Source organism: Janthinobacterium woesei (assembly GCF_051380875.1).
Taxonomy (GTDB): domain Bacteria; phylum Pseudomonadota; class Gammaproteobacteria; order Burkholderiales; family Burkholderiaceae_D; genus Janthinobacterium.
Map to the genome: position 1 here is coordinate 1 of NZ_JBNYXW010000006.1, position 56156 is coordinate 56156.

Consider the following 56156-nt stretch of genomic DNA (forward strand, 5'->3'; position numbering starts at 1 on the left):
TGGTTAGCCTTCTGAATGACGAACGGCCCGATCGAAAATTCGACCGGGCCGTTAAGGCAAAACCACAGCGCTATGCTACTCGCGTTCTACGAAAACCTGCTTAAGTGAACGGCATTAGGACCGGGGCGGGGCAATTGCCTGCCGGGCTTCGGCGAACAGTTGCTGCAGAAGCAATAGCGCATCCGCATGCCGGCCTTCCTCGCGCAGCGCGATGAGGCGGGTCAGGCTGGTGTCGAGGTCGCTCATGGAAATCCTTGTCTGGAATGTTCCATGATAGCAAATCCACACCAGCCTGGCTGCTACTTTCCAAAGCGTCCTCTTCTGGCGCTATAGCCGATCAATGCCAGTCCGGCCAGTAGCATGCACCAGGTTTGCGGTTCCGGCACGGCCGGCAGGACGTTCAGGTCGGTAGGCGGCAGCGAGGGCAGGATGATGCTAGGTTGATACGGCTCGATGAAGCTGCTGCCGGTCGTGCCGGGTGGCACGCCGCCCACACCGCCCACACCGCCCACACCGCCGCCAGTAGTGTGTCCATCGCCGATGCTCGATGGCAAGGGCGGGGTGTTGCCGGCGTGTACATAATCGAATGGCAGCGAGGACAGGCTGCTCACCACGGCTGGCGGGGCCGCGCCCGTGAATGCGCCGCCGTGCGCGGTGTCGGGATAGTCGATGACGGGCACGCCAGCGTCGGCCGGCGCTGGCGCGGACGGTGCCTCGGCAGGTGCGGCGCCGCCAGCGGCCGCAGGTGGCGCGCCCGAGGTGGCCTGGGTGATGCGGCTGACATTGCGGCACACGGTGGGCACCAGGATGCATTGACCCTGCACGCAATACACGAGTCCCCGTTCCTGCATCTGCTCCGTCCAGCCCGTCCGCGTCACATTGCGGCAGACCCGTCCCGGCCCAAAATGCATGTCGCTGATGCGCGCAGCGTAATTGCCCTTGCCGCGGATGGCGTCGCGGCTGATTACCACGATCTCATCGTACTGGCGCGCGCGCATGCGCTCCTTCAATTGTTCGCGCACCTGCGGCGCGATATCCGTGTATTTGTCGACAGCGGCCACCACATCGCCCATGAAGGGGGCGACGCCGGGGCGGTTCCAGTTGCAATGTTCCAGTACTGCGGCGTGCGCGCCTACCTTCGCGTAGGCGGGCAGGGGAGTCAGGGCCAACACACTGAACAGGCAAAGCACAACCAGCATGCAGGCGCCCGCGATCCAAGGACTGTGTTTCATAGCCTGTTTCCCCACTGAAATAATATCAAAAATGAACTTATTTAAGGTTTGATGTTATCACCGAAGAAACTCAATGGCTATAAAAATAAATAAAATAATTACAATTATTGTTGTATTTATTAATATGTTCTGCAAAGAAATAATTAATATTTTTATCATTTTCAGCGTGCGCTTGCAACGCAGGCAACATGGGTTGCGGCAGGGAATGCAAACGGCCCGCGCTGGGCGGGCCGCTGTGGCAAACGAGGGAGGTACTGCCCGGAAGGGGCGGGCAGGGGCAAGGCGCTGGAAGTGGCCTGGGTAGCCACTCTTTGACGAAGGCTGCAGGTCAGCGCAGCCTGGCTGCAAGGGCGTGTTTTACTGCGCCATCAGCGCCTGGGGCAGATGCTGGCTCAGGTCAAGCCATGGAACAGCACGACATCGACCAGGTCGCCGGCCGCCACGTGGCCTTGCGCTTCGTGCAGCACGATCATGCAATTGGCTTGCGTCATCGAGCGCAGGATGCCCGAGCCTTGCGCGCCCGTCACGCGCACATGCTGGCGTCCGTCCGCACTGCGCTCGACGATGCCGCGCTGGTATTCCGTGCGCCCGCGCTTCTTGCGGATGGGCGCTTGCGCCGCCACCTGCAGCAGCGGCAGGCTGGCCGTCTCCGCGTCGGCGCCCATCAGGCGCAGCAGGGTGGGGCGGGCGAGGAAATAAAACGTCGCCATCACGGCCACCGGGTTGCCGGGCAGTCCCAGTAGCAAGGCCGCGTGGCCATTGCTGGCGATGTTGCCAAACGCCATCGGGCGGCCCGGGCGCATGTTGATTTGCCAGAAGGCCACGTCGCCCAGGCGCGCCAGGATCTCGCGCGTAAAATCGGCCGCGCCGCTGGAGGCGCCGCCCGAGGTGATGATGACGTCGGCCGAGGCGCAGGCACCGCGCAGCGCCGCTTCCAGCGCTTGCGGCTGGTCCTTGACGATGCCCATGTCGAGCACATCGCAGCCCAGGCGGCTCAGCATGCCCAGCAAGGTGTAGCGGTTGCTGTCGTAGATGCAGCCCGCGTCGAGCGGTTCGCCGATCGAGCGCAATTCGTCGCCGGTGGAAAAGAAGGCTACGCGCAGGCGCCGCCGCACGCTCACCGTGGCGATGCCCAGCGAAGCGAGCAGGCCCAGCTCGGCCGGTCCCAGGCGCTTGCCCTGCAACAGGGCTGGTTTGCCCTGCATCAAGTCTTCGCCCTTGAAGCGGCGGTTGTCGCCGGGGCCGATGCAGTCCGGCGCCAGCGTGATGCTGTGCTCGCTCGCCTGCTGCACCAGTTCTTGCGGCACCACGCTGTCGCAGCCGGCAGGCATCACGGCGCCCGTCATGATGCGCGCGCATTCGCCGCGCCGCACGGTGACCGTGCCGGGGCGTCCGGCCAGGATGGTGTCGACCACGGCCAGGGTGAGGGGAGCGCTGCCGTCCAGGCCGGCGCCGAGGTCAGCCCCATAGAGCGCATAGCCATCCATGGCCGAATTGTCGTGCGCGGGCACGCTGATCGGCGAAATGATGTCGGCCGCCAGGATGCGCTCGAGCGCTTGCGGCAGCGCCAATTGTTCGATCCCGGCGACGGGCGCGGCGGCACCGGCCAGCATGGCTTGCGCCATCGGCACGGACAGGCCCTGCGTCTGCAGGGCGGCCAGGTCGTCCGGCGTATTCACGTTGCCAAACGCGCGGCCATCGTCGAAGAGTACTTCGGCCAGCTTCAACAGGCCATGCCAGGTGCGCATGCGGCGCTCGCCGCTAGCCAGATACGCATCGAGCTGGGACAGGGCCGATGTTTTCACCAGGCAAAACACGGGATGGGGGCGGCGCACGGTGGCGCCACTTGCCGCATCGAGCTCGTCGGTCACGGCGATGGCCAGGTCGGCATTGTGCTCGATCAAGCCGGCCGCCAGGCGCGCTGCCAAGTCAGGGGGCAGCAGCGGCGAGTCGCAGGGCACGGTGAGCAGGTATGGCGTGCTCGCGTGCTGCATGCCGCTGTGCAAGCCGGCCAGCGGCCCGAGGTGGCCGGGCAGCATGTCGGGCCAGACGGGCAGGCCGAAGCGCGTGTAAGCGTCGGCGTGATCATTGACGTTGATGGCCAGCTGGCCCACTTGCGGCGCCAGGCGCTGCAGTACATGGCGCACCAAAGGCTGTCCGTGCAGGGGCAGCATGCCCTTGTCGCACTGGCCCATGCGCGTGCCGAGGCCGCCGGCCAGGATCAGGCCGGTAATGTCTTGTTGATCGATCATGTCAGGTAGGGAAGTGGGTGCATCCGCCATGGTAGCAGCGGCGGGCAGCCGTGGCGCCCGATTCAGCCGCCGATGTACGACATTTCCACTTTCTTTTTACTTCGCTCAAGTGGGCCGCCTGTCAGGTCCGTCTGGCTGGTGCGTAATTGTGAATAGCGGTCGCTGCGGCCGCGCCACAATTGCGCCACCACCGTGGAAATTTCCGCGTCGCTGTTGCCACCGCGCAGCAGGCTGCGCAAGTCGTGGCCGCTGCTGGCGAACAGGCAGGTGTACAGCTTGCCCTCGGTCGACAGGCGGGCGCGGCTGCAGTCGGTGCAGAACGCCTGGGTGACGCTGGAAATGAAGCCGATTTCGCCGCTACCGTCCGCGTAGCGCCAGCGCGCCGCTGTTTCGCCCGTGTAATTGGGATTGATGGGCAGCAAGGGCATGTGCGCGCCGATGCGCCGCACCACTTCGGCTGAAGGAATGACTTCCTGCAAGTTCCAGCCGTTCGAGGCGCCCACGTCCATGTATTCGATGAAGCGCAGGATATACGGCGTGCCCTTGAAGTGGCGCGCCATCGGTACGATTTCCTGCTCGTTCATACCGGCCTTGACGACCATGTTGATCTTGATCGGCCCCAGCCCCGCCTCGTGCGCGGCAGCTATGCCGTGCAGCACGTCGGCCACGGCGAAATCGACATCGTTCATACGCTTGAAGGTGGCGTCGTCGAGCGAATCGAGCGAGACGGTGACGCGGTTCAGGCCCGCATCCTTCAAGGCTTGCGCCTTCCTGGCCAGCAGGGAGCCATTCGTCGTCAGGGTCAGGTCCAGCGGCTGGCCCGACGGCGTGCGCAAGGCGGCCAGCATGGCGATGAGCTTTTCGATATTCTTGCGCAGCAGCGGTTCGCCCCCCGTCAGGCGGATCTTTTCCACGCCGTGTTCGACGAACAGGCGCGCGATGCGCGTGATTTCCTCGAATGACAGCAAATCCGTGTGCGGCAGGTATACATGGTTCTTGTCGAACACATCTTTCGGCATGCAATACACGCAACGGAAATTGCAGCGGTCGGTAATCGAGATGCGCAGGTCGTGCAGGGGCCGTCCCAGGCGGTCGGCGACGTTGCCGCTGGGGCTTTCCAGCCGGTCGGGTATCGCCAAGGCCCCATTGCGGGCCTCGGCGAGGTAGATAATCTTGTCAGCCATTGAATGTCATGCCATTACATAAAGTCGTTCAAGGCAGATACGATAGCACGAGGCCGAAGATGGCACAGGCTAGCAGCAATTTGATGGTTCCCATCTGAAACTTTATCAGCGCCAGTCCCGCCACTGCCGCGATGGCGATGGCCAGCCAGTCCCAGTGTGCTTGCGGTCTTTCTTGCCAGAAGACATGGTGGCCAAAGAACAGGGCCAGGCTGGCGATGACGCCCACCACGGCTGCCGAGATGGCGGTCAGGGGCGCGCTAAGGCGCAGATTGCCACGCGTGGCTTCGACCAGCGGCGCGCCAGCGAGGATGAAGATGAACGATGGCAAGAAGGTGAACCAGCTGGTGACCAGCGCGCCGGCCAGGCCTGCCAGCCACAGCTGGTCGCCGGCCACGGCTTGACTCCAGGCGCCGACGAAGCCGATGAAGGCGACGATCATGATCAAGGGCCCGGGCGTGGTTTCGCCCAGCGCCAGGCCATCCATCATTTGCGCGCTTGTTATCCAGTGGTAATGCTCGACGGCGCCCTGGTACAGATACGGCAGCACGGCATACGCGCCGCCAAACGTCAGCAGGGCCGCCTTGCTGAAAAACATGCCCATCTGCGCCAGCGGCTGCTCCTTCCCGCCCAGTAGCGCCAGGGCCAGCCAGGCAAGGAAGGCCAGCGCCACGCCCACGGCGGCCGTGCCCAGCAGGCGCGGCCAGCTGAGGCGCGCGTGGGGCGGCGTGGGCGTGTCGTCGTCGATCAGGGCAGGGCCAAAGCTGGGGGCGCCGCCGTGTGGCGTGCCACCGGCATGGAAATGGCCGGGTAACCAGTGGCCGCCGGCAAGCCCCAGCACGGCGGCGCCAAGCACGATCAGCGGAAATGGCAGCTGTAACGCGGCGATGGCGACAAATGCGGTGGCTGCGATGGCGATCAGGCTGGGGCTGCGCAGGGTGCGCCTGGCCAGCCGCCAGCCAGCCGCCAGCACGATGGCGACGACGGCCGGCTTGATGCCGTACAGGATGCCGGCGACGGCGCTCACGTGCCCGTAAGCCATGTAGAGCCAGGACAGGGTGATCAGCAGCAGCAGCGAGGGCAGCAGGAACAGCAGTCCGGCCAGGATGGCGCCGCGCGTGCGGTGCATCAGCCAGCCGATGTAGATGGCCAGCTGGGTCGCTTCCGGCCCGGGCAGCAGCATGCAGTAATTCAATGCATGCAAGAAACGCTGTTCGGAAATCCAGCGCCGCTTTTCCACCAGTTCCGTATGCATCATGGCAATTTGCCCGGCCGGACCGCCAAAGCTGACACAGCCCAACTTGAGCCAGTACCAGAAGGCGCTGCGCAGGCTGACGGGGGAAGGTGGGGTGGCAATGGCGTTCTTGTGCATGGCTGGCGTCCGGGCTGGCATCAATTTGGACATCCATCCGGATATCCATTCGGGCATAAAAAAGGGGAAGCCTGAGCTTCCCCTTTCATCATTGGCGGCTGGGTGACCCCGGCGCGCTTATGGACGCTGCGTGTTGACCTGGATCAACGGCTCATCCGATTGCGGCGGCAATGGCTTGCGTTCGCGTGGCTTGCGTGCCGGGGCGACAGCCTTGGCGGCCGCTTCCTGTGCCAGGCGCAGTTTTTCCGGATCGGTGGCAGCCAGGGTCAGGCCGGCCGAACCGAGCACCTGGTTCAAGTCCAGCGGTGCAGCTGCCGGAGCAGTGACAGGCGCTGGCGCTGGTGCTGCTTCGGCAGCCACCGGCGCCGCTTCCACCACGGCAGGTGTTGCTTCGGCTACTGGCGCTGTTGCTGGCACAGTCGCTGGTGCTGCCTCGATCACGGCGATGGCTTCGATCAGCGGTGCCGCTTCCACGACTGGGGCGGCTGCCACGACTGGCACGGCCGCGACGATGATCTCTGCAGCAGCAGGTGCAGGGGCAACTGCGGGCGCGGCTTTCTCGGCAAAGCTGTACTCGGCAGCAGGAGCAGGCTCGGCAGCGGCTGGTACAGCTTGCGCTGCAGCAACGACGGCTTCGGCTGGGGCTTCCGGCGCGATTGCTTCGGCAGTTGCTGCAACTTCGGGAGCAGGAGTAACTTCAGCGGCAGCTACCTCAGTGACAACATTGTCCACCTTGGCAATTTCCACGACCTTGGCCACTTCCACCACGTCGATGACGACGGCTGGTGCGGCATCAAAGGTAGCTTCCACTGCGGCGACGGCGACGACAGCGGCGGTGGTTGCCACGGCTTCCGGCGCAGGAGCGACCGTAAAGCTGATCACGGGTGCGTCCTGGCCTTCGTTTTCGCCATTTGCCGATTCAATCAGCTCGCCCGTTTCGCGGTCGCGGCGGTTGCGGTTGCGGCCACCACGACGGCGGCGGCGGCGCGGTTCTTCGCCGTCGACGTCGCTTTCCGACTCTTCGCCTTCAGGACCGGCATTCGCCGGTGCTTTCAGCAAGCTCGTTGGCGCGGCGTCAACGTCTGGGTCAGCCGATGGCACGACCACGTTGATGGCGCTGGCGCTAGCGCCGACCAATGCCAATTCATCAGCTTTCACTTCAGCAACAACAGCCTTGTCGGCGCGTGGTTCGCGCGCTTCGCGTGGCTGGCGTGGCGGACGTTCTGCGCGGTCCGGACGTTCCGTGCGCTCTTGCCGTTCCGCGCGCTCAGGACGCTCGCCGCGTTCGCGTGGCGCTGCTGCCGTGATGTCGCCTGGCTCGCGCGCTTCACGCGGTTCGCGTGGTGGACGCGGCGGGCGTGGCGGACGGACAGCTTTTTCCAGTGCTTCGGCTTCCTTGGCAGCATCGTCCTGGGCTGGGCGGCCCTGGCCCGGTTCGCGTTCCTTGCGGCCACGGCCACGCGGGCCACGGCTGTTGCGGTCTGCGCCGCCGGCTGGCTTCGCAGGTGCGGCAGGGGCCGGCGCTGGCGCCACCGGTGCCGGGGCGCCGGTGAAGAAGCTGATGATCTTGGCCAGGATGCCTTGTGGCGCGGCAGGTGCAGTGGCAGGGGCAGCCTTGGCTTCGACGGGCTTGCGCTCGACCAGCGGTGCCTGGTCAGGCGTGATCGACTTGACGACGGCTTCCTGGCGCGGCTTGGTTTCTTCCTTCTGGCGCTTGCTGTAAGCCATGTCGGTTTCAGCATGCTCGGCCAGGTTGTAGCTGGCCTGGCTGTCTTCCAGACGCGGATCGTCGTGCTTGATGCGTTCCAGTTTGTAGTGCGGCGTTTCCAGATGCTTGTTCGGGATCAGGATCACGGCGATGCGGTGGCGGTTTTCGATCTTCAGCACTTCGCCGCGCTTTTCGTTGAGCAAGAAGGCGCCCACGTCGACGGGCACTTGCACGTGGATGGTGGCCGAATTTTCCTTCATCGCCTCTTCCTGGATGATGCGCAGCACCTGCAGGGCGGACGATTCGGTATCGCGGATGTGGCCCGTGCCGGAGCAGCGCGGGCAGGTCACGTGCGAGCCTTCGGACAGCGAAGGGCGCAGGCGCTGGCGCGACAGTTCCATCAGGCCGAAGCGCGAAATCTTGCCCATTTGTACACGTGCACGGTCATGGTGCAGCGCATCTTTCAGGCGCTGTTCCACTTCGCGCTGATTTTTTGCCACTTCCATGTCGATGAAGTCGATGACGATCAGGCCACCCAAGTCGCGCAGACGCAGCTGGCGGGCCACTTCTTCGGCCGCTTCGCAGTTGGTGTTGAAGGCGGTCGTCTCGATGTCCGAGCCGCGCGTGGCGCGGGCCGAGTTGACGTCGACGGAAACCAGCGCTTCGGTGTGGTCGATGACAATCGCGCCGCCCGATGGCAGCGGTACGGTGCGGCTGTACGCCGTTTCGATCTGGTGTTCGATCTGGAAACGCGAGAACAGCGGCACGTCGTCGCTGTAGCGCTTGACGCGGTGCACCATGTCGGGCATCACATGGCTCATGAACTGGTGCGCCTGGTCGTAGATCTCGTCGGTGTCGATCAGGATCTCGCCGATGTCAGGCTGGAAGTAGTCGCGGATGGCGCGGATGACCAGCGACGATTCCTGGTAGATCAGAAATGCGCCATTGGCCGACTTGCCGGCGCCTTCGATGGCGCGCCACAGTTGCATCAGGTAATTCAAGTCCCACTGCAGTTCATCGACGTTGCGGCCGATGCCGGCGGTGCGGGCAATGACGGACATGCCAGCTGGCAAGTCTAGTTTATCCATGGTTTCGCGCAATTCCTGGCGCTCTTCACCTTCCACGCGGCGCGATACGCCACCGCCACGCGGGTTGTTTGGCATCAGGACCAGGTAACGGCCGGCCAGCGAAACAAACGAGGTCAGGGCTGCGCCCTTGTTGCCGCGTTCTTCCTTTTCCACTTGCACCATGATTTCCTGGCCTTCGCGCAGCGCTTCCTTGACGGAGGCATTGCGCACGTCCACGCCTTCGCGGAAATACGTACGGGCAACTTCCTTGAAAGGCAGGAAGCCGTGGCGGTCTTCGCCGTAGCTGACGAAGCACGCTTCGAGCGAAGGCTCGATGCGGGTGATCACGCCCTTGTAGATGTTCGATTTGCGCTGTTCGCGCCCGGCTGTCTCGATATCGATGTCGATCAGTTTTTGTCCGTCGACAATCGCTACGCGCAGTTCTTCTTGCTGCGTGGCATTAAACAACATGCGTTTCATTTTTATAACTCCGCGACCCGTAGGCCATCTCAAAGCCGCTCCCGGGGAAGCGGCGAAAGTACAGGGATATATGCGAGATCGGGAGTGCTGGCGGGGGGAATGCCTTAGCGTGCGGAGCAACAACGCGTACGTTGCGGCCGCAACAGGGCGCAAATGAGGTCGATCGTCATGCCGAGTGCACGGGACACCTGCAACTCATCTGTAGCAGCCCGAATATCGGGGGCAGAGAATGCAGGTGGTCAGCAAATTCAGAGCCAAATCGTAAGCCGGCTCATTACAGGGATCGCGATGGCGAGGCTTGGCCTCAGCCTATTCATCGACAACCCTCAATATTGTGGCCTCATACGGGGTTTGGCGAAAACGGCAAGCGTTATCAACTTCATCAACCCGCGAGCCCGACTCGATAAGTCGCGCTAACGGGTACTTATCCTTATAATCCAAAACACTCTCTTCAGCATCTCCACGCGTTATCCGATTACAACTACGGTGCAACCTTGATTCGCGCAGGGATGGTGCATATACATTTTTTTCCACCGAATTTGCAATTTGGCGAGGCCGGTGGAGACGCCCCTGTGTAAAATGTGCTTTTATTCTTACACTCGCAGCAGCCAGGGCCGCAGCAAAAACAATTATATATTCAAAATGAAGGACTTAGAGAGATTTCTGGGAAGACATAGTAAATGAAGAGTCAAAATGATGTTGTTCCCCCTTCAACACCCCCGGTTCAGCCGCAGGCCCAATTCGTAACGATCGCTGAAGAAGAAGCAGGCCAGCGTATCGACAATTACTTATTAAGAGTGTGCAAGGGAGTGCCTAAAAGTCACATCTACCGGATCTTGCGATCGGGAGAAGTGCGGGTTAATAAAGGCCGTATCGATCAGCTGTACCGTCTCGTCGCCGGCGACGTGGTGCGTATTCCACCCGTGCGCGTGGCCGAAAAGGCCGCCACGGGCGCGCCGGCCGCCGAATTCAAGATTATCTTTGAAGATGCGCAGCTGCTGGTCATCGACAAGCCGGCCGGCGTGGCCGTGCATGGCGGCTCGGGCGTGTCCTTCGGCGTGATCGAGCAATTGCGTGCGTCGCGCCCCGATGCCAAGTTCCTGGAACTGGTGCACCGCCTGGACCGCGACACGTCCGGGCTGTTGTTGCTGGCAAAGAAACGCACCGCGCTGACCAACCTGCACGAGCAGATGCGCGACGGCCTCACCGACAAGCGCTACCTGGTGCTGGTGGCGGGCGACTGGAAAAATGCGCGCCAGCATATCAAGTTGCCCTTGCATAAATATACGACGGCCGAAGGCGAGCGCAGGGTGGCCGTGCAGGCCGATGGGCTGGCTTCGCACACGGTGTTTTCACTGTTGCATAAATATCACAACTTCGCCTTGCTGGAAGCGGAATTGAAGACCGGACGCACGCACCAGATTCGCGTGCACCTGTCTTCGTCCGGTTTCGCCATCGCCGGCGACGATAAATATGGCGACTTTGCCCTCAACCGTGCCCTGTTGAAAGCCGACAGCACGCGCGGCGCCCTGAAACGCATGTTCCTGCACGCGCACCAGATCACGTTTACGCATCCGGAAACGGGCAAGACGATGACCTTGAATGCGCCGCTGGCTGCCGAATGCGAGCGTTTCTTGGTAAGCTTGGGCAAACCATTGGCCGTTGCCGCACGTTAAATATCCACCGCGTGCGCGCGACACTACTCATAAGGTAGTCAGTCGCCATCATTCATTCTCAAGGAGTCGGCGGCGTGTGTCGCCGGAAAGCATGGCAAGAAAGCAATTTGATCTGATCGTCTTCGATTGGGACGGCACCCTGATAGACAGTACCTCGACCATCGTCAAGTGCATCCAGGCTTCGGCCAAAGACCTGGGCTTGCCTGTTCCCACAGAGTTGCTGGCCTCGCACGTGATCGGCCTGGGCTTGCAGGAAGCCATGCAGCTGGTGATGCCCGATGTCGAGCCGAAATACCATGCACGCATGGCCGAGCGCTACCGTTATCACTATCTGTCGCGCGACCATGAGCTGACCCTGTTTCCCGGCGTGCAGGAAATGCTGCAGGAATTGTCGCGGCAAGCCTATTTCCTGGCCGTCGCCACTGGCAAGAGCCGTGTCGGCCTGAACCGCTCGCTGAATGCCGTCAAGCTGCTGTCGCTGTTCGACGCTACACGTTGCGCCGACGAAACCTTTTCCAAGCCCCATCCCGCCATGTTGCAGGAACTGACGCGCGAATTGGGGCAGGATATGCGCCGTACGGTGATGATAGGCGACACCAGCCATGATTTATTGATGGCAAGCAATGCGGGTGCTGCCGGTATTGCCGTGGAGTATGGAGCGCATCCGGTGGAGCAGTTGCAAGCTTGCAAGCCGCTCTATTCGGCCGCCACGGTGGCCGATCTGCATCAATGGCTGAGTGAGCACGCATGATGAGTGCAGTCGGGGAAGTATTGATCTGCGCCGCCGATGCCGTGGCCGAGGGGGGCAAGGGCGTGCGCTTTCCCGTCGCGGCCGGTGGCGATGTCACCACCGGCTTTGTTGTGCGCCATGGTGGCAAGCCTTACGCTTACCTGAACCGCTGCGCCCACGTGCCGATCGAACTGGACTGGGCCGAAGGCGAGTTTTTCGAATCCAGCGGCTTGTATCTGATGTGCTCGACGCATGGCGCCATCTATGTGCCCGATAGTGGTTATTGCGCCGGCGGCCCCTGCAAGGGTGGCCGCTTGCGGCCGATTCCCGTGGCCGAGCGCGATGGCCAGCTGTACTGGCAGCCCGATGATTATGTCAGGCCCGTGCCGGCCTGATCCCCGGCACGGCCTTGTTGCAATTTAAAACAAAGTGAATTATGAGCGATAACACGAATGACAAGCCAGACAGCAGCGCGCCAGCCGGTGGCAGCGGCGCCCCTGCCGGCCATTGGGAACGCGACGTGCTGGAAAAGCTGGTGTTTGCCACTTTGCAAGAACAGCGGGCGCACCGCCGCTGGAGTATCTTCTTCAAGGTTTTCAGCCTGCTGATCGTGCTGTTCGCCCTGTGGGTGTTTTATGACTACAACAGCGCCGACGACAGCGAAACCCTGGGCCGCCACACGGCCCTGATCGACATCAGCGGCGCCATCGAATCCGAAGGCAGCGGCTCGGCCGCCGTCGTCATCCCGGCGCTGGACAAGGCCTTTTCCGATAGCGGCTCGGTGGCCGTGGTGCTGCATATTAATAGTCCGGGCGGCAGTCCCGTGCAGGCAGGCATGATCGTCGACGAGATGCAGCGCCTGCGCAAGGGCTATCCGGACAAGCCTTTATATGTGGTGGTCGACGAAATGTGCGCCTCGGGCGGTTATTACATCGCCGCCGCCGCCGACCGCATCTACGTCAACAAGGCCAGCGTGGTCGGTTCCATCGGCGTGCTGATGGATGGCTTCGGCTTTACGGGCGTGATGGAAAAGGTGGGCGTCGAGCGGCGCTTGCTGACCGCAGGCGAGAACAAGGGTTTCATGGACCCGTTCAGCCCTTTGAGCGAAAAACACAAGGCGTATGCGCAAGGCATGCTCGATGAAATCCACCAGCAATTCATCGAAGTGGTGCGCGCGGGACGCGGCAAGCGCCTGAAGGAAACGCCGGATACCTTCTCCGGCCTGTACTGGACGGGGGCGAAAGCCGTCGAAATGGGCCTGGCCGATGATTTCGGCACCGTTGACAGCGTCGCGCGCGATGTCGTCAAGGCGGAAGACATTGTCGACTATACCCAGCATGAAGGCTTGCCGGAGCGGGTGCTGAAGAAATTTGGCGCGGCGATGGGCGCTGGCGCCATGAAGACGGCCGTGCAGCAGGCGCAGCCGACGTTGCGCTGAAGCCATCTCTCTTAATTTCCCGGCAAGATGATCGAGAATGATTTTCAATAAGGTGGTAATTTGCCTTGAAAACCGACCTCCTTGGGCTATAGTGAAGCGGTAGTTCTTTTCAAGGAGGGGCGATATATCAACTATGTTGTCAGTGTTAGCTTGATTGGTAAGTCTTGGAACTACTCGCCGCATCGCAGATGTGGTTTTGAGTGAATTTACATTCCTCACTAAAGTCCCGTTGGGGCTTGGGAACGGCGGCGCAATGCCGCCGTTTCCTTTTGTGCGCCGGTATCGATGGGCGTGCTATCGCCGGCCATACTGCTACGGTGACTGCGCTGGCTGCGATAGCGCTGGCGGACGAGTTGTCGGAAAAGGCCGGCATGCGAGGGCGGGGCGTGGGTGGCCGGGCGCGGGCGCCCTCAGGTGGTACAGTCGTTGCTATGCACAGGCGAGATCGGGGTGGCGGATTGCTCAGCCTGCGCCAGGACTTCCTTTGGGGTTTCCTGCTGGCCCTGTGCGGTGGCTGCGCTCGCTACCAGGTTATCGGCTTGCGCTTCCTCCTGGGCAAAGCCGCCCTGTTCCAGCCAGCACATGAAATGGCATTGCGCCTCGGCGTGCCAGCGCACTTGGCTGGCCGGGCTGGAAGCGTCATCGGCTGTGCTTTCCTCCTGCTCCAATGCAGCCAGGGGGCTGCGCCAGCGCGCCACGCCCAGTTTAACTTTATGCATCGCGCCCTGTTCGCTGGCGATACGGGTACGCATGTCGGCGATGCTGCCTTGTAAGGCAATGGTATCGTGCTTCATACAATGTCCTTGTGAGTCGTTGCTAGGTTAATATTCCTAAAGCTCGTTAGGTGGATTCCTAACGAAGTTTCAGTCTATCAATGCGATATTCCGAGCGCTTGATATATATCAAATGAATTCGCCATTTCTCGCCAAATCTCACCAAATCTCACCTTGTCCATTGCCGGCTTCCTACCTGCGTGATGTTTTCGCAGTGCCAGCACCGTAGCGCTGGCACTGCGCGCCGCCGCTTCACGCTGCCAGCTGCTTCTGGTAAAGTCACGCCCATGAGTAAATTATCCCTAGACCGCATCCTGCAATCGCAGGGTTTTGGCACCCGCAAATATTGCCGTTCCCTTATCGATGATGGCGATGTCGTCATCGATGGCGTTACCCAGACCAATTACCGTACCATCGTCGAGACCGAAGCCCTGGTGTTGCATGTCTTCGAGGAGGAGTGGGTCTACCGCGCGCACCTGTACCTGGCGCTGAACAAGCCCGCCAACTTCGAATGCTCGCGCAAACCCAGCCATCACCCTGGCGTGCTGACCCTGCTGCCGGAACAATTTACCTGGCGCGAAGTCCAGCCCGTCGGCCGGCTCGACCACGATACGACCGGTATGCTGCTGATGTCCGACGATGGCCCGTTTATCCATGCACAATCGTCGCCGAAGCGGCATGTGCCGAAGATTTACCAGGCCACCACGCAAGAGCCCGTGACCGATGATCTGGTGGCCCTGTTGCTCGCTGGCGTGCAATTGCATGACGAACCAGCCCCGCTGGCGGCACTCGTCTGCGTCAAGCGTGGCGAATTTCAGCTGGAAATCGTGCTCGAACAAGGCAAGTATCACCAGGTCAAGCGCATGCTGGCCGCCGCCGGCAACCATTGCAGCGCGCTGCACCGTTCCGCCATCGGCAGCCTGACCCTGGAGTCCTTGGGCATCGCCGAAGGCGAGTGGTGCTATCTCACTCCAGAACAACTGGCACTGCTGGCCTGAACCTCTCCCTGATCGCCAAAGCCGGGATTTCCCGGCTTTTTGGCGTCTTTAGGCTCTCTATCGCCTGCACTTGACGAAGTTTCCCGCACATGAAATTAGCTACATTGAACGATGGCACGCGCGATGGCCAGCTGGCTGTCGTCTCGCGCGACCTGAAAACGGCCCATCTGGCCGACGGCATCGCCCCGACCCTGCAAAAAGCCCTCGATGACTGGAGTTTCATCGCGCCCCAGCTGGACTTGCTGTACCAGACCATCAACAGCGGACGCGGCCATCGCGCTTTCGATTTCGATCCTGCCAACTGCATGGCGCCGCTGCCGCGCTCAAGCCTGCGCGTGGCTGGCGCATCGTATTTGCAGCAGATCGAGCGCGCCTGCAAGGCCGCCGGGGTCGAGGTGCCAGCCAATTTGCGCGAGGCGCCGCGCCTGTACCAGGGCGCCAGCGATGATTTCCTCGGTGCCCAGGATGACATGACGCTGGCGCATGAACAGTGGGGCATCGATTACGAGGCAGGCATTGCCGCCATCACGGACGATGTGGCCATGGGCGCCACGCCGGATCAGGCACACCTGAACATCAAGCTCCTGATGCTGGTCAACGACGTCACCTTGCGTAACCTGGCGCCCGACGAGCTGGCCAGCGGCTATGGCTTTCTGCAAGCCAAGCCGGCCATGGCCTGCTCTCCCGTGGCGATGACGCCCGACGAACTGGGCGACGCCTGGCGCGGCGGCAAGGTGCATTACGCCTTGCGCTGCAGCCTGAACGGCAAATTGACGGGCCAGCCCCACGCGGGTGCCGACATGGCCTTCAATTATCCGCAACTGCTGGCCCATTTGTGCCAGACGCGCAACGCGCGCGCCGGCAGCGTGGTGAGCGCGGGCGGCGTCGCCAACAAGGAAGTCAAGAAGGGGTTTTCCAGCATCGTTGAGCGGCGTAACCAGGAAATGATCGCCGATGGCGTCGCCAGCACGCCGTTTTTGCTGTTCGGCGACATCGTGCGCATCGAGATGCTGGGCGATGATGGCAAGTCGCTGTTTGGCGCGATTGAACAAACAGTGAAACAGGCAGAGGTGAGGAAGTCCCGCTAAGGTTTCCATGCAGCAAAGGAAGTACAGGGCAATTGCCCCCCTGTTCCGCCGATGGCAGCCCGGTGATTGAATCGATAATGTCCCATGCCCAGTCCGTAATGCGCCTAGTCAGGCCGCGGGACTTCACCGGAGTTGATTGATGTCGGAAGACAGCGACGCAGAAAAGACTGAAGCGGCGTCACCGAAGCGCCTCGAGCAGGCGCGTGAGGAAGGCGACGTTCCGCGATCGCGTGAAGTGGCAACGTTTACGGTGCTGATGGCGTCCGGCTGCTGCCTGTGGTTTGCCGGCGACGCTATCGTGCGCCGGCTGACGGCCGTCATGGTTTCCGGGCTGACGCTGGACCGTGAACAGATACTCAATCCCGATGTGATGCTGCAGCGCATCGGCTATGACGTGGGCTCGGTCTTGCTGACCTGCCTGCCGTATGCCCTGGCCGTCATGCTCGTCGCCCTGGCATCGCCCGTGCTGGTAGGCGGCTGGCTGTTCAGCTCGAAGGCGTTCACCCCCAATTTTGGCAAGCTCAATCCGATTCGCGGCCTGGGCAATATGATTTCGAAGAACGCGCTGGTGGAATTGCTCAAGGCCATCGCCAAGACCATGGTCGTCGGCGTGGTGGCGTGGATGGTGATGCAGCATCAAAAGGATGCCGTGCTGGGCCTGTCGGTCGAATCGCTGCGCGCGGGCTCGGCCCATTTGATCAGCCTGCTGGTCACGGCCTTCCTCTTGATCGTCGGCGCGCTGGGCCTGATCGCCGCCATCGACGGTCCCTACCAGATGTGGCACTACGCCAACAAGATGAAAATGACCTTGCAGGAAGTCAAGCAGGAGGCGAAGGAATCGGACGGCAATCCGCAGATCAAGGCGAAGATCCGCCAGATGCAGCATGAAATGTCGCGCCGGCGCATGATGGCCGACGTGCCGACGGCCGACGTGGTGGTGACCAACCCGACCCACTATGCGGTGGCGCTGAAATATGGCGAGAATTCGCGCGGCGCGCCGCAGGTGGTGGCCAAGGGCATCGACGAGGTGGCCGCGAAGATCCGCGAACTGGCTGGCGAGCACAAGGTCGCCATCCTGGAAGCGCCGGCCCTGGCGCGTGCGCTGTACAAGCACACGGAGATCGGCGACGAGATTCCCGAGGCGCTGTATGGCGCCGTGGCCGAAGTGCTGGCCTATGTCTTCCAGCTGCGCAGCTACGGCAATGGCAATGGCCAGCGCCCCGACAAGCCGAAGAAGCTGGACGTGCCGCCCGAACTCGATCCACACAATCCCGCGTCACAGACGCCACCGGCAGCAGACGCCGCAGACAAGAATAAAGGAAGTACACCATGAACGGCCTGAGAATGCCAGCCTGGCTCAGCGGAATGGGCAGCAGCGCCAGCAAGGGTATCGCCGCGCCGGTCATCATCATCATGCTGCTGGCGATGATGGTGCTGCCGCTGCCGGCCTTCATCCTCGACATCTTCTTCAGCTTCAATATTGCGCTGTCCATCATCGTGCTGCTGACGGCGCTGTACACGGTCAAGCCGCTCGACTTCATGGCCTTCCCGACAATCTTGCTGGTGTCGACCATGCTGCGTTTGTCGCTGAACGTGGCCTCTACGCGCGTGGTGCTGACGGAAGGCCATACGGGCACCGATGCGGCCGGTAAAGTGATTGAAGCGTTTGGCCACTTCTTGATTGGTGGTAACTTCACGGTCGGTATCGTCGTGTTTATCATCTTGACGATCATCAACTTCACGGTGGTGACCAAGGGTGCCGGCCGTATCGCCGAAGTGGGCGCCCGCTTCGCGCTGGACGCCATGCCCGGCAAGCAGATGGCCATCGATGCCGACTTGAACGCTGGCCTGGTTGGCGAAGACGAAGCGCGCCGCCGCCGCACGGAAGTGGCGCAGGAAGCGGAATTCTATGGCGCCATGGACGGCGCCAGCAAATACGTGCGCGGCGACGCCATCGCCGGCATCATGGTCACCATCATCAATATCGTCGGCGGCTTGCTGGTAGGCTTGCTGCAGCACGACATGGGTTTTGCCGAAGCGCTGAAGAACTACACCTTGCTGGCCATCGGTGACGGCCTGGTGGCGCAGATTCCTTCGCTGATCATTTCCACGGCGGCCGGTATCGTCGTCTCGCGCGTGGCCAGCGACCAGGACATCGGCACCCAGCTGGTGGGGCAATTGTTTGCGAAACCGCAAGTGCTGTATATCACGGCCGGTATTATCGGCGGCATGGGCATGATTCCCGGCATGCCGAACATGGTCTTCATCTTGCTGGCGTCCATGCTGGCCGGCTGTGCCTATCTGATCAGCAAGAAGCGGGCGCAGGCGCAGGAGGCGGCCGAAAAGCCAGCCGACGCGCCGCAAGCGACTGTCGCGCCCGAGCAGGAAGAAGCCAGTTGGCAAGACATCATGCCGGTCGACACCCTGGGCCTGGAAGTGGGCTACCGCTTGATCCCGCTGGTCGACAAGACGCAGGGCGGCGAATTGCTCAAGCGCATCAAAGGCATCCGCAAGAAATTCGCCCAGGAAGTGGGCTTTCTGGCGCCGCCCGTGCATATCCGCGACAACCTGGAATTGAAGCCGTCGGCCTACCGCATCACCCTGAAGGGCGTGGAAGTGGGGGTTGGCGAAGCGTTCAATGGCCAGTTCCTGGCGATCAACCCCGGCATGGCCAGCGGCCACTTGCCCGGCGTGGCCACCACCGACCCGGCGTTCGGCTTGCCGGCCACCTGGATCGAGGCGACCTTGCGCGACCAGGCGCAATCGATGGGCTACACGGTAGTTGACGCGGGCACCGTTGTGGCCACGCACTTGAACCACCTGATTACCTCGCATGCCTCCGAACTGCTGGGCCGCGCCGAAGTGCAGTCGCTACTCGACCACCTGGGCAAGGAGTCGCCGCGCCTGGTGGAAGACTTGGTGCCGAAGATGCTGTCGCTGTCGACGCTGCAAAAAGTGCTGCAGAACCTGCTGATGGAGGGCGTGCACATCCGCGACATGCGCAGCATCATCGAAACCTTGGCTGAGCATACGGTGCAGACGCAAGACGCGAACGACCTGACGGCGTTGGTGCGCGTGGCCCTGGGCCGCGCCATCGTGCAGCAACTGTTCCCCGGCGCGGCCGAGCTGTCCGTGATGACGCTCGACAGCCGCCTGGAGCGCCTGCTGATGCAAGCCATGGGCAATGGCGGCGATGGCGCAGGCATCGAGCCTGGCCTGGCCGACACCATCGCGCACCAGGCGGGGCTGGCTGCCCAGCAACAGGAAGCGCTGGGCTTGACGCCGGTGCTGCTGGTGCCGGCGCCGCTGCGGGCCCTGCTGTCGCGTTTCCTGCGCCGCGCCTTGCCGCAATTGAAAGTGCTGTCGCATGCGGAAGTGCCGGAAACCAAGACGATTCGCGTCACCAGCCTGGTGGGCGCGCAATAGTTGCCTTGATTAGCATCGGGATCTGACCCCAGCCTTTGTTTTAGGGCTAAAAACATCAATTTCCTCACGGCAAAACTGAATAACGGGTACTTTCCCGTCCTGTTCCTTCGATCGTTTCCTTAGTGCATCGCTAATAATGGAAACTGTCCGAGTGATCTGTGTCTCATGTGGAAGACAGCACTCAAGCAACAGGAGTCGATGATGGTCACACAGTTCAGCCAATACAGCGCCCAACCCGCCTCGGGAGGCCGGCCATGAATGTGAAAAAATTTACCGGTGCCTCGTCGCGCGATGCGCTGCGCAAGGTGCGCGAAGCGCTGGGCCCCGATGCCGTGATCCTGTCGAACCGCCAGGCCGATGGCGTGGTGGAAATCCTCGCGCTGGCCAATGACGATGCCGCCTCGCTGGCTTCACCGCCGGCCGCCTCCGAAATGGCGCAGCCGCGCCCGCAGTTGCAGACCCAGTTCGCCACGCCGCAGCGTCCGGCCGCCCCGGCCCAGCGCCCGGCTGCGCCCCGTCCTGCCGCGCCGCGCCAGGCAGCTGGCGAGCCAGTGGACATGGCCCGCATGCAGCAGATGATGGCCAGCGCGCTGGCGCATGTGAAGGACAACGCCGCCGCCGAGATGAGCGGCATGATGAATGAAATCCGCGCCATGCGCGGCATGATGGAAACCCAGCTGGCGGAAATCTCGTGGGGTTCGACGCAGCAGCGCGAGCCGCAAAAAACCGTGGTGCTGCGCGAAATGCTGGCCGCCGGTTTTTCGGCCAGCCTGGCACGCTACCTGATCGACAAGCTGCCGGCCGGCCTGGACGGCGCACAAAGCATGCGCTGGATCAAGACCGTCCTCAGCCGTAACCTGAATGCTGTGGCCAATGAAGACGCCATGCTGGAGCAGGGCGGCGTGTTTGCGCTGGTGGGACCTACCGGCGTGGGCAAGACCACCAGCACGGCCAAGCTGGCGGCGCGCTGCGTGATGCGCCACGGCCCGGAAAAACTGGCCCTGATCACCACCGACGCCTACCGTATCGGCGCGCACGAACAACTGCGCATCTACGGCAAGATCCTCGGCGTGATGGTGCATTCGGTGAAGGATGAAGCGGACTTGCGCATCGCCCTCAGGGAACTCAAGAACAAGCACACGGTGCTGATCGATACGGTGGGCGTGAGCCAGCGCGACCAGATGGTGACGCAGCAGGTGGCCATGCTGTCGGGCGCCGGCGCCGAGGTGAAACGCCTGCTGTGCCTGAACTCGACGGCAACGCAGGAAACCTTGAACGAAGTGGTGCGCGCCTACCAGGGCAGCGGCCTGGCCGGCTGCATCATGACCAAGCTCGATGAAGCGGCCTCGATCGGCAATGTGCTCGACGTGGTGATCCGCCAGAAGCTGAACCTGTTTTATGTGTCGAACGGCCAGCGCGTGCCGGAAGACCTGCACCTGGCCGACCGCGGCTACCTGATCGACCGCGCCTTCAAGCTCAAGCGCGATACGGCGGCGACGCAGTTTTCGGACGCCGAACTGCCGCTGCTGATGGCGCAGGCGGCTGCCCGCAACAATGAAGCGCGCGGGGTGCACCTTGGCTAATTTCGATTTCGACCAGGCCGAAGGCCTGCGCCGCATGCTGGCCGGCCCGCAGCCGCGCGTGATGACGTTCTTGTCGGCCACGCCGCAGGACGACAAGGGCGCCATGCTGGTGAACCTGGGCGCCTCGCTGGCGTATGGCGGCAATGAAGTGCTGCTGGTGGACGCCAGCGGCGGCAGCGATGGCGTGGCCTCGCGCCTGGGATTGGCGCACGGCGCCAGCCTGCTCGACGTGGCGCGCCAGCAGTGCGGCCTGAACCAGGTGATCCACCAGGTGCCGCAGGGCTTTGGCGTGGCCTACCTGGGCGTGGGCGCGCGCAACCATCTGATGGATAGCGCGGACTATGCGGGCGATGACGACACGCGCCGCCTGGGCAAGACCTTCGAGGTGATGGCGCGCCAGAGCGGCATCGTGCTGGTCGACGGCGTGGTGGCGCAGCAGGGCGACTGCTTCCCCGTACCGCTGATGGCCTCGTCCGACATCGTGGTGCAGGTGTCGACCAGCGCCACCTCGATCAAGGCGGCCTACTGCCTGGTCAAGCGCCTGAGCCAGGAATTGGGACGGCGTCCGTTTGGCATTCTTGTCACCGGCGCTTCCGAATCCGAGGCAAAAGTGGTATACGATAATATGGCGCAGGCGGCGAGCCGTTACCTGGCCGTGAAACTGACTTCGATGGGGTCGGTGCCTGCCGACGAGTATTTGCACCGCGCGGCGCGGCTGGGCCGCAGCGTGGTCGATGCCTTTCCGCTGGCGGGGGCATCGGTGGCCTTTCGCGCACTGGCCGAGCGGCTGGTGCGTTCGGCGGCGCCGGTGCTCGGTTCGACCTTGTGCCAGACGGGGAGTGCACACCATTTCAGCGCCTGAATCCATTCGTAGCACCCGATAAGCATCTACAATAATAAGCAGCCTATGTACACGGTCAAAGGGAAATCGAACAAGGACTATTTGCTGACGGAGCATATTCCGCTGGTGAAGCGTCTGGCGCACCACATGAAGGCGAAATTGCCGCCTTCGGTCGAGGTCGATGACCTGATCCAGGCCGGCATGATCGGCCTGCTGGACGCCATCAGCCGCTATGAAGAAACGCATGGCGCGCAGTTCGAGACGTATGCCGTGCTGCGCATCCGCGGCGCCATGCTCGATGAATTGCGCACCAGCGACTGGCTGCCGCGCAGCATGCGCCAGAACATGCGCAAGATCGAAGAGGCGATGAGTACCCTGCAGCAGCGCCTGGGCCATCCGCCGACGGAGTCGGAAGTGGCCAAGCTGCTGAAAATGTCGCTGCATGACTACCAGGAAATGCTGGGCGACGGCGGCGGCCACCAATTGGTGTACTACGAAGATTTTCATGACCCTGACGGCAATGACAGCTTCCTCGACCGCCATTGCGTGGACGAAGACAGCGACCCATTACGTTCCCTGCTCGATACCGATTTCCGGCAATCCGTGATCGATGCCATCGACGCGCTGCCGCCACGCGAGAAAATACTCATGGGCCTGTATTACGAAGAAGAGCTGAACCTGAAGGAGATCGGCGCAGTGATGGGCGTGTCCGAATCGCGCATCTCGCAGCTGCATACCCAGGCCGTCGCGCGCCTGCGCGCAACCTTGAGGGAGCAGGCGTGGACTGGTCCAGCGTAATCGGGCTGGCGCTGGCGCTGGCGGGCCTCTTGGTCGGCCAGGCACTGGAAGGCGGCAAGATGGCCTCGCTGCTGCAGCCGGCCGCCTTTGCCATCGTCATCGTCGGCACCTTCGGCGCCGTGCTGCTGCAAACGCGGCTGCGCACCTTCGTGCGCGGCCTGGAAATGCTGCGCTGGGTGTTTTTGCCGCCGTTTGATGCGCGCGCCGCGCTGGCACGCGACATCGGCCAGTGGAGCCTGACGGCGCGCCGCGACGGTCCGCTGGCGCTCGAACGCCTGATGGAAAACACGGCCGACCGTTTCAACGCCAAGGGCTTGCGCATGATCGTCGACGGCATCGCGCCCGACAAGCTGCGCCAATTGCTCGACGTGGAAATCTCCGCCTACGAAATGGCCGAGCGCCAGGCCGTCAAGGTGTGGGAGTCCGCCGCCGGCTATTCGCCCACCATCGGCATCCTGGGCGCCGTACTGGGCCTGATCCATGTGATGGAAAACCTCACCGACCCAAGTAAGCTAGGCAGCGGCATCGCCGTCGCCTTTGTCTCGACCATCTATGGCGTGGGCCTGGCCAATCTGCTGTTCCTGCCGGTGGCAAATAAACTCAAGGCCATCGTCACGCGCCGCGTGCTGCAGTATGAAATCACGGCCGCCGTGCTGTACGACATCGCCACCGGCGACCATACGCGCATCATCGAAGAGCGCGTGGCCAGCCTGCTGCACGAGTACTGAGCATGATGCGGCGCGCACGCAGGAAGTATGACGAAGAGCCGGACAACCAGGACCGCTGGCTGATTTCCTACGCCGACTTCATCACCCTGCTGTTCGCCTTTTTTGTCGTCATGTATGCGATTTCGCAAGTCAACGAAGGAAAATACCGCGTCTTCCAGAACGCCATCGGCCAGGCCTTCAGCCTGGACAAGGGCGCGCCGCCCATCATCATGGAAGCGCCGCAGGCCATCGCGCTGCCGAACCCGGCCCTGAAACGCCGCACGGAAGCCCTGCGCCGCGAGCGCGAACACATGACGCGCCTGGCGCAGGACCTCACGTCCACGCTGGCGCCGCTGGTCAAGGAAGGCAAAGTGCGGGTCACGCAGACGAGCCGCGGCGTGAGCGTGGAAATCAACGCCAGCGTGCTGTTCGACCCGGGCGCGGCGCGCCTGACGGCGGAATCAGACCAGGCCCTGCGCGCCGTGGCGGTGCTGCTCAAGGACGACACGCACGCCGTACAGGTGGAAGGGCATACGGATATCTCGCCGATCAGCAATTCCAGCTTTGCCTCGAACTGGGAATTGTCGGCCGCGCGCGCCAGCGCCGTGGTGCGCCTGTTCATTGCCAGCGGCGTGCAGGCGTCGCGCCTGACGGCCGTGGGCCACGCCGACAACATCCCCGTGGCGCCGAACGCCACGCCGGAAGGGCGCGCGCGCAACCGCAGGGTCGCCGTAACGATCCTGTCGGGCATCCCGGAAACGGTGACGGAAGTGCCGACCGCGCCCCCTGTAGCGCCTGCCAACTGAACGCCGCCGCTTGGTACAATCGCGGCCTGTCCATTCTTTTATCTCTCCATCATGAAAAGCAGTTCCCAGGGCGGTCTTGTGTATTCCACCGAAACGGGCCGCATGTGCCCCGCTTGCCGCCAGCCGCTGGCGCAGTGCGCCTGCAAGGCGACAGCGAAGGCGGCGCCTGCTGGCGACGGCGTGGTGCGCGTGTCGCGCCAGACCAAGGGCCGTGGCGGCAAGAGCGTCACCGTGGTCAAGGGCTTGCCGCTGGACGCCATCGCCCTGGCCCTGCTGGGCAAGCAGCTGCGCACCCAGTGCGGCTCGGGCGGCACCGTCAAGGATGGCGTGATCGAAGTGCAGGGCGAGCATGTCGATGCCATCCTGGCCGCGCTGCTCAAGCTGGGCCACCAGCCGAAGAAGGCCGGCGGCTAAGGCCTGCCGCCGGTGCGCATGGTGCTTCCTGTCCCGTACGCATCGCGCCTGCCCGGCCTCGACTTGCTGCGTGCGCTGGCCATCGTCTGGATCATGCTGTACCACCTGGAAAGCTATGGCGTGCGTTTGCCCGGCCCCATCGTGGCTTACGGCTGGATGGGCGTGGACCTGTTTTTCGTCCTCAGCGGCTACCTGATCGGCTGGCAATTGCTGCGCCCGTGGGCCGCTGGTGCGCCGTCCGCGTGGTGGCCGTGGTGGCGGCAATTCATGTTGCGTCGCAGCCTGCGCATCCTGCCCGCCTATCTGGCCGTGCTGGCGCTGTATGTGTTGCTGCCCGCGTCCGGCGAGGCGGCCGTCATGCGGCCGCTGTGGCAATTTCTCACTTTTAGCGTGAACCTGTTTCCCGCAAGCATGGATGCGCGTGCCTTCTCGCACGCCTGGTCGCTGTGCGTGGAAGAGCATTTTTATTTGCTGCTGCCACCTGTCGCGTGGTGGCTGGCGCGCCGGCCCGCAGCGGGCAAGACGGTGGCCGTGGCGCTGGGGATATTGCTTGCTGGCATGCTGCTGCGGGCCTGGCTGTGGCGGCAGGAACTGGCGCCTCTGGCGGGGCAGGGGGCATATGTCGAACGCTTCATCGCACTGGTCTATATGCCCAGCCCGACCCGCCTCGATGGATTGTTGATGGGCGTCATGCTGGCCGTCACGCGCGGTTTTCGTCCCGCATGGTGGACATGGCTGATGGTGCGCGGCCCCATGTTGCTTGGCCTGGGGGCGGTTGGCTTGGCGGCGGCCATGTGGCTGCTGCGCGGCGTGCCCGGCTATGCCGCCATCGTCTTCGGTTATCCCCTGCTGTCGTGCAGCCTGGCGTGCCTGGTGGCTGGCTGCATCAGCGAACGCACCTGGCCCGGCCGCTGGCGCCTGCCCGGTGCCGCAACCCTGGCCACGCTGGCGTTCAGCCTGTACCTGACGCACAAGCAGGTGTATCACGCGCTCGATGCGTATCTCGGCGACTGGCTCGGTACATCGGCCGTGCTGGCGTTTTGCGCCTACAACGGCGCAGCCCTGCTGGCGGCAGCAGCGCTGTACTGGCTGGTGGAGCGGCCGGCCTTGCGGCTGCGCACACGCTGGCTTGTGCCTGTGCCAGTGCATGGCTTGCAACAATTGGCGTAATTTGGCGTAATTTGGCACCATGCTGCCGGGCTATGATGGCGTCGCGCCTGCCCATGTGCTGCAGGCCATGCCATGAGGAGCGATGCACGGATGCTGAAAGCGATTATCTTGCCGCTGCCACGGCTGGCGTTCAACCTGGCCGCGTTGCGGGCGCGCATGGCAGCGCGCCCCATGCGGTGGGCCACCTGTCTGGCGGCATGCTTGCAACAATGGCTTACTGCTGTGCCTGCCGCTGCTGTTTCCTGCGCTGGCGTGAGATGACTGTCGACGCCGAGGGGATCAGCCGATGACCACGCGCCGGTTCGTCGTATTTGTTGTTGCCTGGCCGCTGGGGCCGTAGAAGTTGCCGCTCTGGGCCGTGGGGCGCATGGCATTGAGGGCGCCTTGCGTGTGCAGCATGTGCTTGTTGACGAGCAGGCTGTTCAGGCGGTTTTGCTCTTTCGCTTCGCGCGTGGTGGCCAGCAGGGCTTGCCACAGGGGCGCCGCTTCGGCTGCGCCGGCGCCGGCCAGCCAGTCTTCCATGCCTGCTTCGGCGGCCGTGAAGCCCGCTGCCGCCAGGGCCTGGTGGCGTTGCGCCGCCAGCTGGCTCAATTGTCCTACGAGTGCCGTCTTGCGCACGGTGAGTTCCGTGATTGCATCGATGTCAGCGGCAACCAGATGCCGCTGTTCTTCTTTCATCAATGCCAGCAATGTGGTCATGAGCTGTTGCTCGTCGCGCAGGCTGGAAAACGGAGTCACTGATTGCATGGGGGAACCTATCTATTTCGTGAGTGCAGCAAGTCCTTGACTGTATCCAAGAGACCGTCCGCTACTTTTTCAGAGTTGACCTGAAACTGGCCGTCGGCGATCGCCAGCTTGATGCGTTCGACCTTTTTCGTGTCGAACACGGCGCCGCTGCCGGCAGTTGCACTGGCCGCTAATGCCTGTCCTTGCGGCGACAGGCGTACATTGTCCGACGTCGTCGGTGTTGCCTGGGCTTTCTCGGTATTGCGGGCGCCGGAGGTATTGGCCGGCGCTACCGGCAGGCCGGGATTGCTTTTAATCGTGTTGTCGGTAATTTTCACAGCGTGATCCTCGTCTGGTCGAAGTCAAAAAACTCCGGGATATGTGTCATTATCGGCACCTTTCGCCGAAACTTTAGTGCGCCAGACCACAATATCGCTATCCATCCGTGTTTAAAAAGCCACCTCCACCATGCCGCCCGCCCGCGCCACGCCGCTGATCTGCTGGCCGCTCTGCGTGCGTACCTGTACTACCTGGCCGTCGCCGGCGCTGCCGATGGCGCGTCCTTCTGATGCCACCTGGAAACCGTTGCCATTGGAAACGACACGTACCAGCTGGCCTTGCATCACCACCGGCTTGCGGCGCAGCGTATCGAGGCGCATCGGCGTGCCCGGTGGCAATGAAATATTCGTGCTGGCGCCCACTACCTGGGCCATGTCGGTGGCGATGCCTGCCGGCAATGCCGCCAGGTCGCCCTGCAGCGTCACCAGCTGGCTGGCGTCGATGGCTTGTCCTTGCGCCAGCGGCACGGCGCTGGCCACGTAGTCGCCGACGACGGCCACGTTTGCTTGCAGATAGATGGTCCAGTTGGCTGGCGCCGTGCAGCGCACGCCCACGGTGGTCTTGCCCCAGGCACGGGCGCCGGGGGCCATGAATGCTTGCGGCGCAGGACAGGCGGCCAGGTTCAGGCGCGGATCGACGGCGCCAACCGTGATGCTGACCTTGCCCGGCAAGCCATTGCTTTGCACTTGCAGGAATTGCTCCACGCTGTTGCGCAACGCTTCCGGCGTCTGGCGCCCGGCACTTTGCGCCTGCGCCAGCGGCGCAGCGGTGCTCAGTGCGGCGGCAAGAGCGAGAAGGAAAGCAAGCGGTGTTTTCATGGTGATAGGCCTCTGGAATACTGCCATGATAGTGCGCGCCGCCCCGTTCGAAGCGCCGATTAAGGGGTAAAAGTGCAGTCTGATCCTGCGATGGTCTTGCCAGCTGGCACCGTACTATGTTTCCTGTCATCACTATACCGCCATCCTTCCGCCATCTCAGGCGCCAGTGGCAGATCTTTCCGGAGCCTGACATGATAGGGAAACTCGACGATTACATGCGCTTCAACGAGACGGCGCTGAGCTTGCGCTCGACGCGCCAGGAATTGCTCGCCTCGAATATCGCCAATGCCGATACGCCCAATTACAAGGCGCGCGATGTCGATTTCGCCAGTGCCCTGAAGGGCGCGCTGGCGCGCAACGATGGCACGCCGCCGGCCCTGAAGGGCACGGCGCCCCAGCATCTGGCTGGCAAGGGCACGGCTGCCAGCGTCGGCGCAGCGGCAGGCGGCAAGGTGGCAACGTTGCCCGATGGCACGCCGCTGCTGTACCGCGCGCCGGCCCAGGGCGCTGTCGATGGCAATACGGTCGACATGGACCTGGAGCGCAATGCGTTTGCCGACAATGCCATCCGCTACGAAGCAGCCGTGACGTTCCTCAATTCACAGATCAAGGGCATGCTGACGGCCATCCAGGGAGGACAATAATCATGTCGCTATTTAATATCTTCAATGTCTCCGGTTCGGCCATGAGCGCCCAGGCGCAGCGCCTGAACGCGGTGGCGAGCAACCTGGCCAATGCCGACAGCGCCACCAGTGCCAGTGGCGAAGCCTACCGCGCCAAGCAGGTGGTCTTCGAGGCCGTTCCCATGGGCAACGGCGCCACGGCCGTCAAGGTGCAGAAGGTGATCGAAGACCCGTCGCCGATGAAGCTGGTGTACGACCCGAAGAACCCGCTGGCCGACGAGAAGGGCTACGTCACCATGCCCAACGTGAATACGGTCGACGAAATGGTCAACATGCTGTCGGCCTCCCGTTCCTACCAGACCAACGTGGAAACCATGAATGCGGCCAAGTCGCTGCTCCTGAAAACCCTTACGCTCGGCCAATAAGGCTGACTGATCATTATGGCAACCATCGATACCAGCACTGCCGTCACCACCGATTTGATGGCGACGATGAATTCGAAGAAATCCACGGCCGCCGCCGGCAGCGTGGAAGAGGAAACCAATAAATTCCTGACCCTGCTGGTGACCCAGCTGCAAAACCAGGACCCGATGAACCCGCTGGACAATGCACAGCTGACCAGCCAGCTGGCGCAGCTGTCCACGGTGACGGGCGTCAACAAGCTCAACACGACCCTGGAAACCCTGAAGACCAGCTACCAGCAAGCCGAATCGATGCAGGCGGCCAACATCATCGGCCATGGCGTGTTGACGGCGGGTAAGGATATCAACCTGAGCAAGAGCGCCTCCCTGCTGGGCGTGGACCTGGCCTCGGCAGCCGACAGCGTCAAGGTGGTTATCTACAAGGCGGGCAAGGAAGTCCATTCCATCGACCTGGGCGCGCAGGAGGCGGGCACCTTGCCGCTGGGCTGGAACGGTTCCACCGGTGAGCTCGATGCGGAGGGCAAGAACGTCGTGCTGGAAGATGGCGCCTACACCTTCGAAGTGGTGGCCACGCGCGGCGGCACAAAGCTGACCGATGCGACGTCGCTGATGTACGGCTCGGTCGCCAGCGTGTCGACGGGCGCGAGCGGCGTGAAATTGAATGTGCCGGGCGTGGGCAGCATTACCATGGCCGACGTGAAACAGATTCTGTAGACCGCGTATTCGTCGCGTGACCCTCTACCCCCTAATTCTTACCAGGAGAACACAATGTCCTTCCAACAAGGCCTGAGCGGCTTGAACGGCGCCGCCAAATCGCTGGACGTCATCGGCAACAATATCGCCAACTCGTCCACCGTAGGCTTCAAGCAGTCGCAGGCGCAGTTCGCCGACATCTATGCCAATTCGCTGTATGGCGTGGGCGGCAACCAGGCGGGGATCGGCGTGTCGGTTTCGCAAATCGCCCAGCAATTTACCCAGGGTAACCTTGAAACCTCGTCGAATCCCCTCGATATCGCCATCAACGGCGGCGGTTTCTTCCGTACCAACGTCAACGGCGCCATCCAGTACTCGCGCAATGGCCAGTTCCAGGTCGACAAGAGCGGTTTCATCGTCAACGCCCAGCTGGCGCAGCTGACCGGCTATCCGGCCGACGTCAACGGCAAGATCCTCGCTGGCGCCGCCGTGCCCTTGCAGATCGACCAGGCCGACATGAAGCCGCAGGCAACGACCAAGGTCGACACGGAAATCAACCTCAATTCCAACTCGACCATGCCGACCACGGTGCCGTTCAGCATGACGGACGAGTCTTCGTACAACAAGCAGATTCCTGTCAGCGTCTACGATACACTGGGCAATGCGCACGTCATGTCGATGTTCTATGTCAAGACGGGCACCAATACCTGGGACGTCTACACGGCCAATGACGCCATGGAAGTGACCAGCATGAAGGCTGCGGCCTCATTGCAGACGGACCCTGCTGCGCTGGCCGCGCGCGCCGCCTACCAGGCGGCAGTCACGGCCGTGCCGCTGGTGTCGGCCAACGTGACCACCGCCGCCGTCGCCTACGGCAATGCGGCCGGCGCCGCTGTATCGAACGCCGCCGCCGCCGCAGGCGCCACGCCGGCGCAGCTGGCCGCCATCGCCGCCACCTATGGCAGCGCGGTGCCGGACGGCATCAATTCGAGCCTCACGCCAGACCAGATCGATGCCGCCATCGCCGCCGTCACCGTGGTGCCCGCCGTCAAGACCGGTTCGCTGGTATTTAATTCCGTCGGCAGCCTGGACAAGGCCGCCATGCTGGCCATGGTGCCGCCGCAAACCCTGCCCGTCACCGTCAACCTGCCGATCTTCCCCGCCACGGGCGCCAATGCGACCCTGTCGGTCAAGGTCGATTTCAGCAAATCGTCGCAACTGGGCCTTGCCACCAGCGAAAAGAAAACCGAAGCGGACGGCTACCAGGCTGGCCAGCTGAGCCGTTTCGTGGTGGGCGACGACGGCATCATCCAGGGCCAGTACAGCAACGGCAAGACGCGCAGCCTGGGACAAGTGGTGTTGAGCAATTTTTCCAACCCAAATGGCTTGGAGCCGCTGGGCAGCAATGCCTGGTCGGAAAGCTCGGCCTCGGGCAGTCCCATCACGGGCGAACCGAAGACAGGCACCCTGGGTAACTTGCGCGCCTCGGCCGTGGAAGTGTCGAACGTTGACCTGACGGCCGAACTGGTCAACATGATCACCGCCCAGCGCGCCTACCAGGCGAATGCGCAAACCATCAAGACGCAGGATTCTGTCCTGCAGACCCTGGTGAACTTGCGCTAATAGTAAGGGGGCAGTCCCGCCGGGCTGACCCCAGCTTTCGTTTTGCACGGAGAAACAAATGGACCGTCTCATCTACACCGCCAGCTCGGGCGCCAAGCACATCTTGGACAAGCAGGCGACGACTGCCAACAATCTGGCGAACGCCACCAGCACGGGGTTTCGCGCCCAGCTCGACTCGTTTCGCGCCGTGCCCGTGGTATCAAGCGGCATGCCGACGCGCGCCTTCGTGGTCGATTCGACGGTCGGTTCTGATTTTACGCAAGGTCCCATGCAGCACACGGGCCGCGCGCTCGACGTGGCGGTGGAAAACGCGGGCTGGATCGCCGTGCAGTCGGCCGACGGTAGCGAAGCCTACACGCGCAACGGCGCCTTGAAACTCAATGAAAACGGCATGCTGCAAACGCAGGCGGGCCTGATGGTGCAGGGCGATACGGGACCCGTGGCGATTCCGCCGGGCGTGACGGTAGCCATCGCCAGCGACGGCACGGTGGGCACCATTTCCACCGATGTGCCGCCAGGGCCGTCGACGGTGCTGGGGCGCATCAAGCTGGTCAATCCGCCCGAGCAACAGTTGGTGCGTGGCGACGACGGCCTGTTCCGCCTGAAAGATGGCAGCACGGCGCAGGCCGACCAGGCAGTCAAGCTGACCGCCGGCGCGTTGGAAGGCAGCAACGTCAGCCCGGTCGACTCCATGGTCAGCATGATTGCGCTGGCGCGCCAGTTCGAAACGCAAATGAGCTTATTGAAGAATGCCGAGAATAACGCGGCGAAAGCCACCCAGATCCTCGCTTTGAATTGATAGGGGCAGACGCATAATGGTCACATAGAAATTGTCTACAGGGCTGGTAAGCGCTGTTATTGGAGAAAAATCATGATTCGTTCCCTTTGGATTGCCAAGACCGGCCTGGAAGCGCAGCAGACGCAGATGGACGTGATCGCCAATAACCTGGCCAACGTCAGCACCACCGGCTTCAAGAAGTCGCGCGCCGTGTTCGAAGACTTGCTGTATCAAAATGTGCGCCAGCCTGGCGCGCAATCCTCCCAGCAAACCCAGCTGCCATCGGGCCTGCAGATCGGTACCGGCGTGCGCACCGTGGCCACCGAACGCATCCATACGCAGGGCAATCCCCAGGCATCGGGCAATTCGCGCGATGTGATGGTCAACGGCACCGGCTTCTTCCAGGTGCTGATGCCGGACGGCGCCACCGCCTATACGCGCGACGGTTCGTTCCAGACGGATGCCAACGGCCAGCTGGTGACATCCGAAGGCTTCGTCATCCAGCCCGCCATCACCGTGCCGACCAACGCGCTGAGCCTGACCGTGGCGCGTGACGGCACCGTCTCCGTCACCTTGCCCGATACGGTTGCGCCATCGCAAATCGGTTCCTTGCAGCTGACCACCTTTGTCAATCCCGCCGGCCTCGAGTCGAAGGGCGAAAACCTGTACATGGAAACGGGCGCGTCCGGCGTGGCGCAGACCAACACCCCGGGCACCAACGGCGCCGGCGTGCTGATGCAGGGCTATATCGAAACTTCGAACGTCAACGTGGCCGAGGAAATGGTCAACATGATCCAGACGCAGCGCGCCTACGAGATCAACAGCAAGGCCATCACCACTTCCGACCAGATGTTGCAGAAGTTGTCGCAACTGTAATTTCGCAACTGTCATTATTTTTTCGTCGTCATGCCATCCTTTGCACGATGGCAGCGGAGGTTCATCATGCAGTACCCCATCATCGCCCTGTTGTCCGCAGTCTTGCTGTCCGGCTGCGCCATCACGCCCACGTCCATCGTGCAGTATCCCACCAGCACGCGCGCGCCGATGCCCGAACCGGTGGTCGTCAGCAACGGTTCCATCTACCAGCCGTCGACCTACCGTCCCGCCTTCGAAGACCGCCGCGCGCGCCACGTGGGCGACACCATGACGATCGCCATCACCGAACGCACCAACGCCGTCAAGGCTGGCGCCAGTTCCGGCAACAAGTCCGGCAGTGCCAGTTTCGGCACGCCGGGCTTGCTGCAGGGCCGCCTGGGCGGCAGCGTCGCCGTGAATGGCGCGACCAAGTTTGCCGATGGCGACAACCAGTCTGCCAGCAACACGTTTTCCGGCGTGATCGGCGTGACGGTGATCGAAGTATTGCCAAATGGTAATCTGATTGTGGCCGGCGAGAAACAGATCGCCATGAACAAGGGCACGGAATTCATCCGTTTCTCGGGCATGGTCAATCCGGACACCATCGGCATCGGCAACGTCGTGCCGTCGACCCAGGTGGCCGATGCACGCGTCGAATACCGCACCAATAGCCAGATCGACCGCGCCGAAATGGCCTCGATGGCGTCGCGCTTCTTCCTCAGCCTGTTGCCGTTCTGATCATGGCTACGCTGACCTTGCCCCGACTTTCCTCCCGCTTCTTACTCGTTTGCAGCCTGGCTTGCGCCTTGCTGGCGCCCGCAGCCCAGGCTGAACGCATCAAGGACCTGGCCAGCATTGCCGGCGTGCGCCAGAATCAGCTGATGGGCTACGGCCTCGTCGTCGGTCTCGACGGCAGCGGCGACCAGACCACACAAACGCCGTTTACCATCCAGAGCGTGGCGGCCATGCTGCAGCAGCAGGGCGTCAACTTGCCGCAAGGCACGAGCTTGCAATTGAAGAACGTCGCCGCCGTCATGGTGACGACGGCCTTGCCCGCGTTTGCCCAGCCGGGCCAGCTGCTCGACGTCACGGTGTCGTCGATGGGCAATGCGAAAAGCTTGCGCGGCGGCACTTTATTGATGACGCCGCTGAAGGGCGCCGATGGCCAGGTGTATGGCATGGCGCAGGGCAACGTGCTGGTGGGGGGCGTGGGCGCGCAGGCGGCCGGCAGCTCCGTTGTCATCAATCACCTTTCCGTCGGGCGCATCTCGGGCGGCGCCACCGTCGAGCGCGCCGTCGCCTCGGTGCTGGGCGTCAACAACACCATCCGCCTGGAATTGAACGCCACCGATTTCTCCACCGCCAGCCGGGTGGTCGACGCCATCAACAGCCGCTACGGCCCTGGCACGGCCGCCGCGCTCGATGGCCGCGTGATCCAGGTGCAGTCGCCGGGCGGCAGCGACCAGCGCGTGGCCTTTCTGGGCCAGCTGGAAAGCATCGAAGTCAATCCGGCCCGCCTGGCAGCCAAGGTCATCATGAATGCGCGCACGGGCTCGGTGGTGATGAACCAGTCCGTGACCCTGGAGACATGCGCCATTTCGCACGGCAACTTGTCCGTCACCATCAATGTCGAGCCGCAGGTGAGCCAGCCGGCGCCCTTGTCGGGCGGGCGCACGGTGGTCACGCAGACGGCGCAGATCGATATCAAGAAGGAACCGGGCAAGGTCATGCTGGTCAAGGGCGGCGCTTCGCTGTCCGAGGTGGTGAAAGCCTTGAACGCCATCGGCGCCTCGCCGCAAGACTTGCTGGCCATCCTGCAGGCGATGAAGGCGGCAGGTGCGCTGCGCGCCGAACTCGAAATCATTTGATGGGCACGCCATGATCAGCCAAACCGACCTCAGCAATACCGCCGCCTACGATGTGAAGGGCATGGATGGCTTGCGCCAGTCCGCCAAGGCGCGCGATCCCGCCGCCCTGAAAGAGGCGGCCACGCAGTTTGAAGCCATGTTCATCAATATGATGATGAAGAGCATGCGCGACGCCACGCCGCAGGACGGCATCATGGATAGCCAGCAAAGCAAGATGTACACCTCGATGCTGGACCAGCAAACCAGCCAGAACCTGGCCAAGCGCGGTACGGGCCTGGCGGACGTGCTGATCCGCCAACTGTCGTCGTCCAGTCAGGCGCTGGCCGTCGATGGCGCGGAAGCGCCGTCGCCCCGCTCGTCGAGCATGGCGCAGGCGCTGGCCGCGTTCCGCCAGCAGCAGGGCGCCATTACCGATGGCGCGTCCAGCGCCACGGGCAAGACACTGAGCCTGAGCGAGAAGGCCAACGCCACGCAGGCGCCGCACGTGCGCGCCTTCCAGGAAAAGCTGGGCGTGCATGCGGAAGAGGCCAGCCGCGCTACCGGCATCCCGGCCAAGTTCATGCTGGGCCAGGCGGCGCTGGAAACGGGCTGGGGCAAGCGCGAAATCATCAGCCGCGACGGCAGCAGCAGCCACAACCTGTTCGGTATCAAGGCCACGGGCGACTGGAAGGGCAAGGTCACGGAAGCGGTCACCACCGAATATGTGAATGGCAAGGCGCAGCGCAAGGTGGAAAAATTCCGCGCCTACGACAGCTATGCCGACAGCTTCAAGGATTATGCGCAGTTGATTACCAACAACAAACGCTATGAAAAAGTGCTCGCCAGCGCCGGGGATGCCAGCACGTTTGCCCAGGGCTTGCAGAAGGCCGGCTACGCGACGGACCCGAATTACGCTGCCAAATTGACAAAAATCATCAAGAATTCGCTGGTCGGCTAAGCTGCCGCCTGGCCCTCGCGCCGGCCGCGCGTATCAAGTTTTCGCTGCGGCTGCCGTAAATAACTGGACAGTAACCAATAAGACACCATGACTTCGAATCTACTCAGTATCGGTAAGAGCGGTTTGCTTGCAGCGCAGGTGGGGCTGTCGACGACCGGGCACAACATTACCAATGCCAACGTGGCCGGCTACAACCGCCAGGTGGTGCTGCAGCAGACGGCGCAGTTCAACAATGCCGGCTATGGCTTCGTGGGCAACGGTACCGAGGTGTCGCAAGTCAAGCGCCAGTACGACGGTTTCATGGCGGCCCAGGTCAATAGCGCGCAAGCGACCACCAGTGCGCTCGACGCGTATCACACGCAGATCAGCCAGATCGACAACCTGCTGGCCGATTCCACGGCCGGCCTGTCGCCCGCCATGCAGGATTTCTTCAATGGCGTGCAGGATTTCAGCTCGAATCCTTCGTCCGTCTCGTCGCGCCAGGCATTGTTGTCGAGCGCCAATTCGCTCGTCACGCGCTTCCAGGGCCTCAGCGCGCGCCTGTCGGAAATCGGCAGCGGCGTCAATTCGCAGATTACATCGAACGTGGCGGTGATCAATACCTACGCCAAGCAGATTGCCGAACTCAATACCGCGATCGGCAGCCTGACGGTCAATGAAAGCAACCAGCCCAACGATTTGCTCGACCAGCGCGACCAGCTGGTGACGGAGCTGAATAAATACGTCAAGGCAACAGCTCAGCCCGGCTCGAACAATAGCATCACCATCTCGATCGGCTCGGGCCAGCCGCTGGTGGTGGGCGAGCGCAACTTTGAACTGGCCGCCACGCCGTCGCTGACGGACCCGAACCGCGTCGAAGTGGGTTATGTCACGGGCAACACCGTCACCGTGCTGGCGGAAAATTCTCTCAGCGGCGGCTCGCTGGGCGGCTTGCTGGAGTTTCGTAGCGGCACCCTCGACCGTGTCCAGAATTCGCTGGGCAAGGTTGCCATCGCACTGGCGACGACCTTCAACGAGCAGCACAAGCTGGGCCAGGACTTGAATGGCGACATGGGCGGCGATCTGTTCAAGGTGCCAGACCCTGTCATCGGCGCCGACCGCCGCAACAGCTCGTCGAGCACCACCGTGCTGTCGGCCAAGATCAGCGATCCGAGCAAGCTGACAGCCAGCGATTACGCCTTGAAATATGACGGCGCCAATTATGTCGTGACGCGCCAGAGCGATGGCGCGCGCACCATCATCAATCCCTATCCGCAAACGGCGCCGCAAACCATCGACGGCGTGGATTTCTCGATCTCGGGCACGGCGGCCGAAGGCGATAACTTTGTCATCCAGCCGACCGTCAACGGCGCCGCCGGCCTCGGTGTGCTCATCAGCGACCGCAACAAGCTGGCCGCCGGTGCGCCAATTGCCACCGGTGCGCCCGTCAGCAACACGGGCGCAGGCAAGCTCAGCGCCGGTAGCGTGGACAATGCCTATCTGACGCCGGGGAATGGATTGACGGGCACGGTCACCTTGACCTACGACAAGGCCGGCGGCTCGCTGTCGGGCTTCCCGCCAGGCCAGGCGGTGACGGTGAAGGGTCTCGATGGCAATAGCACCACGTATCCGGCCGGCACGGCGAATATTGCCTACAAGGAAGGCGACAACTTCAACTTTGGCGGCATCAACGTCAGCATGACGGGCGTGCCGGCGCAGGGCGACACCTTTACCATTGCGCCGAATGCCGGTGGCGTGGGCGATAACCGCAATGCCGCCTTGCTGGCGGGCTTGCAGACGAAGAATATTCTCGATGGCGGCAAGGCCACGTTCCAGGGCTCGTACGCGGAAACCGTCAGCTATGTGGGCAACAAGACGCGCGAAGTGCAGGTCAGCGGCCTGGCGAGCCTTGCCTTGTTGCAACAAACCAGCACGCAGCAGCAATCCGTGTCCGGCGTCAACCTCGATGAAGAAGCGGCCAACCTGCTGCGCTACCAGCAGGCGTACCAGGCGTGCGGCAAGGTCATGCAGATCGCCAGCACCCTGTTCGACGTAGTCATTGGTCTCGGACGCTAATCATTATTTTGCATTATTTCGCTGCGGCATTGCCGCAGCCATCAGGAAGGTCAGCATCATGCGCATCAGCACACGAATGATTTATGAGCAAGGCAGCACGCAGCTGAACAATTTGCAGAGCGCCTTGAACCGCACGCAGATGCAGATGTCGACCAATCGACGCAACCTGACCCCGGCCGACGATCCGATCGCTACGGCGCGCGCGCTGGAAGTGACGCAGTCGCAAGCGATCAATACGCAGTTCGTCACCAACCGCTCGAATGCCACCAACTTCCTGTCGCAGGAAGAGCTGGCGCTGCGCAGCACCACCAATCTGATTGCCGACGTGCAGGAACTGGTCGTCAAGGCGGGCAATCCGGGCTTGCGCGACGAAGAGCGGGGGCTGCTGGCGAAGGAGTTGGAAGGGCGCATGACGGACTTGCTGGGCATCGCCAACACGGCCGATGGCGCCGGCGGCTACCTGTTTGGCGGCTATAAATCGAACGCCCAGCCCTTCAGCCAGACGCCGACGGGCGCCAGCTATGCGGGCGACCAGGGGCAGCGCGAGTTGCAGGTGGGCTCGTCGCGTTTCCTTGCCACCAGCGATTCGGGCGCCACGGTGTTTGAAAACAATCTGACCGGCAATGGCAAGTTTACGGCTGCGCCCGACGCCGGCAACTTTGGCCGCGGTGGCGCCGGCATCATTTCCAGCGGCTCCGTCACCGATACCACCAAGTTGACCGGGCACAAGTACGAGATCAATTTCAGCGTCACGGGCACGGGCGACGCTGCTGTCACGAGCTATACCATCAGCGACACGACGCTGGGCCAGACGATCCCGAATCCAGCCGTGCCCCTGCCTTACAAGGCGGGCGAAGCCATTAATTTCGACGGCCAGCAAGTGGTGGTGACGGGCAAACCTGCCGACCAGGACAAGTTCAGCGTGGAGCCGAGCGCCAAGGAATCGCTGTTTACCACGGTGACCAATCTGATCGGTGCGCTGCGCATGGCCGGTGAGGGCGACGCCGGCCAGGCCCGCCTGGCCAACAACCTGAGCGCGGCCAGCAGCGTGCTCAGCACGGCGTACGACAATGTGCTGTCGGTGACGGCCGACGTGGGCGCCCGCATGAAGGAACTCGACTACCTTGCCAGCGCCGGCGATGACCTCGATTTGCAATACTCGGCTACCTTGTCCGACCTGCAAGACCTGGACATGGTCAAGGCCGTGTCGCAATTCACCCAGCAGCAGATCACGCTGCAGGCGGCGCAGAAAACGTTTACGCAGGTCTCGGGCCTGTCGCTGTTCAACTACATTAACTAGCCGTCTACTTTACGCCGGCAAGCGGCTAGGCCGGGGCGCGGAGGAACACTCCGCTCCCGGCTTTTTTTACGTCCGCAATCTGGTCGTTACGGCAATATATGCAGGCAAACTGTGCAGTCTACCTGCATATATGTTATGCTGGCGTCTGTTGATCCCTCACCCGGCCGCCATGAGCACCCCACAAGAAGACCACGAAGATCACGCAAGCCACGACCATGTGCTGCAACTGGCCAGCGAATTGCGCATTCTCATCGGCAAGCTGCGCCGCCGCCTGCGCGAAGAGGCGCACCTGGGCGATATCAGCATGTCGCAGGCGTCCGTGCTGAGCCGTCTTGAACGCGATGGGCCGGCCACCGCCAGCAGCCTGGCGCGCGCCGAAGGCATGCGGCCCCAGTCGATGGCCGCCACCGTGCAAGCCTTGACGGAAGCGCAACTGGTGACGGGCGCGCCCGATCCGGCCGACGGACGGCAAACGATATTGACCCTGACCGACAGCTGCCGCGCCTGGATCGCGGCCAGCCGCGCCGCGCGCGAAGACTGGCTGGCGCGCAGCATTGAAAGCCGGCTCACGCCGGACGAAGTCATCGAACTGAACAGGGCGGTGGCTTTACTCAAACGTTTGGTGCAATGACCTTCTCATTGCGACCCTGAAACCCAAGGCAAGGAGGCCTTTCCGCTGCAGATGAAAAACACATTCCGTTCGCTACGCAATCCCAATTACCGTATCTGGGCCGGCGGCGCCCTGGTGTCGAATGTCGGCACCTGGATGCAGCGCACGGCGCAAGATTGGCTGGTGCTGAGCGAATTGACGCAGCACAAGGCGAGCGCCGTTGGCATTGTCATGGCCTTGCAATTTGGCCCGCAGCTGCTTCTGTTGCCCCTGACGGGCATGGCAGCCGACTTGCTGGACCGGCGCAAGCTGCTGCTGTGCACGCAAGCGGCCATGGGTTTACTGGCGCTGGGACTCGGCGTGCTGTGCATCAGTGGATGGGTAGCACTGTGGCATGTGTATGTGTTTGCCTTCCTGCTGGGCTGCGTGACGGCCTTCGATTCGCCCGTGCGCCAGACCTTTGTCTCCGAAATCGTCGACGAAGAAGACCTGAGCAACGCCGTGGCGCTCAACTCCACCTCGTTCAATGCGGCGCGCATGCTGGGCCCGGCTGTGGCGGGGCTGCTCATCAGTAGCGTCGGCAGCGGCTGGGTCTTCATCATCAATGCCGCCTCGTTTGCCGCCGTGATCGGTTCGCTGTTGCTGCTGCGCGTGCAATTGCTGCGCCGCGCACCGCGCCTCAAGGCCACCCGCGCTAGCCTGGGCGAGGGTTTCCGCTATGTGCGCCAGCGGCCGGACCTGATGGCCATCTTGCTGATGCTGTTCCTGATCGGCACTTTCGGCTTGAATTTCCCGATTTTCCTGTCGACCATGTCGCTCACAGCCTTCCATGCGGGCGCGGGGCAGTATGGCGTGCTCAGTTCGGTGATGGCTTGTGGCTCCGTGGCGGGCGCCCTGATGGCGGCGGGCCGCGGCCGGCCCACCCTGGCACTGTTGCTGGGCGCAGCAGCGCTGTTCGGCTTTGGCTGCGCGCTGGCTGCCGTGATGCCCAATTACTGGCTGTTCGGCATCATGCTGGTGGTGATTGGCATCGCCGCGCAAACCTTTACCACCAGCGTCAACAGCAGCGTGCAACTGTCCACCGCGCCCGCCATGCGTGGCCGGGTGATGGCCATCGTGCTGGCGATCTCGGCGGGCGGCACGCCGTTGGGCGCACCCATCGTGGGCTGGGTAGCCGACACCTTCGGCCCGCGCTGGGCGCTGGGCATCGGCGCCCTGTCGGGCCTGGCGGCGGCCTTGGTGGGCGTGCGCTACTTGGTCAAGCATCACCAGTTGACACTGAATATTGATGTGCGGCGCTGGCGCCTTGCGCTGAGCACTGACCAGCCTTGATGCCTGGTCTTATGGTGCCGTGACCAGCCCCGGCTGGGTCGGCGGCGTGGGGCGCAGCGGATTGGCCGGCGGCGGTGGCGCTGGCCGATCGCGCGTGGCAAAGCCGCGCGGCAGCAAGCGTACCGTTTCTATGCCGCGCAGGAACATGTTCTGGAACGGCGTGGCCAGGTAGGGCAGTACCATGCTGATGACCAGCAAGCCCACGCCCAGGGTAACGGGAAAACCGATACCAAAAATATTCAGTTGCGGCGCGGCCCGCGTCAGGATGCCCAGCGCCACGTTGGTCAGCAGCAGGGCGGCGATGACGGGCAGCGCGATCTGCACGCCGGAACGGAAGATTTCGCCGCCCCAGGCAGCGAGTTGCTGAAAACCGCCGCCGCTGATGGGGCTGGCGGAAATGGGCAGGCTGACAAAGCTTTCCGCCAGCGCCGCCAGCAAGACCAGATGGCCATTGACTGTCAGAAACATCAAGGTGGCCAGCATGACGAGGAACTGGCTGATGGCCGACGAGCGGCCCTTGGTTTGCGGATCGAAGAACGAAGCGAAGCCCAGGCCCATGGTCAGGCTGCTGATCTCGCCGGCCATTTCGATGGCCGAGAAGACGATGCGGATGGTAAAGCCCATGGCCAGGCCCACCAGCATTTCCTGCGTCAGGATGAGTAAGCCAGGCAGTGACATCGGATCGGCGGCGGGCAAGGCTGGCACGGTGGGGGCGATGATCATGGCCAGCAGGACGCCCAGCGACACCTTGACGCTGGCCGGCACGGCGGCATTGCCGAACAGCGGCGCGGCCGCCAGCAAGCCGAGGATGCGGCTAAGCGGCCACAGCAGTGCTGCGATCCAGGTATTGAGTTCGATGCTCGACAGGGTCAGCATGGCAATCGTCGCTGCGGCACTAGCCCACCAGATTCGGGATGCCCGTGAAGACCTGGCGCATGTAGTCGAGCATGACGGACAGCATCCACGGGCCGGCGACGACGATGGCGATGAAAATGCCCACCAGCTTGGGAATGAAGGAGAGGGTCGCTTCGTTGATCTGCGTGGCCGCCTGGAAAATGCTGACGATCAAGCCGATGATCAGCGCGACGAGCAGCATCGGCGCGGCCACCATCAGGGTGACTTCCATCGCCTGGCGGCCCAGGGTCATGACGCTTTCCGGTGTCATCGTATTTCCCCTAGTAAAAACTCTGTGACAGCGAGCCGAGCAGCAACTGCCAGCCATCGACCAGCACGAACAGCATCAGCTTGAACGGCAGCGAGATCGTTGCCGGCGACATCATCATCATGCCCATCGACATCAGCACGCTGGCGACCACCATGTCGATGATCAAAAACGGGATGAAGATGGCAAAGCCGATCTGGAACGCTGTTTTCAGTTCGCTGGTGACGAAAGCGGGCACCAGGATGCGCAGTGGCACGTCTTCCGGGCCTTGCAGGGCCGGCGTGCGCGACATCTTGGCAAACAGGGCCAGGTCGGCCTGGCGCGTTTGCTTGAGCATGAAGGTTTTCAGCGGTTCGACGCCCTTGTCCATCGCCTGCTGCATACTGATCTTGTTGTCCTGGTACGGCTGGTACGCATCCGTATAGATCTTGTCGAAGACGGGCCCCATCACGAACAAGGTCAGGAACAGGGCCAGCCCCACCAGTACCTGGTTCGGCGGCGCCGATTGCGTGCCGATGGCCTGGCGCAGCAGGGACAGCACGATGATGATGCGCGTAAAGCAGGTCATCATCAAGAGGGCCGCCGGCAGGAAGGTGAGCGACGTCATCAGGATGAGCGTCTGCACCGGCAGCGAGTAATTCTGGCCGCCGCCCGGCGCCGGGGTGCTGGTAAACGCCGGGATGCCCGGCTGGGCCAGGGCCCACAGCGGCAAGGCCAGGGCAGCGGCGGCCAGCAGCCAGGTCAGGGGAGTCTTGATATTGCTCAATGCCATCGTGCGCTTCGCTTCTTGTATTCGCTGCTTATTTTCCATTGCGTTTTTCGATGGTCTGTTTCAGCCACTCGGAAAAGTTGGCGGCGGCCGGGGCGTTTTGCGCCGTGGCCAGTTGCGGCAAGTCGCCTTCCTGGCGCGGCAGCGTTGCCAGCGCATTGATGCGCCCGGGCGAGGCGCCCACGACGATCCACTGGTCGGCCACTTCGATCAGCACGATGCGCTCGCGCCCGCCCAGGTTGAGCGAGCTGACGACACGCATCTTGCTGTTGCCGCCCATGGCTTTCGGGCCATAGCGCTTCATGAACCAGGCCAGGCCGATCAGCAAGGCCAGCACGAACACCAGCGCGAAGATGGTTTGCAGCAAGCTGCCGGCGGACGCCGTCGGCGCCATCGCCATCGGTGCGGCCGGTGGCAGGACGGGCAGGGTGGTGGCGGGAGCCGGTGCAGCTGCAGGTGCAGCAACTGCTGCGGGTTTCTCAGCTGTAATAGTTGCCGCATCGGCAGGCGCGCTGGCAGCAACGGCGGCGCTGGCCGCCGGCGTTTCTGCTGGCGCGGGCGCCGCCTGGGCAATGCAGCATGCTGCCGCCAGGGACAGCATGGTGGAAATCAACAGGCCAGGCTTCATTTATTCAATTTTCGGATGCGTTCGGAAGGCGTGATGATGTCGGTCAGGCGGATGCCGAACTTGTCGTTCACCACCACCACTTCGCCCTGGGCGATCAGGCAGCCGTTGACCAGCACGTCCATCGGCTCGCCGGCCAGGCCATCGAGTTCGACCACGGAACCTTGCGCCAGTTGCAGCAAGTTCTTGATGGCGATCTTGGTGCGGCCCAGTTCGACCGTCAGCTGCACCGGGATATCGAGGATGAAATCGATATCGTTGTGCGTTTCCGACTTCGATGCATGCTTGGAAAAGTCCTTGAACACGGCGGCACTGGCCGCGCTGGCCGTATTGGCGGCCTGGTTCTGCAGCGCTTCGGCTTCCGCCTTGGCCTGCTCGGCAATAGCCGCGCCCCAATCGTCTTCCGCGCTTTGATCGTCTTGGTTGTCAGACATGTCATTCTCCTGTTATACGGCACAGGCCGCAGCGCGGCCCGCATAGTGATTATTTAATGATTATTCAGATTGTCGGTATTGGCCAGCAGCTTCTCGACCTTCAGCGCATATTGTCCGTTCAACACGCCGTAAGTGCAATCCATCACCGGCACGCCATCGACGGTGGCGGCGATCAGTTCGGGGATGTTGAGCGGAATGATGTCGCCCACTTTCATGTTCAGGATTTCATCGAACGACACGCGCGCCGTGCCCAGCGAGGCCACCAGCTCGACTTCGGCAATCTGGATCTGCTGCGTCATCAGGCGGATCCAGCGCTTGTCCACTTCCAGCGCCTCGCCCTGCAGGCTGGAGGTCAGCGAATCGCGGATCGGTTCGATCATCGAATACGGCATGCAAAAGTGAATTTGTCCGGAAACGGAGCCCAGTTCCACCGTAAACGTGGACGCTACCACCACCTCGTTCGGTGTGGCGATGTTGGCGAACTGCGTGTTCATTTCCGAACGGATATATTCGAACTCGACGGGGAAAACCGGCTCCCACGACTTGGTGTAGGCTTCGAAGACGATATCGAGGATGCGCAGGATGATGCGCTGCTCGGTCTGCGTAAAGTCGCGCCCTTCGACGCGCGTATGGAAACGCCCGTCGCCGCCGAATAAATTATCTACCAGCAAGAACACGAGGCCCGGGTCGAAGACCATCAGGGCCGTGCCGCGCAGCGGCTTCATGTGCACCAGGTTCAGATTGGTCGGCACCACCAGGTTGCGGATGAATTCGCTGTATTTGGAGACGCGCACGGAACCGACCGACACTTCGGCGCTGCGGCGCAGGAAGTTGAACAGGCCCACGCGCAGCAGGCGGGCGAAGCGTTCGTTGATAATTTCCAACGTCGGCATCCGGCCGCGCACGATGCGCTCCTGGGTCGCCAGGTTGTAGGTGCGGACTCCCGTGACGTCTTCCGGCGCCTGCGCGTCGTCCTGGTCTCCGTTGACGCCCTTCAGAAGGGCATCGACTTCTTCCTGGGAGAGGAAATTATCGGCCATGGCTGCTTATTGAATGATGAATGCGGTAAATAATACGTCCGTCACGTCCTGCTCCGGCCCCTTGTCCTCGAACGGCTGGTTCACCTGGCCGATGATTTCCGCCGCCAGTTGCTGCTTGCCTTCCACGGTATTGAGTTCCGAGGCTTTCTTGCCCGACAGTAGCAACAGCAAACGGCTGCGCACCTTCGGCATGTTGAGCTTGATCAAATCCATTTCTTCCGGACTGCTCGCTTGCAAGGTGAACGCAATTTGCAGATATTGTTCGCCATTTTCCGGCTGCAAGTTGACGGTGAATGCATCGATGGGCACGAACACGGGTGGCCCCGCCTTCGAAACCTGTTTTTTCTTGCCCGGCGACGACTCGGCCTTGTCGGCCTTGCCATGCAGGAAATACCAGGCCGCACCGCCACCCACGCAGCCGGCGATCAGCACCGAGGCCAGCACTATGATCAGAAGCTTCTTTTTTGATGCGCGGGCCGGTGCCAGGGCCGCATCTGCTTTCGGATCTGCTTTCATTTTTGGATTTGCTTTCAATGGTACTCGAGTGCATGGAAGTGGATCACGACGCCATTATGTCATTATCGGCAAATTCTGCGCAGAAGGATGCGGCGAAAAGAGGGCGGAAGCGCCCTCAGCTCGATGTTTCTGCACGAAAAATTCCAGCGCAAGCCATTGCCGTGGCCTGCGGGCGACGAATTGACACTAGGCAAAGGTATCCACGGCGCCTAGCGTTGGCCGGCTGCGTCCACCGGTGGCCGGCGCGATGGCGATCTCGCCACCGGACACGCCGCCGTGCTGGCCGCCGCCTCGGCGTTCGCCCGCTGCTGCGCGCTCGCCATTGTTCTGCTGTTCCGGCGTGCCGGCCGAGACGGTGGCGTTGCCGAAGGCGATGCCCGCTTCGCTCATCATCTCGCGCAGGCGCGGCATGGCCGCTTCCAGCGCCTGGCGCACTTCCGGCTGGGCCGACATGAAGGCGGCGTCGGCCTGGTCATTGGTCACCGTCAACACTACTTGCAAGGGCCCCAGGTCGGGCGGATTCAGGGTCAGGGTGGCGCTCTGGTCGCCGCCGGCTGCCATCCACACGACTTTCTGCCCCAGCTGCTGGTCCCAGGCGGGCGTGCCGACGCGGCCCGCCAGCTTGTCTGCCGGCATGGCAGCGGCGGCTGCCGCCTGCTGCAGCGCGCCGGGCTGTAACTGGGCCGCCAGGCGGCTCAGGTCGGCAGGTGCGTCTTTCAGCAGCGGCTCGGCCACGGCGCTGCCGGTTTTGACGGTTGCCGCCAGTGTGGTATCGATGGCCAGCTTGCCAGCTGGCGTTGCCGCCGCCTTGCCCTGGGCGTGGCCCAGGCTGGCGGCAAAGTCGCCGTCCTCGGCTTGCGCTGCAGTGGCAACCTTGCCGCCTGCCAGCAATTGTGTCGCTGCCAGGCTTTTGGCGTCGGCCTTGATGCCGCTGCGCGCAGCCAGTCCTTGCGCGGCCTTGCCGGCTGCCGATGGTGGCTGCATGGCCAGGTGGATGTTGCTCACCAGGGCCAGCATCTCGGCGGCAGGATCGGCTGGCGGCTGCGCCGTCGCCGCCTCTGGCGTGTCGTCTTCTGCCGGGGCGCTGTCCTTGGCGGCGGCTTCGCTGGCGGACGCGGCCTGCTTGTCTTGCGTGGCGGCGGGTTCGGCGGGTTTTGCTTCGCTGCCTGGCGCCTTGGCCGCTGCCGGGCGGGTAGCCGGGGCTTGCGCCTGCGCACTGTTGCGGCTGGCCTGGCGCTGCTCGATCTGGCGGTTCAGGGTGCGCTGGAAGTCGCCATCGGCACCGTTGCCGGTGGGCAGGGCACGGTTGGCGGGGCCAGGCGTGGCGTTCGGCGAGGTAATCTGGGAAATCGGGTTTTGCAAGGTGGGCATGGTGCTCTCAATATTGCTTAGCGTTTGTAATAGGCTTGTCGAGCCGCGTGCTCATCCATTGCCTTCTGGTCGCGTTTGTTTTCCAGCTTGAGTGCCTGTTCCTGCGCACGCTTTTCCAGGGTGGTGTACGACATGCGCTTGCGTTCGGCCCCCTGCCAGTGCGTTTTTTCATTGTCGCTGCGCGCCTGCGCATGGTGGACCACTTGCTGCTGGCCCAGGATGGCGCTGTCGAGCTTGACCATGAAGGCCTGGAAGTTGCGGTAGGCCATCGGCGTGATGCCGCTGCTCATGCTCGTCTCGAAGCGCCTGGCATAGTCGTCGCGGTAGCCGGCCAGCATGTCGAGCTTTTGCCGGCAGTCGTCGAGCGCTTTCAGGGCCGCGCCCAGGCGTTTGGCAGCGTCATCCGTGTCGCGCTGGGCAAGGTCGATCAGGGTGGCAAGTTGGGAGGGAGAGGCCATGACTGATTATATTCCCCGCGTGCAAGCCTTCATCAGTCGAATAGAGCGCTAAGTTGCCCCAAGCTCTCGTCCATGCCGACCCGTTCGCTAATTTGCTGTTGCAAAAACGCCTCAATCTTTTCATGCAGGGCGATGGCCTGGTCCAGCACGGGGTCAGTGCCCGCGCTGTAGGCGCCCACGCTGATCAGGTCGCGGCTGCGCTCATAGCGCGAATACAGCTGTTTCAGCTTGCGTGCCTGTTGCTGGTGCTCGGGCGAGGTGATGGAGTGGGCAGCGCGCGAAATTGATTGCTCGATGTCGATGGCCGGGTAGTGGCCCGCTTCGGCCAGGCGACGGTTCAGCACGATATGGCCGTCGAGGATGGCGCGCGCCGAGTCGGCGATCGGGTCCTGCTGGTCGTCGCCCTCCGTCAGCACGGTATAAAAGGCCGTGATCGAGCCGCCGCCTTCCTCGCCATTGCCGGCCCGCTCCACCAGCACGGGCAGCTTGGCAAACACGGACGGCGGATAGCCCTTGGTGGCGGGCGGCTCGCCGATGGCCAGGGCGATTTCGCGCTGCGCCATGGCGTAGCGGGTCAGCGAATCCATGATCAGCAGCACGTTTTGCCCCTGGTCGCGGAAATACTCGGCAATCGCCGTCGCATACGCGGCCCCTTGCAGGCGCATCAGCGGCGGCGTGTCGGCCGGCGCGGCCACGACCACGGAGCGGGCCAGGCCTTCGGCGCCGAGGATCTGCTCGATGAATTCCTTGACTTCGCGGCCCCGTTCGCCGATCAGGCCGACGACGATCACGTCCGCCTCCGTATAGCGGGCCATCATGCCCAGCAGCACGCTTTTGCCCACGCCGGAACCGGCAAACAGGCCCATGCGCTGGCCACGGCCCACGGTCAGCATGGCATTGATCGAGCGCACGCCCACGTCGAGGGTGTCGACGATGGGTGCGCGGCCCAGCGGATTAGCGGGGCGTACATTGATGGGGGCGCTGTCTGTCGTGAGCAGCGGCCCCAGCTGGTCGAGCGGACGGCCCGCGCCATCGAGCACGCGGCCCAGCAGTTGCGGCCCGACGGGCAGGTGGCGCGCGCGGTCGCTGGGGCGGCGGCGCGGGTGCGCCACGCTGCCTGGGCGGGGAATGGCCGGTTCGACGGAAAATACACGCGTGCCGGGCACGATGCCCTCGACGTCGCTTTGCGGCATCAGGAACAAACGGTCGCCGTCAAAGCCCACTACTTCCGCCTCGACCCGGCCGCCATTGGGCAGCGGCACGGTGCAGGCGGCGCCCACGGCCAGGCGCAAGCCCACCGCTTCCATCACCAGGCCGGCCACGCGCGTGACCCGGCCCGACACTTGCATCGGTTCCACGAAGCCAACCACGGCCGTACAGTCGTTCAGGTAGGCGCGCCAGCGTGCCGCGTGGGCATTGGCCGGCTTGGGAATATTTTCGCTCACGGCGCCAGCCAGTCCAGGTCCTTGCCCAGCGCATGCGTCAGGCGGTTCCAGCGGGTGGAAGTCTGTGCATCGATCTGGTTGCTGGCCGTGTCGATCTTGCAACCGCCACGTTCCACGCTGGGGTCTTCGATGATACGCCAGCCGCCCTTGTCGAGTTCGTCGCCGATGCCATCGCGTACCACTTGCGCGTCTTCCGGGTTGAGCATCAGCAAGGCAGGTTGTTGTAATACGGGCAAATATTCGATGGCGACCCTTACCACCGGCAGCATCAGCTCGGGACGCACGGGCAAGGCCGTCTTGAGCATGCCCTTGGCCAGCTGCAAGGCCAGTTCCATCACTTCGTTGGCGATCAGTTCGTCGGCCCCCGCCACGGCGGTGCCGAAGTCGACGGCAATGGTTTGCAGATGCGCCAGTTCCACGGCGGATGCCGCTTTGCCTTCGGCATAGGATTCTACATGCCCGTCGGCATGCCCGGCCGCGTGGCCTTCGGCATAGCCGGCGGCGCGGCCCTCCTCAAAAGCAGTCGCGCGCGCTTCCTCGCGGATGGCGTCGAGTTCTTCCTGGGTTGGGTAGTCGAGCGGTGGCGCCAGCTCTTCCCCGGTCAATTCGGCGTACGGGTCGAAGGTACTCGACTCGGGCTCGGGCTCCGGTTCGAGCAGCTTGCGCGCCGCCACTACGCTGGGACGCTCGTCGCCAAACGAGGTCATTTCCCAGCGCTGGTAGGCGGTTTGTTGCTCTTTGGGAATTAAATTAGACAAACGAATCCTCGCCTTTTCCGCCTAATACTATCTGCCCTTCGTCCGCCAGGCGGCGCACGATTTGCAGGATCTGCTTTTGCTGCGATTCCACTTCCGACAGGCGCACGGGGCCTTTCGATTCCAGGTCTTCGCGCATCATCTCGCCGGCGCGCTGCGACATGTTCTTGAAGATCTTGTCGCGCAGCTCTTGCGATGCGCCTTTCAGGGCGATGATCAGCATTTCCGACTGCACTTCGCGCAGCAGCAATTGAATGCCGCGGTCGTCGATGTCGATCACGTTGTCGAACACGAACATTTCGTCCATGATCTTTTGCGCCATGTCATTGTCGTAGTTCTTGATATTGTCCATGACGGAGCCTTCTTGCTCGCCACTCATGAAGTTGAGGATCTCGGCGGCCGCGCGCACGCCGCCCAGCGACGATTTCTTGATGTTTTCGTTACCCGACAGCAGTTTTGTCAGCACGTCATTGAGTTCGCGCAAGGCGGCCGGCTGCACCCCGTCCAGGGTGGCGATGCGCAGCACCACGTCGTTGCGCAGGCGGTCCGTGAAATGGCCGAGGATTTCGCAGGCCTGGTCGCGTTCCAGATGCACGAGGATGGTGGCGATGATCTGCGGGTGCTCGTTGCGGATCAGCTCGGACACCGATTGCGAATCCATCCACTTCAGCGATTCGATGCCGGACGCGTCCTTGCCGCCCAGGATGCGCGACAGCAGCACGGAGGCCTTGTCGTCGCCCAGCGCCTTGGTCAGCACCTGGCGGATGTATTCGTCCGAATCGAGGCCTACCGTGGAGTTGAGCTCCGTCTGCGAGCGGAAGTCGTCGAGCACTTCGACCACCTGCTCGTGGGCGATGGCTTTCATGGTGGCCATGGCCGCGCCCAGTTTCAGCACCTCGCGCGGACCGAGGAATTTCATCACTTCGGCCGCTTCGCTCTCGCCCAGGGCCAGCATCAGGATGGCCGCTTTTTGCAGTCCCGTTGTTTCAGTCATTATTGCCCACCCATGCTTTGATTACGTTGGCCACCACGCGCGGATCTTCCTGCGCCAGTTTCCTGGCCATCGCCAGGTTTTCGCGGTAGCCGCGCGCCGTGTCTTCTTCCAGTTCTTCCAGTTCTTCTTCGCTGAGCAGGATCTCGTTTTCATCCTCCGATTTCACCAGCGCCGGCTCGATGACGGGCGGCGGCGCGCCAAAATCGTCGATCTTGCGCATCACGGGGCGCAGCATCGGGCGCACGATCTTGATGAAGATATACAGCAGGATCAGCGCCGTGATGAGGAATTTGGCCAGTTCCTTGGCCAGCGGCAAGTTGGCCGGGTCGCGCCACCATTCCAGCTTGCCTTCTGGCAAGCGGTCGATGCCGTCGAACGGCGAATTGGCCACGCTGAAGCTGTCGCCGCGCTCCTTGTTGTAGCCCATCGCCTCCTTGACCAGATTGTTGATCTGCGCCATTTCAGGGTCGGAAATCGGCTTCACCGTGACCTTGCCATCCTTGTCGATCAGGCGCCGGTAGTTGACGACGACGGCAACCGACAGGCGGCGCAGGCCGCCCATGGACTTCTGCTCATAGCGCACCGTCTTGTCGACTTCATAATTGGTCGTCGATTCCTTGTTGCCCGGTGGCGCTGGCGTGCCTGCGGGGGCGCCCGGTGCCTCGGCCGTCAATGGCGCCGTGGCCACGCCCGGTGGCTGGTTCGACAGCGCACCCGGCACGCCGGAAGGGTTGGCATTGCCGGCGCCCGTCGATTCGCTGGTTTGCTGGCTGCGGATGGTGGACGCTTCCGGCGGCGAGTTCGGCTTGTAGGTTTCGGCCGCCTGCTCGCTTTGCGAAAAATCAACATCGGCCGTCGCTTCGGCGCGCACATTGCCTTCGCCGACGATGGGCAGCAGAATCGATTCGACCTGCTTGATCACGCTTTGCTGCAATTGCTGCACGTACTTCAACTGGTTCGGGTCCAGGCTCTTGATGCCGTTAGCGCGGTCCTTGTCTTTTTCCTGGCTCGACAGCAGGTTGCCCGACTGGTCCACTACGGTCACATTAACGGGCAACAGTTCCGGCACGCTCGACGCCACCAGGTGCACGATGGCGCTCACTTGCAGTTGATCGAGGCCACGGCCAGGATGCAGGTTCAGCAGGACGGAAGCGGTAGGTTTTTGCTGGTCGCGCACGAACACGGACGGTTTTGGCAGGGCCAGGTGGACGCGCGCCGTGTCGACGGCGGAGACGGACTCGATCGACTTGGCCAGCTCGCCTTCCAGCGCGCGCTGGAAATTGACCTGTTCCAAAAATTGCGACACGCCCAGCTTCTGGTTTTCCATCAGCTCGAAACCCACGTTGCCGCCTTTCGGTAAGCCTTGCGCGGCCAGTTTCAAACGCGCATCGTGGACTTGCTCGGATGGCACGAGAATGGCGCCGCCGCCTTCGGAAAACTTGTGCTTGATGCCCAGCTGGTCCAGCGAGGCGGTGATGGCGCCGCCGTCGCGGTCCGTGTAGTTGGAAAACAGTACCTTGTACTCGGGCGGCTGGTTCCACATGTACAGGGCGAAGCCGATACCGATCAGTGCCGCCAGGCCCAAGGCGCGCAGGAAATTCTTGCCCATCGGCGTCTTGGCGAAATCCTGCACGGACTCCACGGGCGAACGGGCAGGCGCCGGTTCCGGGGGGATGCGGTTTACATCGATTTCTTCGGCTACAGCCATGATTGCCTTCCGGGGCGCGTGTATTGACGTGTGTTGGGTGATGCGTGGGGCCACTTCTTCTGGAGGAGGGGCGATATGCAGAATTATCCGCCACTGTCACGCGCTTCAATCGCCCAAACAGAAGGCGCTTTTGCCGCTTGCTCGGCCGAGTGGCTGGCCTTTGCGCTGGTATTGTGGAACCCTGGCAACGTGTGACGGAAGTTATTGTACCCGTCGTTGCCTTGCGGCCCAGAGTTTTGTTCTCTGGGAGCAACAGGCAAGAATAGACAAGAATCAGGAGGCAAGGTGAAAACAGGCGGTATCGATAGCAGCAGGATCGAGGCGATGATCGCGCAACTGAAGTCGGCGGCCACGCGGCCAGAAGCGAAAGTGCCGGCGATCCAGACCGAAGCCTCGGCGGCCAAGGTGAATTTTGCCGATGCCTTCAAGGGCGCGCTGGACTCCGTCAGTGGCGCGCAAAAGGCCTCGTCGGCGCTGGGCCAGCGCTTTACCATGGGCGACGACAAGGTCAGCCTGTCGGATGTGATGGTATCGATGCAAAAGTCCAGCATCGAATTCCAGGCCACGGTGCAGGTGCGCAATAAACTAGTGTCGGCGTATCACGAGATCATGAATATGCAAGTTTAAGGCCACCCCTTGGGGTGGCTTTCTTTAGCTCAACCCCGCAATCCGTGCATTGCGTTCACGCTCCAGACGCGTGATATAGCGCTGCACGTGCGCCAGCATGCTGCGCGGCAAGTCGATGAACTGGCAGCCCAGGCGGCGGTTCAGCTTGTTATTCAACAAGGTCAAGTCCAGCGAGTTGCGGATCTGCAAGGTGGCGGTGACGATGCCGATGTCCGGCAAGTCGATGCGGCAGCCCGGGTAGTTTCTGGCGATGGTCTCGCCCAGCATCAATTTATTGTCCAGGATGGCGATGCCGCCGCAGCTGATGTCGGCCAGCGGGAACAAGGTGTTGGCGCCGCCCAGCGCAGGCGGCAGGGGAATCGTCACGCGCACGGGGTTGCTGACGGGCGTCGTCATGCGGTAGTACTCGCGCCGCTGCAAGCGGATCAGGGTTTCCGGCACGGCAATTTTCAAGGCGGGCGTGCCGTCATGGCTGCACTCTTCCACCTGGGCGCTGGCGAACAGAATGCGGATCTTGTCGAGCGAGGTTTCAAACGAGATGCCGGTGGCGGCCACCATGCGCCGGTTTTGGTCGGCGTTGACGGAACGGTCGAGGATGACGGTGTTGCGTTCGGCATCGACTTCCAGGATGGAGGTGACGCACACATCGGATTCGCCGTGGATCAGCATGCGGATCAGCTGGTTCTTTTCACTGATGCTGCGCAGCAAGGAGATGATTTCCCGCCGCGATTCCACTTCAAAGTCATGCCAGTTTTCGAGGCCGGAATCCATAATATGTGCTTGCATTGATGCCTGTCTATGTATCTGTGGGATTGAAACTGGTGTCGGGCGGCGGCGGGAGCGGCCCGCCATGCGCAGATTCAATATGATATAACCAGGCCAGCAGTTCCGCAATCGCCCGATACAGGCCGGGCGGAATTTGCCGGTCCAGATCGACATCCATCAACAGCGCCACCAATTCCTTCGATTCATGCACGAAGACACCGTGTTCGCGCGCCGTGCTGATGATCTGCTCGGCGATCAGGCCGCTGCCCTTGGCCACCACCTTGGGTGCGGGCGTGCCGCTCTGGTAAGCCAGGGCGACGGCCGTCTGCGGCACCTTGCGCCTGGTGTCATCCTGCATCGTCGTCCCCCGGCACGGCTTCTTTGGCTTGCGCCGCCGCGTCAGCTTTGCCTGCAATGCTGAGGGAAGTCAATGGCCAGCCGGCTGCGTCGAGTGCCGCTTCGAGCCGCGCCGCATGCTGGCGCAGCGTTTCGGCGCTGCCCTCGCTGCCGGCCTGTATCTGGATGGCCACGCGGCCGCCCTGCAAGACCACTTGCGCTTCCAGGTCGCCCAGCAGCGCAAACTGGAAGCGCACGCTGCTGCGCCAGGCCGTCGCGTCTGCGTCGGCGTCGTTGCCGTCCTGCTGCTGTCCTTGCGGGGCATCTTTGGTGATATCCCATTGCATCTTCTGGCCGGGCCAGGCCTCGCCCTGCCACTGTACGCGCGCCTGTTCATGGGTATGCAGCTGCAAGTTGATCAGTTGCGCCGAGGCAAGGTCGGTGCCCGTCCTGGCAGTGTCGCCCTGCTGGGCTTTCTGCATTTGCGGTTCCAGCAGCAGCGACGCCAGCGCACGCTTGCCTTCGGCCCATTCGGCCACATGCGATTCATAGAACAGGCCGCTGCTGCCGACGGCATCGCGCAGCTTTTGCGCCACTTGCGCGGGATCAACCCCCGGCGGCGCGATCAGCGGCGTCTTGCCGACCAGCGACAGGGGCGCGCCCGGCACGCTTTCCGCCTGGCTCAGCACGCTGCTGATGGCGCGTGCGGTGGTGCTCAGTTCCGGCGCGAGCGTGTCGCCGCCTAGCGACGGCAGCAGGCTGGCCGGTGTCAGGGGTGCGCGGCTGAGAAGGGTGGCCGCCGTGCTGCTGGCGCGGCTGCCCGCCTGGGCGCCCAGGGTAGCGGCAGCATCGGCATCGGCGTCGGCATACGTCAGCAGGGTGCCAGCGGGCGTGTCGCGGGCGTTGCCGATTTGAAAGGAAGGGCGGGGGTTGATGCCGATCAAGGTCAGCGCAATTTGCGTGCCCGGCTGCGCGCCGGCGGGCAGCTGCATGCGTGCCGGCGTGCCGGCCACGCGCACCAGATAGCTGCCGTCGCCCATGCGGGCCAGCACTTGTCCCTGCATGGACTTGCCGATCAGTCCCTGCAGCGAGCGCTGGAATTCGGCCTGGCGCGGGTCGCCGACAGTGTCGGCCGGACGCGTGCCCTTGACCGGGGTCAAGGGCGTCATGCCGATGGCATCCATCTTCGGCAGCATGATGTGGGCCGGCCCCGTGCCCGCTTACACGCCGTAGGCGTTGGCCAGGCGCCGTTCGGTACCGGTACTACTGATCAGCTTGGACAATTGCCCCATCCACGGCATGGTCAGGTCGCGGATCTTGCGGTCGTCTTCCAGGATTTGCTTGATCAGCGCTACCTTGCGCAGGCGGCCGGCGCTTTCCAGCACGATTTTTTCTTCATTCGCCTTCAGCGCGGCTACATGCGTGCTCACTTGCTGTTCCAATACTTCCAGCTGGTCCCAGTCGGCATTGCTGGCGGCGCCGAGCATTTGGCTGGTCAGGGCTTGAATGGCTTCGTAGATCGTCAGTACTTGTTGATTCGTCATCATGGATCAGGCGCTCGCAAAGTTGGGCATGCGGGAGGCGGGAGGTTCGGCGGCTGCCAATTGCGCGCCGGGCGTGCCAATGGCATTCCAGGTGTCGCGCAATTCGGTCAGCAGGCGTTGCACCTCTTCCAGCAAGGCCACGTCGTTTTTCAGGTTGGCCGTCAGCAGGCGTGCGCCCATGTATTCGTACAGGGCGTCGAGGTTTTCGGCGATCTCGCCGCCCGCATTCTTGTCCAGGCTGGCGCGCAGGCCATTGTCGATCAGCTTCATGGCGCGTGAAATGGACTTGCCCTTTTCAGGGATATTGCCCGATTTCATGTGCATTTGCGCGCTCAGCACGGCCACCAGGGCGCCGTCATACAGCATGGTGATCAGCTTGTGCGGCGATGCGGTACCAATGCCTGTTTCCAGGCCGACTTTGGCATACGATTGCGCGCCCCTGTTCGATGATCCAAACATAATAGTCCTCTGATAAATATTCGTTAAGCCGACGCCGCCAGCGCCGCGAGTTGCTGAGTCAAAAAATTGCTGGTGCTGTTCATCGAGCTGAGCGTCACGTCGAGCGAGCTGTATTGCTTGCGCAGCCGCGCCTCGGTCAGGGTCAGCCGGGTATTGAGCGCATCGCGCTGCTTGCCAATATCGGCCACGCTCTTGTTCAAGCCATCGTTCTTGTTTTGAATCAAGCCCGAGGTCCCCAGGTAATTGTCGGTAATGCTGGCAAACAGGGCGCTGATACCCTTGGAGATATTCACCGTGCCGCGGTCGCCCAGCTGTCCGCCATTGATCAGCACGGCAATGCCGGCGCTGCCGGAGCCGGCCGAACCGGTCAGTGTCTGGCCGCTGCCGACTGCGACGGCGCCGCCGATGGTGCCGGCCACGTCTTCGCCG

58 protein-coding genes (1 of these 58 running past the window's edge) are annotated in these 56156 nt (G+C 62.8%); 29 read left to right on the forward strand and 29 right to left on the reverse strand.

What is annotated here, in order from left to right; all coding sequences use genetic code 11:
* Positions 1–114: 114 nt before the first annotated feature.
* The 6 genes from ACQ4W6_RS07710 to ACQ4W6_RS07735 all read right to left on the reverse strand — a co-directional run bounded on the left by ACQ4W6_RS07710 (position 115) and on the right by ACQ4W6_RS07735 (position 9292).
* Complete coding sequence (locus ACQ4W6_RS07710) at positions 115–246, reverse strand: hypothetical protein (RefSeq protein ID WP_436566601.1); 132 nt, start codon at positions 244–246, stop codon at positions 115–117.
* Positions 247–299: 53 nt separating this feature from the next.
* Positions 300–1232, reverse strand: a complete 933-nt coding sequence (locus ACQ4W6_RS07715) for an MHFG family PEP-CTERM protein (protein ID WP_436566602.1) — start codon at positions 1230–1232, stop codon at positions 300–302.
* Positions 1233–1624: 392 nt separating this feature from the next.
* Entirely contained in the window at positions 1625–3484 is a 1860-nt protein-coding gene (gene moeA, locus ACQ4W6_RS07720; RefSeq protein WP_436566603.1) for a molybdopterin molybdotransferase MoeA, read from the reverse strand.
* Positions 3485–3546: 62 nt separating this feature from the next.
* Positions 3547–4668 carry a GTP 3',8-cyclase MoaA gene (gene moaA, locus ACQ4W6_RS07725; RefSeq protein ID WP_436566604.1) on the reverse strand — a complete coding sequence of 374 codons (1122 nt, stop codon included), beginning with the start codon at positions 4666–4668 and terminating at the stop codon, positions 3547–3549.
* Between the two features lie 28 nt (positions 4669–4696).
* Positions 4697–6070: a chromate efflux transporter gene (gene chrA / locus ACQ4W6_RS07730; protein ID WP_436566605.1), complete on the reverse strand. Its 1374-nt coding sequence runs from the start codon at positions 6068–6070 to the stop codon at positions 4697–4699.
* 84 nt (positions 6071–6154) lie between these two features.
* A complete protein-coding gene (locus ACQ4W6_RS07735; protein WP_436566606.1) occupies positions 6155–9292 on the reverse strand; it encodes an Rne/Rng family ribonuclease in 3138 nt (1045 codons plus the stop codon).
* A gap of 680 nt (positions 9293–9972) precedes the next feature.
* Between ACQ4W6_RS07735 and ACQ4W6_RS07740 the strand changes: the two genes are divergently transcribed.
* The 4 genes from ACQ4W6_RS07740 to ACQ4W6_RS07755 all read left to right on the forward strand — a co-directional run bounded on the left by ACQ4W6_RS07740 (position 9973) and on the right by ACQ4W6_RS07755 (position 13136).
* Positions 9973–10968 carry an RluA family pseudouridine synthase gene (locus ACQ4W6_RS07740; protein WP_436566607.1) on the forward strand — a complete coding sequence of 332 codons (996 nt, stop codon included), beginning with the start codon at positions 9973–9975 and terminating at the stop codon, positions 10966–10968.
* A gap of 91 nt (positions 10969–11059) precedes the next feature.
* Positions 11060–11719, forward strand: coding sequence for an HAD-IIIA family hydrolase (locus tag ACQ4W6_RS07745; RefSeq protein ID WP_436566608.1), 660 nt, complete (start codon positions 11060–11062; stop codon positions 11717–11719).
* Positions 11719–12093 carry a Rieske (2Fe-2S) protein gene (locus tag ACQ4W6_RS07750; protein WP_436566840.1) on the forward strand — a complete coding sequence of 125 codons (375 nt, stop codon included), beginning with the start codon at positions 11719–11721 and terminating at the stop codon, positions 12091–12093. The genes ACQ4W6_RS07745 and ACQ4W6_RS07750 overlap by 1 nt, the downstream gene beginning before the upstream one ends.
* 41 nt (positions 12094–12134) lie before the next feature.
* Positions 12135–13136 carry a S49 family peptidase gene (locus ACQ4W6_RS07755; RefSeq protein ID WP_436566609.1) on the forward strand — a complete coding sequence of 334 codons (1002 nt, stop codon included), beginning with the start codon at positions 12135–12137 and terminating at the stop codon, positions 13134–13136.
* Positions 13137–13546: 410 nt separating this feature from the next.
* Here the strand turns inward: ACQ4W6_RS07755 and ACQ4W6_RS07760 are convergent, their stop codons facing one another.
* Entirely contained in the window at positions 13547–13930 is a 384-nt protein-coding gene (locus tag ACQ4W6_RS07760; protein WP_436566610.1) for a hypothetical protein, read from the reverse strand.
* 266 nt (positions 13931–14196) lie between these two features.
* Here ACQ4W6_RS07760 and ACQ4W6_RS07765 point away from each other — a divergent pair, with 266 nt between their 5' ends.
* The 11 genes from ACQ4W6_RS07765 to ACQ4W6_RS07815 all read left to right on the forward strand — a co-directional run bounded on the left by ACQ4W6_RS07765 (position 14197) and on the right by ACQ4W6_RS07815 (position 25740).
* Complete coding sequence (locus ACQ4W6_RS07765) at positions 14197–14907, forward strand: pseudouridine synthase (RefSeq protein WP_436566611.1); 711 nt, start codon at positions 14197–14199, stop codon at positions 14905–14907.
* A gap of 89 nt (positions 14908–14996) precedes the next feature.
* Entirely contained in the window at positions 14997–15995 is a 999-nt protein-coding gene (locus ACQ4W6_RS07770; RefSeq protein ID WP_436566612.1) for a fumarylacetoacetate hydrolase family protein, read from the forward strand.
* Positions 15996–16134: 139 nt separating this feature from the next.
* A complete protein-coding gene (gene flhB / locus ACQ4W6_RS07775) occupies positions 16135–17328 on the forward strand; it encodes a flagellar biosynthesis protein FlhB (RefSeq protein ID WP_436566613.1) in 1194 nt (397 codons plus the stop codon).
* Positions 17325–19421, forward strand: coding sequence for a flagellar biosynthesis protein FlhA (gene flhA, locus ACQ4W6_RS07780; RefSeq protein ID WP_436566614.1), 2097 nt, complete (start codon positions 17325–17327; stop codon positions 19419–19421). Before flhB ends, flhA begins: the two co-directional genes overlap by 4 nt.
* Positions 19422–19675: 254 nt before the next feature.
* Entirely contained in the window at positions 19676–21004 is a 1329-nt protein-coding gene (gene flhF / locus ACQ4W6_RS07785; protein ID WP_436566615.1) for a flagellar biosynthesis GTPase FlhF, read from the forward strand.
* Positions 20997–21866 carry a MinD/ParA family ATP-binding protein gene (locus ACQ4W6_RS07790; RefSeq protein WP_436566616.1) on the forward strand — a complete coding sequence of 290 codons (870 nt, stop codon included), beginning with the start codon at positions 20997–20999 and terminating at the stop codon, positions 21864–21866. The genes flhF and ACQ4W6_RS07790 overlap by 8 nt, the downstream gene beginning before the upstream one ends.
* Positions 21867–21911: 45 nt before the next feature.
* Entirely contained in the window at positions 21912–22643 is a 732-nt protein-coding gene (locus ACQ4W6_RS07795) for an RNA polymerase sigma factor FliA (protein WP_436566617.1), read from the forward strand.
* Positions 22625–23371 (forward strand): flagellar motor protein, encoded by a 747-nt coding sequence (locus ACQ4W6_RS07800; RefSeq protein WP_436566618.1) that lies wholly within the window; start codon positions 22625–22627, stop codon positions 23369–23371. The genes ACQ4W6_RS07795 and ACQ4W6_RS07800 overlap by 19 nt, the downstream gene beginning before the upstream one ends.
* A 5-nt stretch (positions 23372–23376) precedes the next feature.
* The gene (gene motD, locus ACQ4W6_RS07805) at positions 23377–24156 is read left to right on the forward strand and encodes a flagellar motor protein MotD (RefSeq protein ID WP_436566841.1); all 780 of its coding nucleotides are present in this window, start codon (positions 23377–23379) and stop codon (positions 24154–24156) included.
* A gap of 51 nt (positions 24157–24207) precedes the next feature.
* A complete protein-coding gene (locus ACQ4W6_RS07810; RefSeq protein WP_436566619.1) occupies positions 24208–24570 on the forward strand; it encodes a translation initiation factor Sui1 in 363 nt (120 codons plus the stop codon).
* An 18-nt stretch (positions 24571–24588) separates the two neighbouring features.
* Entirely contained in the window at positions 24589–25740 is a 1152-nt protein-coding gene (locus ACQ4W6_RS07815) for an acyltransferase family protein (protein ID WP_436566620.1), read from the forward strand.
* A 279-nt stretch (positions 25741–26019) separates the two neighbouring features.
* Here ACQ4W6_RS07815 and ACQ4W6_RS07820 read toward each other — a convergent pair whose 3' ends face one another.
* From ACQ4W6_RS07820 to flgA, 3 genes are all read right to left on the reverse strand, one after another.
* Positions 26020–26487 carry a flagella synthesis protein FlgN gene (locus ACQ4W6_RS07820; protein WP_436566621.1) on the reverse strand — a complete coding sequence of 156 codons (468 nt, stop codon included), beginning with the start codon at positions 26485–26487 and terminating at the stop codon, positions 26020–26022.
* Between the two features lie 8 nt (positions 26488–26495).
* On the reverse strand, positions 26496–26804 hold the full coding sequence (gene flgM / locus ACQ4W6_RS07825; protein ID WP_436566622.1) for a flagellar biosynthesis anti-sigma factor FlgM: 309 nt from the start codon (positions 26802–26804) through the stop codon (positions 26496–26498).
* Positions 26805–26915: 111 nt separating this feature from the next.
* Complete coding sequence (flgA, locus tag ACQ4W6_RS07830) at positions 26916–27623, reverse strand: flagellar basal body P-ring formation chaperone FlgA (protein ID WP_436566623.1); 708 nt, start codon at positions 27621–27623, stop codon at positions 26916–26918.
* Between the two features lie 191 nt (positions 27624–27814).
* Between flgA and flgB the strand changes: the two genes are divergently transcribed.
* The 13 genes from flgB to ACQ4W6_RS07895 all read left to right on the forward strand — a co-directional run bounded on the left by flgB (position 27815) and on the right by ACQ4W6_RS07895 (position 40719).
* Positions 27815–28267, forward strand: a complete 453-nt coding sequence (gene flgB, locus ACQ4W6_RS07835) for a flagellar basal body rod protein FlgB (protein ID WP_436566624.1) — start codon at positions 27815–27817, stop codon at positions 28265–28267.
* 2 nt (positions 28268–28269) lie between these two features.
* On the forward strand, positions 28270–28671 hold the full coding sequence (flgC, locus tag ACQ4W6_RS07840; protein WP_436566625.1) for a flagellar basal body rod protein FlgC: 402 nt from the start codon (positions 28270–28272) through the stop codon (positions 28669–28671).
* Between the two features lie 15 nt (positions 28672–28686).
* Complete coding sequence (locus ACQ4W6_RS07845; RefSeq protein WP_436566626.1) at positions 28687–29382, forward strand: flagellar hook assembly protein FlgD; 696 nt, start codon at positions 28687–28689, stop codon at positions 29380–29382.
* A gap of 54 nt (positions 29383–29436) precedes the next feature.
* Positions 29437–30984 carry a flagellar hook protein FlgE gene (locus ACQ4W6_RS07850; RefSeq protein ID WP_436566627.1) on the forward strand — a complete coding sequence of 516 codons (1548 nt, stop codon included), beginning with the start codon at positions 29437–29439 and terminating at the stop codon, positions 30982–30984.
* A gap of 58 nt (positions 30985–31042) precedes the next feature.
* Complete coding sequence (locus ACQ4W6_RS07855; protein ID WP_436566628.1) at positions 31043–31783, forward strand: flagellar basal body rod protein FlgF; 741 nt, start codon at positions 31043–31045, stop codon at positions 31781–31783.
* A 72-nt stretch (positions 31784–31855) separates the two neighbouring features.
* Positions 31856–32638: a flagellar basal-body rod protein FlgG gene (gene flgG / locus ACQ4W6_RS07860; RefSeq protein ID WP_034754070.1), complete on the forward strand. Its 783-nt coding sequence runs from the start codon at positions 31856–31858 to the stop codon at positions 32636–32638.
* 66 nt (positions 32639–32704) lie between these two features.
* Positions 32705–33355, forward strand: a complete 651-nt coding sequence (locus ACQ4W6_RS07865; protein ID WP_436566629.1) for a flagellar basal body L-ring protein FlgH — start codon at positions 32705–32707, stop codon at positions 33353–33355.
* Positions 33356–33357: 2 nt separating this feature from the next.
* Entirely contained in the window at positions 33358–34485 is a 1128-nt protein-coding gene (locus ACQ4W6_RS07870; RefSeq protein WP_436566630.1) for a flagellar basal body P-ring protein FlgI, read from the forward strand.
* A gap of 10 nt (positions 34486–34495) precedes the next feature.
* Positions 34496–35422 carry a flagellar assembly peptidoglycan hydrolase FlgJ gene (flgJ, locus tag ACQ4W6_RS07875; RefSeq protein ID WP_436566631.1) on the forward strand — a complete coding sequence of 309 codons (927 nt, stop codon included), beginning with the start codon at positions 34496–34498 and terminating at the stop codon, positions 35420–35422.
* Positions 35423–35509: 87 nt separating this feature from the next.
* Positions 35510–37477, forward strand: a complete 1968-nt coding sequence (gene flgK, locus ACQ4W6_RS07880; RefSeq protein ID WP_436566632.1) for a flagellar hook-associated protein FlgK — start codon at positions 35510–35512, stop codon at positions 37475–37477.
* A 58-nt stretch (positions 37478–37535) separates the two neighbouring features.
* On the forward strand, positions 37536–38777 hold the full coding sequence (flgL, locus tag ACQ4W6_RS07885; RefSeq protein WP_436566633.1) for a flagellar hook-associated protein FlgL: 1242 nt from the start codon (positions 37536–37538) through the stop codon (positions 38775–38777).
* 169 nt (positions 38778–38946) lie between these two features.
* On the forward strand, positions 38947–39408 hold the full coding sequence (locus ACQ4W6_RS07890; protein ID WP_436566634.1) for a MarR family winged helix-turn-helix transcriptional regulator: 462 nt from the start codon (positions 38947–38949) through the stop codon (positions 39406–39408).
* Between the two features lie 51 nt (positions 39409–39459).
* Positions 39460–40719 (forward strand): MFS transporter, encoded by a 1260-nt coding sequence (locus ACQ4W6_RS07895; RefSeq protein WP_436566635.1) that lies wholly within the window; start codon positions 39460–39462, stop codon positions 40717–40719.
* A 9-nt stretch (positions 40720–40728) separates the two neighbouring features.
* On the opposite strand, the gene fliR is transcribed toward ACQ4W6_RS07895, so the two are convergent.
* From fliR to fliF, 13 genes are all read right to left on the reverse strand, one after another.
* On the reverse strand, positions 40729–41595 hold the full coding sequence (gene fliR / locus ACQ4W6_RS07900; protein WP_436566636.1) for a flagellar biosynthetic protein FliR: 867 nt from the start codon (positions 41593–41595) through the stop codon (positions 40729–40731).
* 19 nt (positions 41596–41614) lie between these two features.
* Positions 41615–41884, reverse strand: coding sequence for a flagellar biosynthesis protein FliQ (fliQ, locus tag ACQ4W6_RS07905; protein WP_436566637.1), 270 nt, complete (start codon positions 41882–41884; stop codon positions 41615–41617).
* Between the two features lie 10 nt (positions 41885–41894).
* Positions 41895–42653, reverse strand: coding sequence for a flagellar type III secretion system pore protein FliP (gene fliP, locus ACQ4W6_RS07910; RefSeq protein WP_436566638.1), 759 nt, complete (start codon positions 42651–42653; stop codon positions 41895–41897).
* Between the two features lie 28 nt (positions 42654–42681).
* The gene (fliO, locus tag ACQ4W6_RS07915; RefSeq protein WP_436566639.1) at positions 42682–43278 is read right to left on the reverse strand and encodes a flagellar biosynthetic protein FliO; all 597 of its coding nucleotides are present in this window, start codon (positions 43276–43278) and stop codon (positions 42682–42684) included.
* Complete coding sequence (fliN, locus tag ACQ4W6_RS07920; RefSeq protein WP_436566640.1) at positions 43275–43709, reverse strand: flagellar motor switch protein FliN; 435 nt, start codon at positions 43707–43709, stop codon at positions 43275–43277. The genes fliO and fliN overlap by 4 nt, the downstream gene beginning before the upstream one ends.
* A 53-nt stretch (positions 43710–43762) precedes the next feature.
* Positions 43763–44749, reverse strand: a complete 987-nt coding sequence (gene fliM / locus ACQ4W6_RS07925) for a flagellar motor switch protein FliM (protein ID WP_436566641.1) — start codon at positions 44747–44749, stop codon at positions 43763–43765.
* 6 nt (positions 44750–44755) lie between these two features.
* Positions 44756–45265 carry a flagellar basal body-associated protein FliL gene (fliL, locus tag ACQ4W6_RS07930; RefSeq protein WP_436566642.1) on the reverse strand — a complete coding sequence of 170 codons (510 nt, stop codon included), beginning with the start codon at positions 45263–45265 and terminating at the stop codon, positions 44756–44758.
* Between the two features lie 186 nt (positions 45266–45451).
* A complete protein-coding gene (locus ACQ4W6_RS07935) occupies positions 45452–46636 on the reverse strand; it encodes a flagellar hook-length control protein FliK (RefSeq protein ID WP_436566643.1) in 1185 nt (394 codons plus the stop codon).
* 17 nt (positions 46637–46653) lie between these two features.
* Complete coding sequence (gene fliJ, locus ACQ4W6_RS07940) at positions 46654–47094, reverse strand: flagellar export protein FliJ (RefSeq protein WP_436566644.1); 441 nt, start codon at positions 47092–47094, stop codon at positions 46654–46656.
* Positions 47095–47126: 32 nt separating this feature from the next.
* Positions 47127–48443, reverse strand: coding sequence for a flagellar protein export ATPase FliI (gene fliI, locus ACQ4W6_RS07945; RefSeq protein WP_436566842.1), 1317 nt, complete (start codon positions 48441–48443; stop codon positions 47127–47129).
* A gap of 92 nt (positions 48444–48535) precedes the next feature.
* The gene (locus ACQ4W6_RS07950; RefSeq protein WP_436566843.1) at positions 48536–49246 is read right to left on the reverse strand and encodes a flagellar assembly protein FliH; all 711 of its coding nucleotides are present in this window, start codon (positions 49244–49246) and stop codon (positions 48536–48538) included.
* Positions 49247–49289: 43 nt separating this feature from the next.
* Positions 49290–50288 (reverse strand): flagellar motor switch protein FliG, encoded by a 999-nt coding sequence (gene fliG, locus ACQ4W6_RS07955; protein ID WP_436566645.1) that lies wholly within the window; start codon positions 50286–50288, stop codon positions 49290–49292.
* Positions 50281–51996 carry a flagellar basal-body MS-ring/collar protein FliF gene (gene fliF, locus ACQ4W6_RS07960; protein ID WP_436566646.1) on the reverse strand — a complete coding sequence of 572 codons (1716 nt, stop codon included), beginning with the start codon at positions 51994–51996 and terminating at the stop codon, positions 50281–50283. The genes fliG and fliF overlap by 8 nt, the downstream gene beginning before the upstream one ends.
* 285 nt (positions 51997–52281) lie before the next feature.
* Here fliF and fliE point away from each other — a divergent pair, with 285 nt between their 5' ends.
* Positions 52282–52623, forward strand: coding sequence for a flagellar hook-basal body complex protein FliE (gene fliE, locus ACQ4W6_RS07965; protein WP_495542720.1), 342 nt, complete (start codon positions 52282–52284; stop codon positions 52621–52623).
* Positions 52624–52647: 24 nt separating this feature from the next.
* Here fliE and ACQ4W6_RS07970 read toward each other — a convergent pair whose 3' ends face one another.
* The 6 genes in view from ACQ4W6_RS07970 to fliD are tightly spaced (at most 24 nt apart) and all read right to left on the reverse strand, a layout consistent with a single transcriptional unit that may run on beyond the window.
* Positions 52648–53409, reverse strand: a complete 762-nt coding sequence (locus tag ACQ4W6_RS07970; RefSeq protein WP_436566647.1) for a flagellar brake protein — start codon at positions 53407–53409, stop codon at positions 52648–52650.
* 10 nt (positions 53410–53419) lie between these two features.
* Entirely contained in the window at positions 53420–53746 is a 327-nt protein-coding gene (locus ACQ4W6_RS07975) for an EscU/YscU/HrcU family type III secretion system export apparatus switch protein (protein ID WP_436566648.1), read from the reverse strand.
* Positions 53736–54920, reverse strand: coding sequence for a flagellar hook-length control protein FliK (fliK, locus tag ACQ4W6_RS07980; protein ID WP_436566649.1), 1185 nt, complete (start codon positions 54918–54920; stop codon positions 53736–53738). Before fliK ends, ACQ4W6_RS07975 begins: the two co-directional genes overlap by 11 nt.
* 24 nt (positions 54921–54944) lie before the next feature.
* Positions 54945–55271, reverse strand: coding sequence for a flagellar protein FliT (locus ACQ4W6_RS07985; RefSeq protein ID WP_436566650.1), 327 nt, complete (start codon positions 55269–55271; stop codon positions 54945–54947).
* A gap of 3 nt (positions 55272–55274) precedes the next feature.
* A complete protein-coding gene (fliS, locus tag ACQ4W6_RS07990) occupies positions 55275–55727 on the reverse strand; it encodes a flagellar export chaperone FliS (protein ID WP_436566651.1) in 453 nt (150 codons plus the stop codon).
* A 23-nt stretch (positions 55728–55750) separates the two neighbouring features.
* Positions 55751–56156, reverse strand: the final stretch of a protein-coding gene (fliD, locus tag ACQ4W6_RS07995) for a flagellar filament capping protein FliD (protein WP_436566652.1). It continues 1601 nt past the right edge of the window; only the last 406 of its 2007 coding nucleotides appear in the window; the start codon falls outside the window, past its right edge; it ends in the stop codon at positions 55751–55753.

Coding starts and splice junctions, on each gene's coding strand:
- ACQ4W6_RS07710 (WP_436566601.1), bottom strand. CDS start 246: ATGAGCGACCTCGACACCAGCCTGACCCGCCTCATCGCGCTGCGCGAG.
- ACQ4W6_RS07715 (WP_436566602.1), bottom strand. CDS start 1,232: ATGAAACACAGTCCTTGGATCGCGGGCGCCTGCATGCTGGTTGTGCTT.
- moeA (WP_436566603.1), bottom strand. CDS start 3,484: ATGATCGATCAACAAGACATTACCGGCCTGATCCTGGCCGGCGGCCTC.
- moaA (WP_436566604.1), bottom strand. CDS start 4,668: ATGGCTGACAAGATTATCTACCTCGCCGAGGCCCGCAATGGGGCCTTG.
- chrA (WP_436566605.1), bottom strand. CDS start 6,070: ATGTCCAAATTGATGCCAGCCCGGACGCCAGCCATGCACAAGAACGCC.
- ACQ4W6_RS07735 (WP_436566606.1), bottom strand. CDS start 9,292: ATGAAACGCATGTTGTTTAATGCCACGCAGCAAGAAGAACTGCGCGTA.
- ACQ4W6_RS07740 (WP_436566607.1), top strand. CDS start 9,973: ATGAAGAGTCAAAATGATGTTGTTCCCCCTTCAACACCCCCGGTTCAG.
- ACQ4W6_RS07745 (WP_436566608.1), top strand. CDS start 11,060: ATGGCAAGAAAGCAATTTGATCTGATCGTCTTCGATTGGGACGGCACC.
- ACQ4W6_RS07750 (WP_436566840.1), top strand. CDS start 11,719: ATGAGTGCAGTCGGGGAAGTATTGATCTGCGCCGCCGATGCCGTGGCC.
- ACQ4W6_RS07755 (WP_436566609.1), top strand. CDS start 12,135: ATGAGCGATAACACGAATGACAAGCCAGACAGCAGCGCGCCAGCCGGT.
- ACQ4W6_RS07760 (WP_436566610.1), bottom strand. CDS start 13,930: ATGAAGCACGATACCATTGCCTTACAAGGCAGCATCGCCGACATGCGT.
- ACQ4W6_RS07765 (WP_436566611.1), top strand. CDS start 14,197: ATGAGTAAATTATCCCTAGACCGCATCCTGCAATCGCAGGGTTTTGGC.
- ACQ4W6_RS07770 (WP_436566612.1), top strand. CDS start 14,997: ATGAAATTAGCTACATTGAACGATGGCACGCGCGATGGCCAGCTGGCT.
- flhB (WP_436566613.1), top strand. CDS start 16,135: ATGTCGGAAGACAGCGACGCAGAAAAGACTGAAGCGGCGTCACCGAAG.
- flhA (WP_436566614.1), top strand. CDS start 17,325: ATGAACGGCCTGAGAATGCCAGCCTGGCTCAGCGGAATGGGCAGCAGC.
- flhF (WP_436566615.1), top strand. CDS start 19,676: ATGAATGTGAAAAAATTTACCGGTGCCTCGTCGCGCGATGCGCTGCGC.
- ACQ4W6_RS07795 (WP_436566617.1), top strand. CDS start 21,912: ATGTACACGGTCAAAGGGAAATCGAACAAGGACTATTTGCTGACGGAG.
- motD (WP_436566841.1), top strand. CDS start 23,377: ATGCGGCGCGCACGCAGGAAGTATGACGAAGAGCCGGACAACCAGGAC.
- ACQ4W6_RS07810 (WP_436566619.1), top strand. CDS start 24,208: ATGAAAAGCAGTTCCCAGGGCGGTCTTGTGTATTCCACCGAAACGGGC.
- ACQ4W6_RS07815 (WP_436566620.1), top strand. CDS start 24,589: ATGGTGCTTCCTGTCCCGTACGCATCGCGCCTGCCCGGCCTCGACTTG.
- ACQ4W6_RS07820 (WP_436566621.1), bottom strand. CDS start 26,487: ATGCAATCAGTGACTCCGTTTTCCAGCCTGCGCGACGAGCAACAGCTC.
- flgA (WP_436566623.1), bottom strand. CDS start 27,623: ATGAAAACACCGCTTGCTTTCCTTCTCGCTCTTGCCGCCGCACTGAGC.
- flgB (WP_436566624.1), top strand. CDS start 27,815: ATGATAGGGAAACTCGACGATTACATGCGCTTCAACGAGACGGCGCTG.
- flgC (WP_436566625.1), top strand. CDS start 28,270: ATGTCGCTATTTAATATCTTCAATGTCTCCGGTTCGGCCATGAGCGCC.
- ACQ4W6_RS07845 (WP_436566626.1), top strand. CDS start 28,687: ATGGCAACCATCGATACCAGCACTGCCGTCACCACCGATTTGATGGCG.
- ACQ4W6_RS07850 (WP_436566627.1), top strand. CDS start 29,437: ATGTCCTTCCAACAAGGCCTGAGCGGCTTGAACGGCGCCGCCAAATCG.
- ACQ4W6_RS07855 (WP_436566628.1), top strand. CDS start 31,043: ATGGACCGTCTCATCTACACCGCCAGCTCGGGCGCCAAGCACATCTTG.
- flgG (WP_034754070.1), top strand. CDS start 31,856: ATGATTCGTTCCCTTTGGATTGCCAAGACCGGCCTGGAAGCGCAGCAG.
- ACQ4W6_RS07865 (WP_436566629.1), top strand. CDS start 32,705: ATGCAGTACCCCATCATCGCCCTGTTGTCCGCAGTCTTGCTGTCCGGC.
- ACQ4W6_RS07870 (WP_436566630.1), top strand. CDS start 33,358: ATGGCTACGCTGACCTTGCCCCGACTTTCCTCCCGCTTCTTACTCGTT.
- flgJ (WP_436566631.1), top strand. CDS start 34,496: ATGATCAGCCAAACCGACCTCAGCAATACCGCCGCCTACGATGTGAAG.
- flgK (WP_436566632.1), top strand. CDS start 35,510: ATGACTTCGAATCTACTCAGTATCGGTAAGAGCGGTTTGCTTGCAGCG.
- flgL (WP_436566633.1), top strand. CDS start 37,536: ATGCGCATCAGCACACGAATGATTTATGAGCAAGGCAGCACGCAGCTG.
- ACQ4W6_RS07890 (WP_436566634.1), top strand. CDS start 38,947: ATGAGCACCCCACAAGAAGACCACGAAGATCACGCAAGCCACGACCAT.
- ACQ4W6_RS07895 (WP_436566635.1), top strand. CDS start 39,460: ATGAAAAACACATTCCGTTCGCTACGCAATCCCAATTACCGTATCTGG.
- fliR (WP_436566636.1), bottom strand. CDS start 41,595: ATGCTGACCCTGTCGAGCATCGAACTCAATACCTGGATCGCAGCACTG.
- fliQ (WP_436566637.1), bottom strand. CDS start 41,884: ATGACACCGGAAAGCGTCATGACCCTGGGCCGCCAGGCGATGGAAGTC.
- fliP (WP_436566638.1), bottom strand. CDS start 42,653: ATGGCATTGAGCAATATCAAGACTCCCCTGACCTGGCTGCTGGCCGCC.
- fliO (WP_436566639.1), bottom strand. CDS start 43,278: ATGAAGCCTGGCCTGTTGATTTCCACCATGCTGTCCCTGGCGGCAGCA.
- fliN (WP_436566640.1), bottom strand. CDS start 43,709: ATGTCTGACAACCAAGACGATCAAAGCGCGGAAGACGATTGGGGCGCG.
- fliM (WP_436566641.1), bottom strand. CDS start 44,749: ATGGCCGATAATTTCCTCTCCCAGGAAGAAGTCGATGCCCTTCTGAAG.
- fliL (WP_436566642.1), bottom strand. CDS start 45,265: ATGAAAGCAGATCCGAAAGCAGATGCGGCCCTGGCACCGGCCCGCGCA.
- ACQ4W6_RS07935 (WP_436566643.1), bottom strand. CDS start 46,636: ATGCCCACCTTGCAAAACCCGATTTCCCAGATTACCTCGCCGAACGCC.
- fliJ (WP_436566644.1), bottom strand. CDS start 47,094: ATGGCCTCTCCCTCCCAACTTGCCACCCTGATCGACCTTGCCCAGCGC.
- fliI (WP_436566842.1), bottom strand. CDS start 48,443: ATGCAAGTGTCGGGCCGGGTCACGCGCGTGGCCGGCCTGGTGATGGAA.
- ACQ4W6_RS07950 (WP_436566843.1), bottom strand. CDS start 49,246: ATGACCTCGTTTGGCGACGAGCGTCCCAGCGTAGTGGCGGCGCGCAAG.
- fliG (WP_436566645.1), bottom strand. CDS start 50,288: ATGACTGAAACAACGGGACTGCAAAAAGCGGCCATCCTGATGCTGGCC.
- fliF (WP_436566646.1), bottom strand. CDS start 51,996: ATGGCTGTAGCCGAAGAAATCGATGTAAACCGCATCCCCCCGGAACCG.
- ACQ4W6_RS07970 (WP_436566647.1), bottom strand. CDS start 53,409: ATGCAAGCACATATTATGGATTCCGGCCTCGAAAACTGGCATGACTTT.
- ACQ4W6_RS07975 (WP_436566648.1), bottom strand. CDS start 53,746: ATGCAGGATGACACCAGGCGCAAGGTGCCGCAGACGGCCGTCGCCCTG.
- fliK (WP_436566649.1), bottom strand. CDS start 54,920: ATGCTGCCGAAGATGGATGCCATCGGCATGACGCCCTTGACCCCGGTC.
- ACQ4W6_RS07985 (WP_436566650.1), bottom strand. CDS start 55,271: ATGATGACGAATCAACAAGTACTGACGATCTACGAAGCCATTCAAGCC.
- fliS (WP_436566651.1), bottom strand. CDS start 55,727: ATGTTTGGATCATCGAACAGGGGCGCGCAATCGTATGCCAAAGTCGGC.